The sequence below is a fragment of the Geobacter grbiciae genome (genome assembly GCF_018531165.1).
Classification (GTDB): domain Bacteria; phylum Desulfobacterota; class Desulfuromonadia; order Geobacterales; family Geobacteraceae; genus Geobacter; species Geobacter metallireducens.
The window spans coordinates 1-57671 of the sequence record NZ_JAHDIW010000006.1 but is presented as its reverse complement, the minus strand read 5'-3'; the positions used below and the strand labels follow the sequence as shown (position 1 = coordinate 57671).

Sequence of the window (57671 nt, the reverse complement as noted above, 5' to 3'; positions counted from 1 at the left end):
GCGTGCGATGAACTCTATCGTGCCCTCACTGCTGTCGGCGTCGAGGTTCTCTTTGACGACCGCGACGAGCGCCCCGGTTCCAAGTTCAAGGACGCCGACCTTATCGGCATCCCGCTCAGGATAGTCGTGGGGAGCAAGAACCTGGCGGAAGGTAAGGTTGAACTCAAATCCCGCAAGGGCGGTGAGGTTTCTCTCCTCCCCCTGGCCGAGGCAGTGGAGACGGTCAAGGGGCTCGTCGTTGCAGCTCTCAATCAGTAATATCCATTCAAGGAGACGATACGCACAATGACGAGAGACCAGGCCCGCGAAAAGGTCATTTTTGCCCTTGATACCGGTGAATTCGCCCATGTGCAGTACTGGGCCGAAACGCTGTCCGACAAGGTCGGGATGTATAAAATCGGCAAGCAACTCTTCACCGCCTGCGGCCCAGCCGCGGTGCGAATGATCCAGAAGTTCGGCGGCGAGGTCTTTCTCGACCTCAAGTTCCACGACATCCCCAATACCGTTGCCATGGCCTCGGTGGAGGCGGCCCGCATGGGAGTTAAACTTTTCAATCTCCATGCACTGGGTGGCTACGAGATGATGGCGAAAACAGTGGAGGCCCTCGACAAGGAATTCAAGGGAGGGGATAGGGCAAAGGTCCTGGCGGTCACTATTCTCACCTCTTCCACCGAGGAGACCCTCAAGGATGTGGGGATTGAACACACCGTCCCCGACATGGTGGTGCGGCTCGCGACCCTTGCCAGGAAAGCCGGCATCGATGGCGTCGTGGCTTCGCCCCGGGAGATTCCCCTCATCCGCGAAGCATGTGGGAGCGACTTCCTCATTGTCACTCCTGGCGTCCGCCCGTCCTTCGCCGCCCTCAATGATCAGAAGCGGGTCATGACGCCGGCGGAGGCGGTGAAGGCGGGGAGTGATTATCTCGTCATCGGCCGCCCCATTGGTGATGCGCCGGACCCGGCCGCTGCCGCCGAGCTGATTCTCGGCGAGATTGTTGCCGGCTGAGCCGGATGAAAGGCTACGAGTGAAAGAAGAGATACTTTACGGGATCAACAGTGCCATGGAGGCCCTGCGCGGCAAGCGGAGGGCCTTCGAGCTTTTCGTCTCCCGCGATGCCAGCGATCGCCGCATGGAGAAGCTCCTGAAGCTTGCCGCAGAGAAGGGAGTCCCGGTTCGCAACCGTGACAAGCGCGATATCAGTCGTCTCTGTGGCACCGATCACCATCAGGGGGTGGCACTCAAGCTGGAGGGGTTTCCCTATACCGGGTTGAGCGATATTATCGACGCCTGGCGCGAATCCGGGGAGAGGGGACTTATCCTCGCCCTCGACGGTGTGCAGGACCCCCACAATCTGGGTGCCCTCATCCGGAGCGCCGCCTGTGCTGGTGCACACGGGGTCATCATCCCCAAGGATAGGGCCGCCAGGGTGACGGCCACGGTGGAGAAGAGCGCCGCAGGTGCCGCTGAAACCATACCCGTTGCCCAGGTCACCAATCTGGCCCAAGCCCTCGACGAGTTGAAGGAGGCTGGCTTCTGGATTTACGGCGCTGCCGACAGTGCCGCCTCGTCCCTCTATGATCAGGATCTGTCTGGAAATGTAGTTATTGTGATTGGCAGTGAAGGGGAGGGGGTGAGGCCCTTGGTGGGGAAGAAGTGTGATTTCCTCGTTGCCATTCCGCTCAGAGGAGGCGTAAGTTCCCTCAACGCATCGGTTGCTGGGGGGGTAATTCTCTTCGAGGTCCTTCGCCAGAGGCTGGCTTTTTCACCTCAGAACTGAAAAAGGGTCTTCAGCAATGATGCTGAAGACCCTCTGATTTTGAATGGTGCCGGAGGTCGGAATCGAACCGACACGGGATTGCTCCCGGCGGATTTTGAGTCCGCTGCGTCTACCAGTTTCACCACTCCGGCAAAAGTGGCCGGATTAAACCACATGTGCTGGAGAGCGTCAAGGGTAAATCCCCCGCTAATTTTTTTGGGAAAAATGTATTGACACTCTTGATGCCATTTTGGTATAAACCAAATCTCTTTTGAACGGGGCTGTAGCTCAGCTGGGAGAGCGCTTGAATGGCATTCAAGAGGTCGTCAGTTCGATCCTGATCAGCTCCACCAAAACATTAAGGGGTTGGCCGAAAGGCCAGCCCCTTTTTGCGTTCAATCTGGTGACCTTTGGTGGTACGTCACCAATGCATCAACTTCCCGCTCCCTTACAGTTATGTTTTTCTTGAAGAGTTCTTTCATATTCAGTATGCTTACCCGATTTTAGCGACCTACGAGGAGGTTTTTCCGATGGAAGATATTCTGGGTGAATGGAAGAGAAGTCATTACTGCGGCAATCTGACGAAGGCCGATGTGGGGCGCGAGGTTATCCTCATGGGATGGATTTTGCGCCGCCGTGATCATGGGGGCCTTATTTTCGCCGATCTCCGTGACCGGGAGGGACTCGCCCAGATCGTCTTTGACCCAGCGAAAAACACCGATGCCCATCATAAGGCCGAAGCGATCCGGAATGAATACGTCGTCGCCGTAAAAGGGGAGGTGATTCCTCGTCCTGATGGGACTGTCAACTCCGCCATGAAGACCGGCGAGGTCGAAGTTCTCGTTACGGAGTGCAAGATTCTCAATCGCTCAAAGGCTCTACCTTTTACCCTTGACGACTATGTCGACGTCGCTGAGAACATCCGTCTCAAGTACCGTTATCTGGACCTTCGGCGCCCGGTGCTCCAGCAGAACCTCATTCTCCGCTCGATGGTTGCCCAGATAACCCGTCAATATCTCTCAGAAAACGGATTCCTTGAGATCGAAACTCCTTTCCTCACCAAATCAACTCCGGAAGGTGCCCGTGACTTTCTCGTCCCGTCGCGGATAAATCAAGGGAACTTCTATGCGCTTCCCCAATCTCCCCAGATATTCAAACAGATTCTGATGATCTCCGGTTTTGACCGCTACTTCCAGATTGTTCGCTGCTTCCGTGACGAGGACCTGCGAGCTGACCGTCAGCCTGAGTTCACCCAGATCGACTGCGAGATGTCGTTTATCGATCGCGAGGACATCATTTCGGTCATGGAGGGGCTCATTGCGAAGATTTTCACGGTTGCCAAGGGGGTGGATGTTCCCCTCCCCATGCCACGCATGACCTATGCTGAGGCCATTCGCCGCTTCGGCGTCGATAACCCCGACGTACGCTTTGGCCTGGAGCTTGTTGAGCTGACAGATATCGTCAAGGGTGCAGGTTTCAAGGTCTTTGCCGATGTCGCAGCCTCCGGTGGAATCATCAAGGGACTGAACGCTAAAGGCTGCGCACGGTTTTCCCGCAAAGAGATCGACGATCTCACCGAGTTCGCCAAGATTTACGGTGCTAAAGGGCTTGCCTACGTCAAGATTGAAGAGGGCCAATGGCATTCCCCCATTGCCAAGTTTTTCTCTGCCGAAGAAATCGCTACAATGAACCAGGCATTCGGCGCCGAAGATGGTGATCTTCTTCTCTTTGTGGCGGACAAACCGAAGGTGGTCAACGATTCTCTCGGTAAGCTCCGCAATCATCTTGCCGGAATTCTTGGGCTTGCGGACAAGAATACGTTCAGATTCGTCTGGATCACCGATTTCCCTCTCCTTGAGTGGGATGAGGATGAAAAGCGGTGGGCCGCGGTCCATCACCCTTTCACCGCGCCCATGGATGAGGATCTGGAGAAAGTCGAATCGGATCCGGGAAGCTGCCGCGCGAAAGCATATGATCTGGTCCTCAATGGCAACGAAATCGGCGGGGGAAGTATCAGGATTCACCAGCAACATGTCCAATCCCTCATGTTCAGCATGCTTGGACTTTCTGATGATGAGACGCGCGCAAAGTTCGGCTTCCTGCTGGATGCTCTCGAATGCGGTACCCCTCCCCATGGCGGTATTGCCTTCGGCATGGATCGCCTCATCATGCTTCTTACGGGCAGCGATTCGATCCGTGACGTCATTGCCTTCCCCAAAACTCAGAAGGGAGCTTGTCTCATGTCAGAAGCTCCTTCCCCTGTTGATGCAAAACAACTCAGGGAACTTGCTCTCAAGGTGACCGTCAAGCAATGAGAGCGGAAATGTGAATGAAGACGAGAAACCTGGCAATGGTTTCGGTGCTGGCTCTTTGCCTTGCTGGTTGTGCTCAGGGGCTGCCACGTTACCGTACCGAGGCCCTGACAAAATTCTCTTCTGTGAGGATGCAGGGGGGAGAACGCGCTAGGGCAGAAGAATTTACGAGTATTACCGATGCACTTGAAGCCGGAGATCGGCTCCTTGAGCGCAACCGGGTTTCGGATGCCGAGCAGTTCTATCTCCTTGCCCTTAGGAAGTCAGAGTTGGCAGAACAACAACTCGCTGCCGAGAAAGTACGTCAGGAAGCACAAAGGCTCAAGGCTGAAGAGGATCGCCGTGCAGCCGAGCGGCAGAGGATCCTTGAGGAGCAGAAGCGCCGCATGATTGAAGAGCGTGAAAGGGAGGCGCGAGAGACTCGAAAGAAAGTCGATAAACCTGTAGCTGTCAAGGAGAAGGAGCGGGAGGTTCGTCATCTCCCCTCTGTTCACACGGTAAAGCGAGGGGAGACGCTGCCCCAGATTGCAGCTCAATCCGAGGTATATGGCGATGCCTTACTGTGGCCGCTCATTTATCGTGCGAACAGGGATCAGATACGCGACCCGAAGAGAATCTGGCCGGGGCAGGTGCTCAGGATACCGAGAAATGCGGGGCGGGATGATATTGCGGAAGCTCGCCGCATTGCTCAAGAACGTCGTCTGCAATAGTCGTGAATATGAACGGAAGCCGGGTTAAACCCGGCTTTTTTGCGTGTAACTTCAAGGTATTTTTGTCGTAAACGGAAAATAGTTTTTCCTTGACAGTACATATAATTTTGCATACTGTATACACACTTTATGGTAAAAGGTTAATTCGATTTCATGTAAGCTGATTCACACCAATTGCCTATAGTTGGTGACGTATCTTCTGGCCATTTTACAAGCCTCTGGCGGATTGCCGTAAAAAATAAAGGAGGGAACATGGCGACACACAAGATTATTTGGACAGACATTGACGAAGCACCCGCATTGGCAACATATTCCTTGCTGCCGATCATTCAGAAGTTTACCGCGGGGACAGGTGTTGAGGTTGAGACACGGGACATTTCTCTTGCTGGCCGGATTCTTGCCACTTTCCCGGAAAACCTGACTGAAGCTCAAAAGGTTCCTGATTATCTGACTCAGTTGGGGGATCTTACCCATAACCCCGAAGCAAATATCATTAAGCTCCCAAACATCAGTGCTTCCGTTCCTCAGCTCAAAGAGGCGATCAAAGAGTTGCAGTCCCAAGGGTACAATGTACCGGATTACCCTGAAGACCCGAAGAATGACGCTGAGAAAGAGATAAAGGAGCGCTATGCTAAAGTGCTCGGAAGCGCCGTTAACCCAGTTCTTCGTGAAGGGAACTCGGACCGTCGCGCACCGGTTTCCGTCAAAAACTTCTCCAAGAAGCATCCCCATAAACTGGGTGCATGGACCTCGGATTCCAAGGCTGAAGTTGCCCACATGACCACTGGTGACTTTTATGGCAATGAAAAATCCGTTGTTATGGAGAATGGCGGTGGCTTCAGGATTGAGTTGGTGGGTGCAGATGGCAAAACTACCGTTCTGAAAGACAAACTTGTTGCCGAAAAAGGCGAAATTCTCGACGGCACCTTCATGAACGTGAAGGCGTTGAGGAAGTTTTATGCAGAGCAGATTGAGGATGCGAAGAAGAACGGTCAACTCCTCTCTTTACACCTCAAGGCAACCATGATGAAGGTCTCTGACCCGATCATGTTCGGGCATGCCGTTTCCGTTTTCTATTCCGACGTTTTCGAAAAGCATGCTGCTACTTTTAAAGAACTGGGTGTCAATCCCAACATGGGACTTGGCGACCTCTACAACAAGATGCAGTCCCTGCCCGAAGCCAAGAGGGCAGAGATTGAGGCAGATATCCAGGCTGAGTATGCCAAACGTCCTGCTATTGCAATGGTGGACTCCGACAAAGGGATCACTAACCTGCATGTGCCCAACGACATCATCGTTGATGCCTCCATGCCGGTTGTCGTTCGCGAGTCGGGCAAGATGTGGAATGCTGAAGGCAAGCTTCAGGACACCAAGGCGATGATTCCCGATCGTTGCTATGCTACCATCTACAAGGCGATCATCCAGGATTGCCAGAAGAACGGTGCCCTTGATCCTGCAACCATGGGTTCCGTTCCGAACGTAGGTCTCATGGCCCAAAAGGCTGAAGAGTATGGGTCGCACCCCACAACGTTCGAAATTCCTGCAAACGGTACTGTCCGTGTAGTTGCCGAGGACGGCAAGGTGCTGATGGAGCAGGCTGTTGAAGCCGGCGATATCTGGAGAATGTCCAGAGCAAAAGATATCCCGATCCAGGATTGGGTGAAACTTGCTGTAAGAAGAGCACGGGCAACGGGTGCGCACGCTGTGTTCTGGCTGGATAAGAACAGGGCCCATGATGCAAACGTTATTGCAAAAGTGGAGAAGTACCTTAAGGATCATGACACTACTGGTCTTGAGATCAAGATTCTTGACCCGGTAGCAGCAATTAACTACTCGTTGGAAAGAATCCGCAAGGGTCTGGATACTATCTCCGTAACCGGTAACGTGCTTCGTGACTACCTCACCGACCTCTTTCCGATTCTCGAAGTCGGCACCAGCGCTAAGATGCTCTCCATCGTTCCGCTTCTCGCCGGTGGCGGACTGTTTGAGACAGGTGCGGGTGGATCTGCTCCCAAGCATGTCCAGCAATTTGTGAAGGAGGGGTACCTGCGCTGGGATTCACTCGGTGAGTTCTCTGCATTTGCCGCTTCTCTGGAGCATCTTGGCACTACCTTTAAGAATGATAAGGCGCTTGTTCTGGCCGAGACCCTCGATCAGGCCATCGCCAAGTTCCTCGACAATAACAAGTCGCCGGCCCGCAAGGTTGGCCAGATCGACAACCGTGGCAGCCATTACTATCTTGCCATGTACTGGGCAGAAGCACTGGCGGCCCAGTCAAAGGATGCCGAGCTCCAGGCGAAATTTGCTCCCGTTGCAAAGAAGCTTCAGGAAAACGAAGCCAAGATCAACGAGGAACTGATTGCGGCCCAGGGCAAGCCCGTTGATATGGGTGGTTATTACCACGCCGACAAGAAGAAGGTGGAAAAGGCGATGCGTCCTAGCCCGACCCTGAACGCAATTATTGATGCTATCTAAAGGTAGTTGTATCACGCAGATAACCCCAATTCAAAACGGAGGAAGAAAACATGGCACGTAAGAAAATCTCTCTCATCGGTGGTGGTCAGATTGGTGGCGTTCTTGCTCAACTTTGCGCCCTGCGCGAACTTGGCGATGTAGTGATGTTTGATATCGTCGAAGGTCTTCCACAGGGGAAGATGCTTGATATCGCAGAGGTTGGTCCGGTTGACGGTTTTGATGTATGCCTCAAGGGCACCAACAGCTACGCGGATATAGCTGGCTCCGATGTTGTCATCGTTACCGCTGGTCTTCCCCGCAAGCCGGGCATGAGCCGTGACGATCTCATCGAAGTCAACTCCAAGATCATGACCCAGGTTGCTGAGGGTATTAAGCAGTATGCCCCCAATTCTTTCATAATCGTTATCTCCAACCCGCTGGACGCCATGGTTACCCTTTGCCAGAAAATCACCGGCTTCCCCTACAACAGGGTTATCGGCCAGGCAGGCGTTCTCGATTCCTCCCGCTTTGCCGCCTTCATCGCCTGGGAGCTGGGCGTTTCCGTGAAGGATGTCGTTGCCGTAACCCTCGGTGGCCATGGTGATGACATGGTGCCTCTGGTTCGTTATACCAGTGTTTGCGGCATCCCGGTTATGGAACTTCTTGAGCGTAAGTATAAGGATAAGGCTAAGGCCAAGGAAGTCATGGAGGCAATGGTCAAGCGTACTCGCGGTGCGGGTGGTGAGGTTGTCGCTCTCCTCAAGACCGGTTCTGCATTCTACTCTCCGGCCTCTGCCGCAATCGCCATGACCGAGTCTATCCTCAAGGACCAGAAGCGGGTTCTTCCGACCTGCTGCTTCCTCCAGGGCGAGTTCGGCGTGAATGGATACTACGTCGGTGTTCCTGCAGTGCTGGGCGAGAACGGTGTTGAGCAGATCATCCAGTTCAACCTCGACGCCGAGGAGCAGGCAATGATGGATAAGTCGGTTGCCGCGGTGAAGAGTCTCGTCGACAGCCTTAAGTAATTTTCCAGATTCCCACTGCAGCAAGGCAAAAGAAGGGCCCTGTGCCCTTCTTTTGTCATGTCGGGTCTTCCCTTTGAGAAAATAACAGTATTTTACGATCGTCGCGTTCTAAGCGTTGAAATTGTATACATGGGTGTGTTATATACCAGAGAAGTTTGCCGGAAACGGCCTCATTTTAGTAAAGGAGCGTATCTAGATGGAAAAAAAGCTTCCGACTATCGAGATTGTTGAGAAGTACTGCAAGGGCTGCCATATCTGTGTTGAGTTTTGCCCTACCAAGGTACTGGAGATGAAAGGTTTCGTTGTGGCGGTGAAAAACCTCGAAGCCTGCATCAAATGCATGCAGTGCGAACTGCGCTGCCCCGATTTTGCTATCAAAGTCACCCCGTAACCATTCCAAGAGGAGGTATTTGACGTGGCTAAGAAAGTTGCACTTCTCCAGGGTAACGAGGCCGGTGCTCACGGTGCTCTTTACGCTGGCTGCCGGTTTTTCGCCGGTTACCCTATTACTCCATCCACTGAGGTGGCCGAGGTAATGTCCGCTGAACTTCCCAAATTTGGTGGGAAGTTCATTCAGATGGAAGACGAGATTGGAGCCATGGCTGCCGTTATCGGAGCATCACTGACCGGTGCCAAGGTTCTTACTGCTACTTCCGGTCCTGGCCTCTCCCTTAAGCAGGAGAACATTGGTTATGCCTGCATTTCCGAAGTTCCTGCCGTAATTTTCAACGTTATGCGCGGTGGTCCTTCCACCGGTATGCCGACCGGACCTTCGCAGTCAGACGTTATGTGCGCCAAGTGGGGAACCCATGGTGACCATCCCGCTATCTGCCTTGTTCCTGCATCGGTTCAGGAAATTTTCGAAGAGACGGTTCGGGCCTTTAACCTGGCTGAGAAGTATCGCACGCCGGTTATGATTATGCCTGACGAAATTGTCGCCCACATGCGTGAGCGGATTGTCTTCCCGGAGCCGGGCGAACTGGAAGTGGTTGATCGTACTAAGCCTTCCGTCCCCCCCGAGCAGTACAAGCCTTATGACACTTCTTTCGGTGACGTACCGCCTCTTGCTGCATTCGGTTCCGGTTACAAGTTCCATGTTACCGGCCTCAACAAGATGCAGGACGGTTTCCCGACCACCAAGGCCGAGGTCGTTCAAGCGGAAGAAGAGCGCCAGGTTCGCAAGGTTGAAGCTAATAAAGCTGATATCATGAAATGGGAAGAGTACCTGTGCGATGATGCTGATGTTATCGTCGTAGCTTTCGGCTCCACTTCCCGTTCGGCTCGTTTTGCCGTTAACGAAGCACGCAAGAATGGCATCAAGGTCGGTCTCTTCCGGATCATCACCTTCTGGCCGTTTCCCGAGGAGCGCATTCTGGAACTCTCCAAGAAGGTCAAGGGTTTCATTACTCCGGAAATGAACCTCGGCATGTGTACTGGTTTGGTAAAAGGGTGCATTGAGGGAAATGCTCCGGTTCTCGGTATTTTCCGTGTTGACGGTGAGCCGATCAACCCGGGCCAGATCCTCGATAAGATGAAGGAGGTCAAGTAACCATGGCGTTTGATTACGATAAGTATATCCGTCCCGGGAAACTGCCGCACATCTGGTGCCCTGGCTGCGGCCACGGGATTATCATGAAAGGCCTTATCCGTGCAATGGACTCTCTGAACCTCAAAAAGGAAGAGACTGCTATTGTTTCGGGTATTGGCTGCGCTTCACGTCTGCCGGGATACATTGATTGCTGTACGCTGCACACGGCCCATGGCCGCGCTGCTGCATTTGCTACGGGCGTCAAGATGGCAAAGCCTGAGATGACGGTTATCCTCTGCGGCGGTGACGGCGATGGTACGGCGATCGGTGGCAACCACTTCATCCATGCCTGCCGTCGTAACATCGACATGACCTACATCATCATGAACAACTATATCTACGGGATGACCGGTGGCCAGTTCTCTCCCTGCACCCCGACTGGTGCAAAGGCATCCACGACTCCTTATGGCAACCCGGACCCCGGTTTTGACATTGCCAAGCTTGCCATCGGCGCTGGCGCATCCTTTGTCGCCCGCGGTACGGCATACCATGCTGCACAGCTCGACAAGCTCATTGCTGAAGCTATTCAGCACAAAGGTTTCTCCGTCGTCGAAATCCTCGATGACTGCCCGACTACCTACGGACGTCGCAACAAGTACAAGTCGGTTGTCGAGATGATGAACCGTCTCAAGGAAGTAGCCGTACCGGTTAAGGCTGCCGAGAAGATGACAGCTGAACAGCTTGAAGGCAAGATTCTTACGGGTGTTCTGCATAAAGTTGAAAAACCCGAGTACTGCGAGGAGTACGCGAAGGTTCTCCAGCGTGCCCAGGCTGCCAAATAATCACCCTGTTTGCAAAGGAGACTACACAGATGGCAGGAAGATATGAGATTCGTTTTTCCGGGGCTGGCGGTCAGGGCCTGATTCTGGCTGGTGTAATCATGGCCGAGGCAGCCTCTATTTATCAGGGAATTCAGGCAGTACAGTCCCAGAGCTATGGTCCTGAGGCCCGTGGTGGTGCATCGAAATCAGAGGTTATCATTTCTGATGAAGCTATCGACTATCCAAAGGCAACCCGTGTTGATGCGCTTCTCGCTCTTACGCAAGAGGCCTGCGACAAGTACTCCCACGACCTGAAAGAGGGTGGGGTTCTGCTCATCGACTCCGACCTCGTCAAGACCCAGCCGAAGGGGAGTTTCAAGGTTGTGTCGTTCCCCATCATCAATACGGCCAAGAATGAAGTAGGTCGGGAGATTGTTGCCAATATCGTTGCACTTGGCGCCATGGTTGCTCTGACCGAGGTGGTTGACAAGGAAAATGCCGAGAAAGCTGTTCTCGCGCGTGTACCTGAAGCTTTTATCGAACTGAACAGGAAAGCTTTCCAACTTGGCTACGATAAAGCAATGGCTGCGAAGGCTTAATTCCTTCACCCCCTGAATAAAACAGAAGGCTCGATGCCATTGGCTCGGGCCTTCTGTCGTTTTGGGGCTGGATCATTGCGGGAGGTTGTTTTATAGAGTATAACCAACAAAGTATGGCAGGCAGTTGAATCTCTCCAGTGAGATTTTCTTATGACCTTGGAGCTTTGCAACACATCGCTACAGCAGACACAGGAACTCTTGCGGTTGGTAAACGTCACTCTCCGGAACCTCTCGAACCGTAAGTTTACCGACAAAGAACTCTATGTTGAAGCCCTCGGCCGTGTTCTGGGCGGGAGCGGCAGGCGTGGCCCTCTTAGTATCTTTATTCTTTTTAATGGGAAGGCAGGAGCTAGCCACGGCAGAGTCTTCCATCTCAGTGCCGGGGAGATCGTGGAGGGTTCTGAAGAGATTCTTATTGATCCTGCATCGGTCTATGCTCCGGAACGCCTTACGGATGAAGTTATCATCTCCAATTGGTGTGATACCTGTGAAACGGTTGAGGAGTATCAAGCCTATTTTCATCCAACGGTAAAGGAGTACATCGGTAAGCTCCTAACAAATTTCATCTGCTGTCACATAGGAGGTGACGCAGGTGGAGCGCTCCTGGCCTTTAACTATCCCGGTGAGGCTACGGAGTATGATGCAATGGTTCTTCAGAGTCTTGCCGTGGTTATCGGGTCGTTGACCACGTTATCCAACAGTGTCAGGGAGACGGAGAAGGCTTTTATCTACACCATTGAATCCCTGGCACGGGCGTGCGAAGCTGCGGAGGAGGGTGCTGGCGAACATATTGTCCGTGTCAACCGCTATGCAGGGGCTTTGGCTGCCAATATGGGGCTGCCGGTTGATCTTGTGGAAGTGATTTCCTACTCGGCTCAGATGCATGATGTGGGCAAAATCCGGGTACCGAATGAAATACTTCTTAAGCCAGCCCCCCTTAACGAAGACGAATTGCGTATCATGCGTCTACACCCCGCCTATGGTGAGAAGATCCTTGGTGATTCACCCCGACTGCAGATTGCCCGTGAGATTGCCATATCACACCACGAGAACTGGGATGGCAGTGGATATCCCCATGGTTTGCGCGGGGAGGATATTCCACTCTCCGGGCGAATTGTGAAATTGGCTGATGTCTACGATGCCTTGCGCTCAAGGAGAAGCTACAAAGAGCCCTTAAGTCACGAGGAGGCGCTTTCCGTCTTTACGGTTGGAGACAGGCGCATCGATCCGGGGCGCCATTTCGATCCTGCAGTTCTGGCGACTTTCTTTGCCATTGAACATATTTTTGCCCGAATTTATAAGAGTATGAGTGCTTAATCGGCCTGGATTACCTCTACTTAGGCTTTGACTCCCGCACACAAATCGATTACTTTGTGAAAAACCTCTGACCAAGGAGACCGGGATGTTCCTCCTTCCCAAGGGAAACCCACTGTATGAGAACATAGCCGCTGCCAAGGTCAAGCTTCCTGATATGTTCGAGAAGCTCAAGGCAGGCGGGTTCACGGGCTACCTGAACTTTACGTTTCCCTCGGCAACGGCGATTCTCTTCTTTGAAGCCGGCAAGCTGATCAGTGCCGTGCATGAACAGGATGGGCGTAAGCTCACGGGGTTCGAAGCGATTGCTGGCGTCTGCACCCTTATTTTTGCTGGCGGTGGAAGTCTTAGTGTCTACAGGCTTTCCAAGGATCTGGCCATGTGTTTGCACGCGATGATCCATGGGGATGTCCTCTACGCGGGGCAGGAACTGAAGCTGATCGACATCAAGGGGCTCCTGGAGAAGATGAAAGCCCAGAGGCTCAATGGTTGTCTCAGGCTCTACACCGAGAGCCGCACAGCCCTTATTTTTTACAAGGAGGGGGCGCCTCTCGGTTTCTTTCATGACGGCTCCACTGATATAGAAACATCGGCAACCGAGTCCCAGAAGATTGCAGGGCTACCGGGGGCAAAGATAGATGTGCTCTCCACGAAAAGCGCCGATGAGTTGATGCACTATGACCTTCTTGAGATGGTCAACGTGTCGAAGCTTTGGGAATCGACCAGCAGCAGATTCGCCTCTGAGCGCGACAAGACCCGCAATGAAGCTGCTGTTGTCGACCGGTACCAGGAAGAGGAAAAGCTTCGGGAACTTGAGGATGATCTGAAAGAAGTTGCCATGGCGTACGTGGGGAGGATGGGGGCTGCCCTCGTGGAGAAGGAACTGAATGACCGGGGGGGACGGCGGGCACTCCAGGATAGTGCGCTTGTCGGCGCGTTTCTGGCCGGGGTGGAAAAGGGGGCAAAGCTGCTCACCAGCATGTCCAAGACTAAGGAGATGCTGGACACCATGAAGGAAGAGATTGCCCAGCGGATTTAGCTGTAGATGATTTTTTCCGAGTAGTTGGGGGGACAATGGCGGACATCACCACGGTTGACCTTGTACAGATAACATTCTGGTTCCTGGCGGGATGTATCAGTTTTTACTTCAGTATCGGTAATGCCCGGGTCTGGACCAGTATTTCGCTGGGATTCTTCCTCATTTTCCTGAGCCAGCTCTATGTGGTGGAGAAGGCCCTCGATATGCCGTGGACCGCCTATACCCAGCTTGAGGCCATCCACTACATTATCGGCACCATCTCTATCATGGTCATGACCCACGGGTTTCAAGAGTATTACATCTTCAGCCGTACCCTGGAGATCGGCGGGACCAAGACGGCGGTTTATCTGACGGTTCTCGGCGTTGTCGCCGCGTCGGTGGTCTTCGTATTCATCAACCCGGAGCCTCAGTACACGGTGCTTCGCAACATCAGCGTGATTGAGAATGCCACGTGGGTCTTCCTCTCCCTGGTCAATCTTGATATGGTCCGAAAGATCTATGCCCAGATCCGGGACTCGGTCATTGCCAAGGGATTCATCGGTTTTGGCATTGTCTTTATCGCCATCTTCCTCTGGAAGGGGGCTGAGCTCTATCTCCAGGTCTATAACTGGGATGCGGACTGGAAGCTCATCATGCAGAACCTTGGGGGCGTCGTGCCTGATCTGTATTCGGGGCGTCGCGACTTCTCGCTCTTGGTCCACGACTATGCCGGTCTCCTTTCCGGGGTCTCGGTGGGGGGGACATTCATCTACCTGTTGAAGTTGTTGCGTTAACGCAGCACGTGGATCTATTTTCTGAGAAAAGGGCTGCGAGGCCCTTTTCTTGTTTGCGGGACAGTGAGCACTGTTCCGTCGATGCTCGGGGGCTACGTGAACCACCTGCTTGGTGAGTATCTGCAACAACATGGTTACTGGGTTCTGTTTCTTTGGACCTTCCTGGAAGGGGAGGCGGGTCTCATCCTGGCCGGGTTCCTGGCCTTCCAGGGGTATCTGACTCTTCCCGCCGTTATCGTGACGGCCTTTGGCGGGGCGTTTCTCGGCGATCAGTTTTACTTTTATCTGGGGCGTTGGAAGGGTCCATGGCTTCTCAAGATGTTCACCCTTGTCGCCCGGAAGTTCCGCAAGGCCCTGCGGCTCATTGAGAAGTACGGTACGTTCGTTGCTTTCATCTCCCGATACACCTATGGTTTCCGGATTGTTTTGCCGATCATCCTCGGTATGTCCAGTTTTCCGGCGTCCCGCTTTCTTTCCCTCAATATGGTGAGTGCGCTCCTCTGGGCGACGCTGTTTTCGTTGGCCGGTTACTTCTTCGGCAAAAGCGCATCGCTGTTCGTGGAGGACGTGAGCCGTTACGAGATGCACCTTCTCGCAGCGCTCGTCGGCCTTATTTTCTGTATGTGGCTGTCCCATTTCGTCCATGCCTGGTCCCGGCGCAAGCCGGCCCGAACGAGGTTGAAGAGGATAAGGGATAGCCGAAAAACCGCTGATCAGTAACAAGAGAGCTTTCGCTGGAGACCTCGATGACCGTTTCGATGAAGAATAATATTTCAGTTATCCTCGTTGAACCCCAGAGTCCGGGTAACGTGGGGATGGTCTGCCGGGCCATGAAGAACATGGGTCTGGCTGAACTCCGCATCGTCAAGGGATGTCCCCTCGACCATCCCGAAGCATACAAGTTTGCCGTTTCCGCCAAGGACCTCCTGGAGGGGGCGCGGGTCTTTCCATCCCTCGAAGAGGCCCTGGCTGACACGGAGCTCTCCGTTGCCACCACCCGCCGTCACGGCAAGTACCGGCAGGAGATCTACTCTCCGGGAGAAATCGTTCAGAAGATTGCCGCGAACCTGGCCGGCAACCGTGCGGCCCTCGTTTTTGGCCGGGAAGACAGCGGTCTGACCACCGACGAGCTTTCCCTCTGCCGGTGGCACGCCACCATCCCCACCTCCGCAGAATATGGATCATTGAACCTGGCCCAGGCGGTGTTGATCTTCTGCTACGAACTTTTTGCGGGATTGGGTGAGGGAACCGTTGCGGGGGAGGCCCGGACCCTGGCAGGCAGCGCCGCCCAGGAGGCCCTCTTCGGCCAGATGGAGCGGACGCTCTTGCGGATCGGTTTCCTCAATCCCCAGAACCCTGACCACATCATGCGGACAGTGCGGCGCATCTTTTCTCGGGCCGAGCTGGATGACCGCGAGGTGGCCATCCTGCGCGGCATGATGACCCAGATCGACTGGGCCGCCGACCAGTTCAAGGGGAAGAAGGGGCAATGAACGGCGAGATAATGCTGGGGCTGGTGGCCGGGGCGGTGACGAGCATCGCGGTGGTGCCGCAGGTGGCTCGGGCCTACCGTACCAAGCGTGTGCGGGACATCTCGGTCTGGCAGCCGGTGATCCTGGTCGCCGGAATGATCCTCTGGCTCGCCTACGGCGTCATGATCGGGGACATACCGCTCATCGTGGCCAACATCTTCTCCATCGCCTGCAACGGCATCCTGATCGGGATGAAATTCTGCTACCGTGGGGATGACAACGGGGCCGATGGTGGTTATTCTTTAGGGCAAACCAATCAAACGGAGGACCTATGAAACGGATACTACTGCTCGTGCTTGCCGCACTTACCCTCTCGGGATTGACCGGGTGCGGCTACAACGTCATGCAGGCCAAGGAGGAGGCGGTCCTTGCCGCCTGGGGCGACGTGGAGGCATCGTACCAGCGTCGGGCCGACCTGATTCCGAACCTCGTGGAGGTGGTGAAGGGGTACGCGAAGCACGAGGCGGATACCCTGACGGCGGTGACCGAGGCCAGGGCCAAGGTGGGCTCCATGCAGGTGTCGAAGGAAATGCTCAACAACCCCGAGACGTTCGCCAAATTCCAGCAGGCCCAGGGTGAACTTTCCAGCGCTCTCTCCCGTCTCATGGTGGTGGTCGAACGGTACCCCGACCTCAAGGCGAACCAGAACTTCCTTGATCTCCAGAACCAGCTGGAGGGGACCGAGAACCGGATCAACGTGGCCCGCACCAGGTACAACAAGGCGGTTCAGGATTTCAATACCAGTATCCGCACCTTCCCCAACAGTCTCACCAACAAGCTTCTGCTGCATCTGGAGCGGAAAGAGCCCTTCAAGGCGGAAGAGGGGGCGAAGACAGCACCCAAGGTGAAGTTCTGATAGTGATCTGAATGAAACGTCTCTTCCTTGCCATACTCATCGTCCTCCTCCCCGCGTTTGCCTCGGCCCTGGACGTGCCGCAGCTGCGCGGGTATGTGAACGATTATGCCGGAGTCCTCTCCGCCGGAACGGTACGGCAACTGGAGGAAACCCTTGCCGGGTTCGAGCGGAGCGACTCGACCCAGATCGTTGTCCTCACGGTGCCGTCCCTGGAAGGGGACGATCTGGAATCGTTCTCCATCCGGGTCGCCGAGGCGTGGCAGATCGGCCAGAAGGAGAAGGATAACGGCGCCATCCTTCTGGTTGCCAAGGCTGAGCGGAAGGTGAGGATAGAGGTGGGGCGAGGTCTTGAAGGAACCCTCACCGACCTTGTCTCGGGGCGGATCATCCGGGGTGAGATCACCCCCCGCTTCAGGCAGGGGGACTTCGATGGGGGCGTTACTGCCGGCGTCACCGCCATCATGGCTGTGGTCAAGGGGGAGTATGCCGCTACGCCGCGTGATCTCCGACAGGGGAAAAGGAGTGCTCCACCGGTGGCGGCTCTTCTTTTCTTTCTTGGGGTTGCCTGCATCTTTCTCGGGGCACTCTCACGGGTTTTCGGCGGCATAGCCGGAGCTGCAGGGCTCCCCCTGGTGGCATCGCTCACCTTTCCGGGGCTCGGAATTCTTATTCTAGCAGGGCTGGCGGTGGCAGGGTTTTTCCTCGGCATCTTCCTGACGTTCCTCTTTGGCAGCGGTGGGGGACGGGGAGGAGGGGGTACTTGGGGTGGTCCCTTCTACGGGGGTGGCTTCGGTGGAGGATTCGGCGGTGGGTCATCGGGCGGGGGAGGATTTTCCGGTGGCGGCGGTGGCTTCGGCGGCGGCGGAGCGTCCGGTGACTGGTGATCAGGGCATGAGGGGGAAGGCGTGAAAAGGGCGGAGGAGTTTTTCACCCCGGAGGAGCGGGAGCGGGTAAGGGCTGCGGTGGCGAAAGCCGAGGGAAGCACTTCGGGGGAGATTGCCACCATGGTCGTGGACGCCAGCGACAGCTACCGGGAGGCGGAAATTCTCGGCGCGGTGCTCCTTTCCGGGCTCCTGTCGGTCATTCTGGCAGTGGCTATCCACCATGTGACCATCTGGTCGTACATCCCCCTGGTTGTATTGCTTTACTTTCCTTGCTGGTATCTCTTCCGTCTTGTGCCGCGTCTGAAACTCCCTTTCGCGGGGGGCCGCCGGGTTGTCGAGGCGGTGCGGGAGCGGGCGGTTCGGGCCTTCTACGAAAAGGGGCTCTACCTGACCCGTGAGGAAACCGGCATCCTCATCTTTATTTCTCTCCTGGAACGCAAAGTATGGATCCTTGGGGATCGGGGCATCAACGAGAGGATCGATCCCCATTTCTGGCGGGAACTGGCCGCTCAACTGGCGCGGGGGCTCCGGGAGGGGCGTGCCTGTGATGCCCTCTGCTCGGTCGTTGCCGGGTGCGGCGCCGAGCTGGCCAGGCATTTCCCCCACAGGGCCGACGATGTGAACGAACTGCAGGACGAGATTCTCACCGAGCGTTCTTCTTCGTAGTCTCTTACTGTCAGTGCACCCCTTCGGTTTCAGCGCCGATTTTCTGCTTTCTGAGCAGGAGCAGAAACGGCATCACGCCGAGAAACGTCAATCCCACGATCCAGAAAATACGGTTGTAGGCCAGCATTCCAGCCTGCCGCTGGACCATGCCGTAGACGGCGGCAAGGGACGCCTTGTGGGCGGTGGCGGCATTGAGGCCCCGAAGCATGAACCCCTGCGTCAGCAGCTCAAGTTTCTGCTGCGCCACTGGACTGTAAGGGGTGACTCCGCCCACCAGGACATTCTGGTAGAACTGGGTCTGGCGGGAAAGCATCGTTGCCGCCACGGCGATCCCCACACTGCCGCCCATGTTGCGCAGCAGATTGTAGAGGCCGGCGGCGTTTCCCATCTCCACCTTCGGAATCGAGCCAAGGGTCAGGGTGGAGAGCGGCACGAAGAGCATGGCAAGCCCTACGCCGAGGATGACCCGGGGCCAGACAAAATCCCAATACGAAGCCTCCAGCGTGAACCCCCGCATCAGGAACATGGACCAGGCGCTGATGATGAGTCCCACCAGGATCACCTTCCTCCCGTCGTATTTCGAGAGAGCCACACCAACGAAGGGCATGGTGATCAGGGTAGCCAACCCGCCGGGGGCGAGGACCATGCCGGCCAGGGTGGCGTCGTACCCCATGAGGGTTTGGAGGAAGAGTGGGATCAGCACGATGGAGCTGTAGAGCCCGAAACCGAGCATGAACATGACGAAGTTGCCCGCCGAGAAGGAGACATCCTTGAAAAGGCGCAGGTTGATGATGGGATGCTCGTGCTTCAGCTCGACATAGACGAGGGCAATGAGGGCTAGGGCCGAGAGGATCGAGCAGGACAGGATGAAGGATGAGTTGAACCAGTCGTCCTGCTGCCCCTTGTCGAGAACGATCTGGAGCGCCCCGAGGCCGACGGTGAGCAGCCCCAGACCCCACCAGTCAATGGCCACCCTGGTCCGGCGCAGGTACGGCGGATCGAAGATGAAGGAGACGGCCATGATAACGGCAATGATGCCGAGGGGGATGTTGATGTAGAAGATCCACCGCCAGTTGAGGTTGTCGGTGATCCACCCCCCGAAGGCCGGGCCGATGATCGGCCCGAACATGGCGCCGACGCCGAAGATGGCGTTGGCCATTCCCCGTTCGTGGGGAGGAAACGTTTCCAGGAGGATCGCCTGACTGCTGGGAATGAGGGCGCCTCCAGCCGCTCCCTGGAGCACCCGGAAGAAGATGAGGCTTGCCAGGTTGGGGGCCGCGCCGCAGAGGAGCGAGGCCATGGTGAAGAGGGTGATGCAGGAGATAAGGAAACGTTTGCGGCCGAAAAGCCGGGAGAGCCAGCCGGTCATGGGAAGGACCACGGCGTTGCTCACCAGGTAGGAGGTGAGGACCCACGTGATTTCGTCGGTCCCCGCGTTGAGGCTCCCCTGCATGTGGGGGAGCGCCACGTTGGCTACCGACGTGTCCACGATCTCCATGATGGTGGGAAGCATCACCGTGATGGTGACGATCCATTTGTTGACGTCCTTGACCGGTGCGTCCATGAATCAGCACCCCTAAAAAGGCCTGAAGTCCCTAAGGATTTCCCCAATCTTGCGTCCCGTGTTCACGGTGGGGACCACGCTCATTCCCACCCGGAGGAGATGCTGGGGGTCGCTTCCCGGATCCACCACGATTTTTACCGGCACCCGCTGCACCACCTTCACGTAGTTGCCGGTGGCGTTCTCAGGGGGGAGGAGGGAGAAGGCGGCGCCGGTGCCGGCCATGATGCTCTCCACCCGCCCGGTGAAAGTGCGGGCGGGGTAGGCGTCCACGGTGAACTCCACCTTCTGGCCCGGCTTCATGTGGGTGAGCTGGCTCTCCTTGTAGTTGGCCGTGACCCAGGTGTCGTCAAGGGCCACCACGGCCATGAGGGGCTGTCCTGCCTGGACCGTGGATCCCGTCTCTACGGACTTGCGGGTCACATAGCCGTCAACGGGGGCTACGATGCGCGTGTAGGAGAGGCTGAGGGATACCTCCCGAAGCTTTGCCTCCCGTTGGGCAACGCGGGCCTCCTTGCCGCCGGTGCCGGCAAGGCCAAGCTCGGCCTGGGCCTTACGTACCCCTTCCTCTGCCTCCCGGAGCTGGGCAGCAGCCACCCGTCGTGCCGTTTCGAGGCGATCCAGCTGCTCACGCGGTATTACCTCCTTGGTAAAGAGGGCACTTCCCCGCCTGAGGTCCAGCTCCGCCTGGTCCAGCCGCGCCCGGGCATGGGAAACCGTGGCCCTGGCCGCTTCCACCTGGGCGTAGTCACCCGAGGTTTCATTGCGCGCCATGTCAAGGTCGGCAGCAGCCACCCGGACACGAACCTCATAGTCCGTGGGGTCCAGCTCCACCAGAGTCTCCCCCTTTTTCACGAACTGGTTATCCTGTACGGGGACAGCGGTCACGGTGCCCGAAACCCGCGGGGATACTGCGTGGATGTGGGCCTCCACGAAGGCATTGTCGGTCGCGATGTGGGTCTTGCTCCGGACGACCCAGCGTAGCCCCATGAAGAGGCCGATAAGGATCACCAGGAGGATGATGATTCCCGCGCGCTTCCGCCGCCCCCCTCGTTGCTTGACCGGAGCGCCCGCCGTATCGGTTGCGGTTTTGGCGGTTTCTTCCGCCTCTTGATGTCCCCTTGACTCATCCACTGCCATGACTACAGTTCTCCCATCGCTTTTCTGACCCGCGCCGCCGCCACCTGGTAGTCGAAGACGGCGCGGAAATAGTCGGTCCTGATCTGGGTAAGGAGCGTCTGGGCGTCAATGACGTCGGTTGCGGTCCCCACCTGGGCCTGATAGCGGTCGCGGTTGATGCGCAGATTCTCTTCCCCCTGCCTGATTGCCGTTTCCACGGTCCGGATCCGCTCGGCCGCAACTCGCGCATCACTTTGAGATGTTGCCAACTCAAGGCGGATCTGTTCCCGGACCAGCCGGAGGTTGTCCCGTTGCTTTCCCAGATTTTCCACTGTCTGACGGTACCGCGACGTGGTGGCAAAGCCATCGAAAAGGTTGACGCGCAGCCCCACGGTGGCGGCGTAGATGGCCTGCTCCCGCGCCTTGCTGTTCTCCATGTAGTCGATTGTTCCCTGGGCGAAGATCTCCGGGAAATAACCGGTACGGGCCTCAGATACCTCTGCTTCGCCTGCCTCCACCGTCCTGGTGAGAGAGACGAGCTCGGGGCGGTTCGCCAGAGCCTTCTCTTCGGCTGCTTCAAGTGGCGGAAGGGACGCCGGGGTATCCTTCTCCTCTAGGTCTGCCCGGAAGGGGAGAGGACGCCCCGTCAGAAAGTTGAGGAAGAGCCAGCGGTTTTCCACGAGGTTTGCCGCCGCGAGGCGTCTCTGCCGGCTGTCGGCCAGCTTCACCTCGGCCTGCAACAGGTCGTTGCGGGTCACAACTCCCTGCTCGTACAGATTCTGGGCCACCCGCAGGTGGTCAGTGCGCTGAACGATCTCTTCGTCAGAGGCGCCGAGGACTTTTTTCGCTTCGAGTATTCCGTAGTAGGCCTCCACCACCTGAAGGAAGACATCTCGTTCCTGGGCGTCATAGCTGTGCGCCACCGCCTCCTGGAGGAGCGATGCCCGCCTGGTGCGGGAGGAGGTGCGGCCGAAGTCGTAGATGGTCTGGGTGGCGGTGATGTTGAAAAAGCCGTAGGTGGTGTCCTGGGTTTCGGTCTCGCGTCCCGCAAAGGAAAAGGCCTGTGGTTTGGCCTGAGCCGTGTATCCCCCCTGAAAATCGAGGCGGGGGAGGAAGCCGCTTTTGGCCTGGGATATGTTCTCGGCGGCGATTCTCCTGTCATGGGCCGTCACCGTCAGGCCGTAGTTGCCGGCGGTTGCCCGGCGGAGGCACTCAGTGAGAGAAAGGGTTTCGGCGTGTGCTGTTCCCGTAAGGGAGAGGACAGCCACTAAACCCGCAAGAAATCTCGGAACTGCCGAGTAAGGAGTGGGTGCCTTCTGGTTTTTGTTCTGCATGGAATCCTCCCGTTACTGGCGCAATTTCTTGAGGGTGGCGCGCAGGGCGGTGCGTTCCTCGGCGGTGAGGGGGGAAAGGAATTTTTCCGTCACCTGGACGGCAATGGCGCAGAGTTCCGTTTCAAGATTCCTCCCTTTCTCGGTGAGGCAGATGCGGTAGGCCCTTCGGTCATCCGGAGTGGGGAGGCGTTTCACGAGGCCGAGTTTTTCGAGCCGGTCGATGAGCCCGCCGATGGTGGTCCGGTCCACCTGGGTTTTATGGGAAAGGCTGGTCTGGGAGAGGTTGTCCTCGATCCAGAGAAAGGCGAGGAGGCTGAACTGCTTTGGGGTCAGGCCGTAGCTGTCGAGCTGTTCCTTGAATAACCCGAATCCCCGTTGATAGACCTTGGCGAGGAGGAAACCGATGCTGTTTTCGATATCGTACATGGATCACCTCTGTGCGCCGAAAATCGGAGGCATTATACCGATAATCAGTATACTGTCAATTCTCTGATTCGCAAAGAGTTACGATCCCGTGGTTAAGATGAATAAGGAGGGGAAGTCATTCAGAATTCCGGCTGCTTAATTCTGACTCCTTTGCGGGTTGCTTCCGGTAGAGGGTGCGGTACATCTGTGCATTGGCGAGGACCTTCTTCACGTACTCCCGGGTTTCGTAGTAGGGGATGTTTTCGATGAACTCGTCATCGCGTTGGAAGGGGAGGGTGCGGCGCCAGCGGTCAACGGGTGTGGAGCCTGCGTTGTAGGCAGCCACGGCCGCCACGGTGTTGCCGTTGTACTGCTGGAGTAATCCTTTCAAGTGGCGTACCCCGAGGCTGATGTTGAAGCCGGGGTCGGTCAGGCGCGCTGAAATGCTGGTGCCGTTGCCCTTCACCATTGCCTTGGCGGTGGCCGGCATCAGCTGCATGAGCCCCACGGCGCCGACGGGGGAGACGACGGTTGGCGAGTAGGTGCTCTCCGCCCTGATGATGCCGTAGACAAGCTCTTCCGCAACCCCCTGGTCGGTTGCCTGAAGCATTACGGCTTCGCGGAAGGCCTTGGGATAGAGGAGTCCCCACTGGGGGAGGGAGTCTCTGTCAATCCGGCGGGGGAGGTTGTCCCGGTACATGGCCGCTGACGCGTTGTAGTCATCCATCTCCAGATAGAGGCGGGCCAGTCCCAGGAGCAACTTCTGCTTCGAACCGTTTTTCTTACGGACGGCAGCAAGCTCCTTCCGGGCCTCGTCGTGGAGTCCGACGGTGATAAGGAGCTTTATCCGCTCGTATCCGGCGGGCATCGGCAGTGACAGCGCAGCCGGTTCAGCCGCCAGGGAGGGAGTTTCCTCGCTGGTATTCAGCGCTGCACGGGCCTGGTGGCCGTAGAAAGAGAGGGGGTACTCCTCCATGACCCGGGCAAGGGAGGCTGCAGCCCCCTCCTTGTCTCCTGCACCTTCGAGGGCGCGGCCCTGCCAGTAGAGGGCCCGCTCGCGGTAGTCCTGGATGGTCTGGAGCGACTTGAATGCTTCGGCGGCCCTCCTGAAGTCTTTCGTCCCGTAGAGGGCCCAGGCATTTTCCCAGGTGGCACGTTGCCGCAGCTTTGCATCGGTGGTGACAGACAGGAGTCGGTCGAGGAGGAAATGCTCGTCCTGGTAGCGGCCCTGGAATTTGCGGATAAACGCTGCTTCCAGGAGTGCCTCGTCGGCCAGTTCTCCCCGCGGAGAGGCTTCTGTTATCTTGAGATAGGCATTGATGGCGTCTTCGCTCTTTCCGATCCCCTCAAGGGACTTTGCATGCCAGAACCGAGCCTCCTCGGACAGGGACGGTTTCAGCTCCTTTTCCAAAAGCCGGGCAAAGGTCCGTTCGGCATCCTTACGTTGACGGGCCTTGTAAAGGGCCTGGCCGCTCTTGAACGTGACCCGGGCAATGAAGTCGGCTGTTTGGTTTGCCAGCGGGATTGCGTCAAAGGCCTTGACGGCCTGCTGGTACCGGCCGACGCTGTAAAGGGTGCTTGCCCTCCGGAACAGCTCGTCGGCGGTGGATGGCGAAGCCGGGAATCCTTGACGTTCCAGTTGGCGCATGGATTCTTCGGCGTCTTCGGCCACCGGCGAGGCAGGGTACGTGAGCCAGAGGTTCCGCAACTCCTGAACCGCTTTTGCCTTCTCGCCGAGTCCCTCGCGGCAGCGGGCTGACTGGTACATGGCGGTGACGGAATCCCTCCCCGAAGGATAACTTTCCACGAATCGGATGTAGATTGCCTGGGCCTCCTTCAGATCACCGCGGGCAAAGAGGATATCGGCCTGGAGCATTCGTGACCGGCGTACAAGGGGGCTTTCGGGCCTTTCATGGAGTAACCGCTTCACGGTTTCAAGGGCTTCGTCGTAGCGTGCGATACGATAAAGGGCATCGGCCTGCCAGAAGAGGGAATAGTCGGCCACAAGGGGGAGTTCGCTTGCCGCTTTGCCGAGCAGTTCAGCGGCTTTGACCCATTCTTCGAGGCGGTATGCGGCAACGCCGGCAATGAGGTTCTTTTCCGGAGAGTCGACTGCGTTCATGGCATTGTCCAGTGCTCCCCGGTTGTCTTTGAGCTTGAGCCGCACGGCGGCCTTGGCGAGTTTCTCGTCGAGTGATGGGCTAAGGTTCTGGGAGGAGGCGGAAACAGCCAGACAGAGGAGCAAGGCCGTGGCAAGGAGCAAGCGGTTAAGCATGGGCATCGAACCTTCGTGGATTGGATTTGAACGGGGGCAGTCAATTCGGTGAGCAGAAAGCCGGCCTTGATGCGTTGTGTCGGCGTTTGACCCATACTACCCGTACCCCCCGGCAAAAATCAACCACGAACAGGTGATTATTGCAGGGGGGCGTTTCCTGAAATCCGTATATCTATAAGGCTCTTGCCTTGTTTATTGCACCAGTGAATCAGACAGTAGCATCCATGTTCATGCGGTATGTTCCGTACTTGAGCCGGGTCAGCACGTTCTTTTCAAGCATGATCTGAAACGTCGCGACGACGGTCGGCTTGCTGGCGCTGAGTGCCTCAGCCACCTCGTCATAGGTGCCATGGAACAGATTGTCCTCATCAAGGTGGTTGATGACGTATTCCATAATCTCCGCGCGTCTTCCCCCGAGGGTATCCAGAATTTTGAGGACGAACTCTATCTTTTCCGGACCATTGCTGGATTCTTTGATGGTGGCCACCTTCTTTGTCGCTATATCGGAAAGTAGTTCGAGCAGGTCGTGGAAGTTGAACGGTTTCAGAAGGTAGCCGTCCGCCTTGTAGCGAAATGCATCCAGCAGGTATTCCGGCTCAGAATGGGCCGACACCATGACGACGGCGACCGCCGTGTCCTTCTGCTTTATGGCATTGAGGAGGTCTATGCCTGACAAGCCGGGCATGCGGATGTCGGTGAGTACTATGTCCGGGTTATGCTCCTGTAGCGCGGCCAGGGCCTGGTCAGCGCTACCCACACAGATCGTGTTTTTGCAGAAACTGTTCAGGACCATCTTCATCTGCTCCCGTGCAGTCTCTTCGTCGTCCACAAAGAGCACCGTCATCTGTTGCAAGGCGGTGACGTTCATATCTATTTACCCCCGTCGGTTGTTCTGGCGAATTGTAGGCATATGCAGGCGCCATACTGCGTTTCCCCATGCAGTTCAAAGGATCTGTTCTCCGCCCAGACCTTCCCCTGGTCGAGATTTTCGACGATCTGGTGGCACAGATACAGTCCCAGTCCTGTGCCGTCGGCCTTGTCCTTGGTGGTGACATACGGTTCGAAAATGCGTTTGAGCAGATGGTCGGGGATCCCGCCACCGTTGTCCTGGAAAGTGACCGTCACCACCCCTCCCGACTCCTCGCTGCAGGAGAGCAGGATGAAACGGTCACCTTGCACCTGGGAAAGCTGATCGCGCGCATTCAACAGCACGTTTATGGTCAACTGCACCAGGTCGTTCACGAAACCCATGGTGTGCACCGGCGTCGTGATCCGGTTCTCGATAGTGACCCGGCTCTGCTCCATGACCGGCGAAACCATAGCGATGGCACGCTCGACGGAACTCAGAAGCTCGATCACGGTTCTGCTGCTGCCCGACATGAGCAGTGAACGCCAGTCATCTATGATGTTCGACATGTATTCAATATTCTGGTTCGCCTGGGTGATCTGCTTGCTGAGCAGGGCGTCGTCCAGTTTGCCGAACTGGTTCTGCAGCCCGATGTTCTGAACGATCAGAGACAGGTTGTAGAGAGGTTGCCGCCATTGGTGTCCGATGTGTCCCAGCATTTCCCCGAGGGCGCACTGCTTTGACCGCTGGGCCAGCATATTGCCCTGTTCCGTGATGATACGCTCATACTTTCTGAATCCGACCATGTTGATACAGAGCATGACGCAGGCGGTGATGGCGAAGAACAGCAGCCATGCGTAGAAATACCCCCAGTGTCGGCTCCGCAGCTCAGTCATGTCGTAGGCAACAAGATATTTGCCGACCTCGCGACCTCCGTTGTCTCTAAGTACCTGGGACGTGCTCACCAGGTAGTACTTGTCTCCGATTTTGATGTCGTTTTTCGCCCATCTGAAATCAATCCTGTCTTTGAACTGGTTGAAGAACGCGGCATCGTTGGCTTTCAGCCTTTTGTAATAGTCATAGACATATTCCTCGGAATCCGTTTTGTCCCCGGTGTCGAATTCAAGGAGTTTCCCATTGGAGAAGATGGCTGTCTTTACGTCGTGTAAAAACCATTTCAGATTGTAGTGGAAAAACGACAGGTCGACACCTATCTCGATCGTTCCGACCACATCCGACCGAGCGTCCCGCACAGGAAGAACGGTGCAGAAGTAGAGGGGAACGATGTTGGTTTCATACCCGTAGGTGTAGTTTTTCGTGGCAAAGACCTCTTTGCTAACGTTCGGTCTTAATTCCTCGGGGTCATGGGTGATCGACGGCGGTGTCATATGATATCTGAGTTTTCCATCGCCGTCATAGATGAGGACCGAGATCACCGGCACATAGCGTTTCCCGAAGTCGTAGAAAGCGTGATTGGCCACCTTCTCCAGGGCTTCTGCGTCGCCTGCTTTCAGCAGTTCGGCGAAGTGCTTTTGTTTTGCGATGTCGCTTACGTAGTTGACCAGGCGCGAACAGAGATACTCCGATTCGCTGTCGTGGGCATGCTTGATGAATGAGTTGATTTTGTTGGCGAAATAGGCGTAGTCGGAAGTCCTCTTGTACAGATCCATCAGGGAAAAGAAGCAGAACATGCAGAAGAGCAGGATATAGGTAACGATGACGATGCGTTTTTTATTGGCTTCGATAAATTTCAACATGGGGCGCGTCCCTCTTGGGGGGTACTCGTGATTGTCGAGCCGGTGCTCCTGGCGGCGCAAGGGTACTCCAGTCGGCGGTGAGCACCAGCATGTAAAACTAATTTAGTTTACTTCACCATAACAATAAAAGTAAACTAAAAATGAAAAGGTTCCCCGGAATACCCTGAAATCCCTCCTGTCTCCCTCTCGTAAAACCTCTCACCTTTAAAGTGCTTAACCAAATAATAGCAATAAATCTAGCTGGTTGCGACGATTTATTCATGCCATGCTCCCGCAGGATAAATGCACTGACACAGCTGCTGGTGGGCGCATGCAAATTTACTAAAAAAATGCTTGACACATCGTTTTTGGTTTTGTTAAATAAACTAAAAACGATTTGGATAATAATTTAAAACCAGAAAGATAGTTGATGCCGCCTGGTATATGTATTGTGGCTTGCGTGGTTCAATTAAGTTGTCTAACTAAGGGTGACGCTATCACCAGGCCAGCAATCGGAGAAAGGAGGAGAACATCACACACCACACGTCATACGAGGCCAGGATTTGCAGAGCCAACTACACACTATCAAGGAGAAAGATCATGTCATTCAAATTTGTCAAAACAATCGCCAAAAGTCTCGCACTGGTAGCTCTGTTCGCCGGCAGCTGCTTCGCCTTCACCGAGGGGACCGATTACGTGAAGCTTGCGAAACCGATCCCGAACGCCCAGGGGACGCTGATCAAGGTGTTCAGCTACGACTGCCCCTTCTGCTACAAGTACGACAAGAAGATCACGCCGAACCTGGTTCCCAAGCTGCCGAGCGATCTCAAGTTCCGCCCCTTCCATCTGAAGACCAAGGGTAAATACGGCGTCCAGGGAAGCGAGCTCTTCGCCGTGCTGCTGCTCAAGGATCAGAAGGCCGGCCTCTCCGACCGCGATCTGTATGGCCCCAAGTCACTCCTGAAGAAGGCCAAGATGGCCTACTACACCGCCTACCACGACAAGAAAGAGCGCTGGGATGCGGGCCCCGACGCCTACCTGAAGACCGGTCTCGACGCAGTCGGCATGAGCAAAGCAGAATTCGACAAGGCGAAGGCAGATCCCAAGGTCAAGGCGCTGCTGAAGGAGTGGGATGCCTCCTATGACGTGGCAAAGGTCCAGGGCGTTCCCGGCTTCGTCGTCAACGGCAAGTACCTCATCATGACCAAGAGCATCACCTCCATAGACGGCATGCTGAAGCTTATCAACGAGCTGAAGACCAAATAAGGAGACGCGTCGTGAAACTATCAGAAATGTTCGGCAACTTCAGGTCGGACCCGGCAGGAACCATCAGCCAGTGGCAGGACAAGCGGTTTCTCTGGATCTTCATGGCGGTGCTCAGTCTGTTCATGGTTATCCTGGCCCACTCCGTGTTCCAGATCTGGCTCTACATGAGACCCTGCGAACAGTGCGTCTACATAAGGCTTGCCTTCTTCGCCATGGCCTTCGGCGGCGTCGTCGCGGCCATCAAGCCCTCAAACCCCGGCTTGAAGATCGTCGGCTACCTGTTCGCCATCTGGGGAAGCTTCAAAGGTGTCCTCTACAGCATAAAGCTCAATAAGATTCACCACGCCGCCCACAGCGACGACATCTTCGGCGTGCAGGGGTGCTCACCGGAGCCCACCTTCCCGTTCCACCTGCCGCTGGATAAGTGGTCTCCGGAATGGTTCAAGCCGACGGGCGACTGCGGCTACGACAACCCGATCATTCCCGACGGAGTCCAACTGAGCGCCATGCAGAAGGCCATCACCGACTTCTATTCCGAAGGGTGGTACCTCTGGCCTCCCTCCCACTTCATGAACATGGCGCAGTGCACCCTCATCACCTTCGGCGTAATCCTCCTGTTCCTGGTGGTGGCAGCAGCCTGCTGGATCGTCACACTGGTGCGACGCAAGCGCCAATCCGCGACACACGAAGAAACTTCCAGCTGCTCTGGCAAGTTGGCATAACGACAATCCCGGCGTGAGGGGCGGCATGTCCGCCGCAGACAAAAAAAGGAGAACAGTATGAACTGTCGAAAAACAGCATTGTTGAAAACCGGGAGAGTGGCGCGGCTGGTGTTGTGCTCAGCCATGCTCGGAGCAGCGATCCCGACCATGGCACTCGCCATCGGCGGTGCGAGTGGCGCGCATGTGGACTATCAAGTGCAGGGAAAACTCGGCGAGGTCATCATGAACCCCTATGACATCGCCCCCCTGACCGCCATCATCAAAAACGGCGGCTACGTCCTTAAGGACGTCACGGTGCGGATCGTTCCCAAGAAAGATGGGCAGGAAATCAAGTACCAGGTCGCCAACAAGCATCTCCTGACCCACGGCGGCATCCCGGTCTTCGGCATGTACCCGGACTACGTGAATACGGTCGAGGTCGAATATTCCAGGCTGTACAACGGCAAGTGGGAGCAGGCCAAGGAAAGCTACACGCTCTATACCCCCCCTGTCTATACAGAGCCGAATGCCACGAAAACACAAAAGGCGGCTCTCTTTTCCGGGGCTGACGTCAAGAAGGTCGACAAGAAGTTCAGCGACCGGCTCTATTTCGTCAACAACTTCCTGCACAAGGCAGGCAAGGGGACCCGGGCGGTCTGGAACAACCCGACAGGCGGCGCCCTGGAGTGGAACTACTATCCGCAGAATTTCATCGTCGACACCAAGGGCGAAGTCCGCTGGTACATGAACGCCAACCCCATCTATGACCTGAAGTCGATCTATAACGCCGGTGTCATGATGGGCTTCAAGCAGAACAACGACGGCGCCATGAGCTGGGGTTTCGGCCAGCGCTACGTCAAGTACGACATCATGGGGAAAGAAGTTTTCAATCGTGAGCTTCCTGCCGGCTACAACGACTTCTCCCACTCCATGGACAATTCCCCCAACGGTAACTACTTCCTGCGGGTGGGCAGCTCCAACCTCAAGCGCGCTGACGGCAAGAATGTCCGCACCGTCCGCGACGTGATTATCGAAGTCGACCCCAGCAGCGGCCTCGTTCAGGATGAGTGGCGCCTCTTCGACATCCTTGACCCCTATCGTGACGTCAATTTTAAGGTGCTGGACCAGGGGGCCGTATGCCTGAACATCGACGCCAGCAAGGCCGGTCATACCATGAGCGCCGAAGACCTGGCCAAGCAGGACGCAAATGATAAATTCGGCGACATCGTCGGTGTCGGCCCCGGCCGGAACTGGGCCCACGTGAACAGCGTCGATCATGACGCCGAAGACGATTCCATCATCATCAGCTCCCGCCACCAGTCGGCAGTTATCAAGATCGGCCGGGACAAGCAGATCAAGTGGATCATGGGCAGCCCCGAAGGGTGGAAGAAGGAATACCAGGGCAAACTCCTGACCCCGGTCGACTCCAAGGGGAACAAGATCGAATGCGAGGCCGGAGGCTCCAAGTGTCCCGGTTACGAGAATGACGAGGGTGGTTTTGACTGGACCTGGACGCAGCATACCGCGTTTAAGATCGATAGCAAATCCAAAGGCGACATCATTTATGTGAGCGTCTTTGACAACGGCGACAGCCGCGGCATGGAGCAGCCGGCCCTGCCGAGCATGAAGTACTCCCGTGCCGTCATCTACAAGATCGACCAGAAGAAGATGACCGTCGAACAGATCTGGGAGTTCGGCAAAGAGCGCGGCAACGGCTGGTACAGCCCGGTGACCTCCCTGACCGAATACCAGCCAGACAAGGACTCCGTGTTTGTCTATTCAGCAACGGCCGGCGCTGATTTCGATATCAATACGGGCGCATTCAAGACCGACCCCAATCCCTACATCATGGAGTTCAATTACGGCTCGACCGAGCCGGCGGTTGAAATCCAGCTCAAGGATACGACCGGCTATCAGGCCATGCCGTTCAGCGTGGAAAAGGCTTTTGTCAAGTAACAAGTAACCATCCTGCACAAAACCTCAGGCTGGAGGATCTCCTTCAGCCTGAGGCGCCGTACGATTCCACCGCACCGGAAACCGCATCAGAGAGGTTGTCTCCATGAAACGATTGGTCCGCTACATCTGCGCCTGCCTTTTGACCCTGACTGTACTTGCCGTGTCGACGCCGGGCAAAGCCGAGGATGGTGTCGCTCTCGTCCGGATCGGAGCACCAGCCCCGAACTTCAGGCTGCCCACGCTCTCGGGCGAAAACAAAAGTCTCTCACAGTACCGTGGCAAGATCGTCCTCGTGAACTTCTGGGCTTCCTGGTGCCCCTACTGCCGCGACGAGATGCCTTCCATGGACCGGCTGGTCAAATCCTTCCCCAAGGGGGACCTGGTGGTACTGGCGGTCAACGTCGAAAAAAGATTTCCCGAAAAGTACCGCCGGGCCCCCGTATCGTTCAACTTTCTGAGCGACGCCACCGGCCAGGTGCAGCAGCACTATGGCGCCAACCGCCTCCCGGACACGTTCATTGTCGACCGCAAGGGGATTATCCGGCAGCGGGTGACCGGCGGCATCGAGTGGGACTCCCCCAAGGTCGTCAGCTACCTGAAATCACTGTAGCGGAGATACCATCATGGACTTTGGTTCCGATATCACCGTCTGGATCGCATTCTCCGCAGGATTCCTTTCCTTTTTCTCACCCTGCGTTCTGCCGCTTATCCCTTCCTATATGACCTATATCACCGGGCTCTCCTTCGGCCAGTTGCAGGAGGCACATCCGGGCACGAAGGTGCGTCTGGTCGTCCTGGCCCACTCTGTGGCCTTCGTCCTCGGATTCTCCGTGGTCTTCGTCGCGATGGGAGCCCTTGCCGGAGCAGCCTCCTCCACCTTCCAGACCGTCATGAAGGACGGCCTGGTCTGGCTGCAGCGTGCTGGCGGCTTGCTCATCTTCATGTTCGGCGTCCACATGTCAGGGCTGTTTCACTTCAGCCTCCTGCTCGGGGACAAACGGGTCCAGATCCAGAATAAGCCGGGCGGACTGGCAGGGACGTTCCTCGTGGGGATCGCCTTTGCCGCCGGTTGGACCCCCTGCATCGGTCCCATACTCGGGGCGATCCTTGCCATGGCGGCCGGCACGTCCGGATCAACCGCAACCAGCATGCTGCTGCTCGGAAGCTATGCTGCGGGGCTGGGAATACCGTTCGTCATCTCGGGTTTGCTGTTCCACGGTTTTCTCGATTTTTTCAAGCGCTTCAAGTCGCACATCCGGAAGATGGAGTTCTTTACAGGGTTATTGCTGATGTCAGTAGGCATCCTTCTCTTCTTCGGTCTCTTCAACAACTTGACCACCTTGCTTTACCAGTGGCTCCCGATGGGGGCCTGAATCAACCGGCAGTGGAGTGTATCAATGCCTTTCTGGCCAGGTTGAAGCAACACCCAACAGCAAACGACAGGATCGCCATCCTCTGCACGCACCCCAGATCAAAGGAGTACGTCATGAAATTCAGCAAGCGTATCATCCCGCTTTCCCTCGCGGCACTTTGCACCTGCGCCGGCCTTTCCTGGGGTGCCGATGCCACCGCCGTCCCCCGTCCCTTCGGGCCGGCCATCTCGGCCTTCGGCCCCGCCGGCACCGGGTTCCCGGTGGGGAAGCTAGGGGTCCTTCTCAATTACCAGTACAGTGAGACCGACGGTATCCGCAAGGGAAGCAATGAAGTGAACGAAAACGTGAAACTGACCAAGAATGTCGGGGTGGTGAAATTCCGCTACGGCATCACGGAAGGTCTTGACGTCCGCACGGCCACCCCCCTCTACGACTGCTACAAGAAGAACAAGGTGACCGGCGCAGGGGAGCATCTGGGGTGGATCGGTGATACCGCCATTGCCCTGCACAAGGTGCTCATGAACCAGTCAAAGGGTTCGATGTTTGATCTGGCGGTAGACGTCGGCCTGGTCGTGCCGACAACTGATGTCAGCAGCAAAAGCATAGACTTCGTCGGCAACGGTGCCTGGGGCACCGGCGGCGCCGTCGGCCTTACCTACTCGACAGGTTCACACCGTCTCGACCAGGAGATTCATGTGTACACCTTTACCGAAGGGGCTCACGATTACAGGAAGCCTATGTACGTCCGGAGCACTACCGCCTGGGGCTACGCCGTGAACAACTATTTCGACATGGGAGCCGAGTCACAGTTTGACTGGAATGACGCTAGCGAGAAGAACGGCAAGAGCCAGAACGATGCCAAGAACGAGTGGTACGCCGGGCCGAAGGTGGCGTTCAAGTACAAGCCTGCTGGATTCGCGGCGGGCTTGGCGGCCATGTTCCCCATGGTTCGCTGGTACGAGGCCAACACTCCCTCTGAGGGGTTCCGGATTGAGTTGAAACTGAGCAAGACGTTTGACTTGATGTGAGATGGTGGGGGCATCCGCTGAAAGGATTTGCTGTCAACCTGCAGTCACCCCCGGCTGCGACCATAGGCTGCCATGAAAACATCTATGGCACGATCTGTAACCTGTTTGATTTCCGCGTCGCTGACTTTGTCCAAGACCTGAAACAGGAAACGCTCCATCAACTCCGATTCCAGCAGGCTGAGCAGATGCCGTGACGCGACGACCGGATCAGCCTGCCGGAGCCTGCCAAGGCCCATTGCTGTTCTTAGGAGGTCTGCAGCAAGATCCTGACCGCGCAGTACTCCGCGCTCGAACATAAGCCGCCCCAGATCGCTTCGTCCGGACACTGAGATAGCCAGATGTCGATTTGCCTTAACGGTTGGCGAGTAGAGAAACGTCAGCCAGCGTCTGCCGAAATCACGCAGCGATGCGGCAATATCTTCCGCGGCAGGGTCTATTGATCGGAAGACGGCCTCGAATTCAGTATTATTGGAGCGGGTCATCACCTCAAAAAACAATTCATCCTTGGACGGAAAGTAATTGTAGAGCGTTGCCTTCGAACCACCCACCCGGGCACAGATTTCCGACATCGAGGTCCGCTCGAACCCATGCTCCTGGAAGGCTTGTGCCGCCACCGAGAGGATATGCTGCCGTTTTGCGTCGGATTTTTTTGCCATATGGTTTCCCCGTATGTTTTCGGATGGGCGAAACCGTTTTCCCCATCCTGCATCCAATGATCATTTCCTGCGGGGCAGAAAACAAATCACCGCTACTATGGCCCAGCAGACCATGGTCCCGAATACGATAATCTTCAATAAGATCGTTGATACCATATGATCAGTCAATGCCGGAATAGCAGATGGATGATATTTGCCGGCCAATCTTGCGATGGCTCGGCGACAAGGATGAAGTAGCAGAGGAGCAGGACGACAACAACTATCACGCTGTAGAGCACCAACCTGGAAGTTTCCATATCACAATACCTCCGCAGTTCATACGGTATACGCCACATCGAATCTTAATAGGGGGCTTCACGGCAATCGGAGCGATGAACCAGCACCGGAATTGTCGAGTGCGTAAGGACCTTCTGGGTCTCGCTGCCGAGCAAGAGCCCGCTGACTCCGCGTCGCCCATGGGATGCCATGAAAATCAGGTCGCATTCGTTTCGAGTGGCCGCTTCGATGATGGCCTCATAGGGTTCTTCACTGACAAGGGCCACCTTGCGGCATTCAATCCCGGCTTCCCCGGCAATGCTTTCCGCTGCATCGAGAATGTCATTGGCGCTGTCGAGCATCTTTTCCCGAAACCTTGCGAATGTGTGAGAGTCAAAGATAGCCTCACCGTAATACATCTTGGGAGCCGGTTGTACGGCACAGAAAAAGGTTATGCGGGCGCCGGCCTCCTTGGCGAACGAGATGGCGCGGGTAACGGCCTCCTGGGAAAGCGGAGAACCGTCGGTTGGAACAAGTATGTGCTTGAACATGGAAATCCTCCTTCAACAGGCTGTTAATGGCCGCCGGCGGACGGGTCCACCACCCGGGTTGGCCTGGGCGCGATCCAGATGACCGAGGCTGCGATGAAAAACGCAATGCCAATGGCCCACATCAGCTGGTTGGTGGCCAGCATGACGCTCTGGCCGGTGATCATATAGTCGATCACCTGATTCGCCACATCTCCGGGGGCGCCCGAGTTTTCAAGCATTGTCCTGACACTCTGGTCGCCATCGGCGAGACCGACCAGTTCGGCATGGTTGCGGGTAATCTGGTTGGCCCAGGTGGTGGTGACAATGGAGGTGGCAAAGGCGCCGGAGAGGGTCCGCAGGAAGTTCATCAGACCTGCGGCGGAGTCCATCTCGCGCTCATCAACGCTCGCCAGCGCCAATCCCGTTGTCGGGATGAAGAAGAACGGGAGGCCGAATCCCAGAAACACCAGGGGGACGGCGATGTTCCAGAAGGGCATGTCCGTAGTGGCCACGGTGCGCCACAAAGTATCGATTCCGAGCCAGATAACGCCGCCGAACACCAGTTTTCGGGCGTCAACCTTGGTCGTCAGTTGGGCCACCAGCGGTGCGACAAAAAACGCGGCCAGCCCGGTCCCGGCGGTGGCCAGGCCGGCCTGCGTCGCGGTGTATCCCATGAAATTCTGCAGCCAGAGCGGGGTCAGCACGCTGACCCCGAAGAAGGCCGCGAACGCCAGGCTGATGGTCAGCACGCAGGCGCTGAAGCCGCGATGGCGGAAAACCTTGAGGTCGACCACGGGATGCTCCTCATGGAGTTCCCAGATTATGAAGGCGGCAAAGGCGATGGCCGCAATAATTGCCAGGGTGACGATTTTACCTGAGGCGAACCAGTCCAGGTCCTTCCCTTCATCCAGCATGAGTTGGAGTGACGCCACCCAGATGATGAGCAGGACCAGGCCGACCCGGTCAATGGGGTTGCGCACCAGGGGTTCGCTGTAGCGCTTCAATAGTTGCCAGGCGAAGAATCCTCCGGTGAAGGCAACCGGCAGATTGATGAAAAAAATCCATGACCAGCTGTATTCATCGCAGAAGTAACCGCCGAGGATGGGGCCGAGGACCGGCGCGACGAGGGTCGTCATCGACCATAACCCAAGGGCGGCGGCTGCTTTTTCCTTGGGGAAAATCCGCATCAGCAGGGTCTGGGACAACGGCATCAGTGGTCCGCCGGAAAAGCCCTGGAAGATGCGGGCGACCACCAGCAACCCCAATGAAGGCGCCAGGCCGGAGATGAGGGAAAAGACCCCGAAAAACACCATCGCCCAGACGAAGACCCGCACTGCCCCGTAACGGGCCGACAGCCACCCGGTCAGCGGCACGGTAATGGCTTCGCCGACGGCATAGGAGGTGATGACCCAGGTTCCCTGGCTGACGGTCGCCCCCAGGCTTCCGGCGATGTTCGGTACTGCGACGTTGGCAATGGTCATGTTGAGAACAGCGATGAAGTTGGCTGCCGCAAGGATGATTGCCGCCAGCCAGAGCTTGCCGCCGGCAAGGGGGGCATCGCTGTCGGCAATAGTAGTATCTAGAGATTCGTGGTTCATTAGAGATCTCACCTGGATGGCTGTTTTTCAACAACCCTCTACTTGCCGCGGGTGTCGATTTCGGCAGTCATGGAGAGACCGACCTTGAGCGGGCTCTTCTGCAATTCAGCCGGGTCGAGCTTGATGCGTACCGGCAGGCGTTGCACTACCTTGATCCAGTTGCCGGTGGCGTTCTGGGCCGGTATGGCTGAGAAGGCCGACCCTGACCCTCCCGAAAAGCCTTCGACGGTGCCGCGGTAGGTCACCGACTTTCCGTAGATATCCGCGTGGAGCGTGACCGGTTGACCGACACGGACCTTTTTGAGCTGCACTTCCTTGAAGTTGGCGTCGACGTGCATTTCCTGCACCGGCACCACCGAGAGCAGGGGCGTACCGGCTTGGACGCGCTGGCCGACCTGTACCTGGCGTTTGGCGACGATGCCATCCACCGGCGCCCGGATCACGGTCCGCTCCAGATCCACTGCGGCCTGGTCGCGACGGGCACGGGCCAGCGCAACTTCGGGATTGGTGTCCACGCTCGTGCCGGCAATGAGCACGGCGTTGGCTTCGCGAGAGCTGATTGCGGTGCTGCGGTTTGCCTCTGCTTGCGCAATGGCGGCCCGAATGGCGTCCAGATTGGCCTTGGCGGCGGCAAAGGCGTTTTGGGAGCGGGTGAGTTCATCACCGGATACCGAGCCGGATTTAGATAACGTTTCGCGGCGCTTCAGGTCAATCTGCGCCCGTTCGAAATCCGCTTCGGCAGAACGGAGTTGGGCAGCCGCACGTTTCTCATCGGCTTCACGGGCCGTAATCTGGGCATTCAGGCTACCGTCATTGGCCACAAAACCCTTGACGCGCCGGATCGCCCGCCCCAGGTCGGCTTCCGCTTGGGCAAGGGCCAGCCTGGCGTCGGTCTGGTCGACCCTGACGAGAACGTCCCCTTTCTTGACCGTCTGGGTGTCGGTCACCAGCACATCGCTGATGGTCCCGCTCACCGAGGGGGTAACCTGGGCCACCTCGACCGCCGTATAAGCATTGTCGGTAGAGACAAAGTTCGAGCCGTACAAGAGCCCGTAAGCCGTGGCGCTTACTGCTGAGATGACGACAATTGCGGCAAGTGCGATGAGCAGTTTCTTGCGGCGATTTGTTTTAGATACGTTGGTGGGAATCGGTTTGGCATTTTCAGACATGTCGGCATCCTTCACGTGTTAGATTTTATTGGACTGGTATCCGCCGCCAAGGGCACGCTGCAAGGCGATATCCAGGGTTAAAGCCCTGGATTTGAGGCCGGCGAGGATCCGCTGGTTGTTCAGCAGGATATCTTCCGCGTACAGAACTTCGATAAAGTTGGCGAGTCCGCCTTCGTAGCGGTTACGAGCCACCCGATGGGCCTCGGACGCTTCTGTGACGGCTTCCTCGCCTTTCTCCAGTTGTCTTGACAGCGCCTTGATGCTGAGGGCGGCATTGGCAACGTCTTCCAGGGCATGGTTCACCGTGGTGTTGTAAGTGGCAACCATCTCGTCGTAGATGGCCGACCGTTCGCGAAGCTCACCCTGCAGGCGACCGGCAGTGAAAATCGGCAGCGATACGGCCGGTCCGATCCCGCCGATATCCGATCCGGCCCTGGTCAGCATGTTGAGGCCCAGGGACTGCACGCCGATGAAGGCGGTCAGGTTGACGTTGGGATAGAACTCGGCTTTCTTCTGATCGATACGGTGCAACTGCGCTTCGGCCATAAGGCGCGCCATGGTCACGTCGGGACGTCGTCCCAGGAGGTTTGCCGCCAGTTCCGCCGGCAGCCCGAAAACGCTGTTGAGATTAACCGTCGGCCGTTGTATGGAATGTGCCCGGTCCGGACCGGCGCCTGCCAGGGCAGCCAGGCGGTTACAAGTCAGACCGATCTGCTCATCAATGGACAGCAGTTCCCCCTGGGCTCCGGCCAGTCGGGCCTTGGCCTCACTGACGCTCCCCTGGGTCTCCATGCCGTTGGCAAAGCGCTCCGCGAAAAGTTCAACCGTCTTGCCGCGGATTTCCACCGTGCGGATGGCGGTATCCCGGAGCGCGTGGAGCTTGGCCAATTCCGCGTAGTCCATGGCAATGGCCGCCGCGAGATTCAGTTCCACCAACGCTGCCTCGGCGCGACTCGCCTCCCGTTGTGAGGTGGCTGCCGCCAGTCCCGTACGGTTTTTGCCCCAGAAATCTATCTCCCAATTCAGGTTGATCGTGCCCAGTCCATAATCCTGCCAGCCATCGGAGGCTGGGGATCGGGGAATCAGGTGGTTGTAGCTGAGCTTCTGCTCCATCACCGAAGCATTGGCACTGACTTGCGGAAGCAGCGCTGATCTGGATACTTTGACGTATGCTTCGGCACGGCGCATTCGTGCCGAAGCCGCAGCCATGTCCGGCGAATCGCGCAGGGCTTCATCAACCAGCGTGACGAGCTGCGGATCACCATAGGACTGCCACCAGCGTTCCGTGGGCCAACTGCCTGCCGGGGCTGAAAATGATGCCGCGGTCTGGTAGTTGGAAACTGATTTCATGCGGTCACGTTGGCCGACATCGGGAAGCATGGCGCAACCATTAAGTCCAGCCGCCAGGAGTAAAGCGACTGTGATGATCAGCAGTTTTGGGGGCGATGGGAACGACAGGGTTTCAAGGATCATCTATAAAGCTCTCCCGCACGCTTAATCGTAAACTGTACGGTACGGTACATAATTGAGAAGCTGAAGTCAAGCGACAAAACGTGCAGTAAAATTCCACAATAACGAGGCGCTTGCAAAACGTGCCAGGGAGGTCGTGATGCTAGACGGCAACACCGCAGACCGGCTCCGCGGTAGTTTTGCAGGAGTCTCAGCTGTTAACAAGCCAGCAGAGAATAGGTATGCGCATTGACACCTGTGGCGCCTCTGTGCATAGTAGCCCGGAACAACGGGCAACGGGGAAAGGACTGACTATGAAACGGAATCGGGAAACGGTGCTGGCGGAGATCCGCGAGCGGGGAGGGTCGGCCCCATTTCGGGATTTGATGCAGGCCTTCGGGGTTACCAAGGCGGAGCGAAAGTCTTTTAAGGACTTTGTTGACAAACTCGTCACCGATGGCCACCTCGTGCGGCTCAAGGGAAACCGCTATGCCCTGGCCGACGGGGAGAATCTTGTGACCGGCCGCCTCTCGTGCCATTCGGACGGCTACGGCTTCGTCATTCCCGAGGGGGGAGGGGATGACGTCTACATCCCGGCCCGGGCCCTTGCCGGGAGCATGCACGGCGACACGGTGGAGGTGCGGGTCGAGACCTTCAAGGCCGGCGGCAAGAAGGAGGGGCGGATCGTGCGGACCGTGGCGCGGGGACAGACCAGGGTCGTAGGCCGGTTCGAGCAACTCAAGGGATTCGGGGTCGTGGTCCCCGATGAAACCCGCATCAGCCAGCAGATTGTCATCTCTCAGCAGGGAATCGGTCGGGCCAAGGGGGGACAGACGGTGGTGGCCGAGATCACCGCCTACCCCACGGAGAAGCGCAGACCCGAAGGGCTGATCGTGGAGATCCTGGGATGGCCCGACGACCCGGAAGTGGAAGTCCGGACCATCATCGCCAAGCACGGGCTCCCCTTCGAGTTCCCCACCGATGTGCTGGACGAGGCCCGGGCCGTGCCCCAGGCCATCGGGGAGAAGGATCTGCAGGGACGAACAGATCTGCGGGAGATCGTGACCGTCACCATCGACGGCGAGACGGCCCGGGACTTCGACGACGCCGTGGCGGTCCGGAAGGAGCGCGGGGGAAATATCCGCCTCTGGGTCTCCATCGCCGATGTCTCCCACTACGTGAAGCCCGAGGCGCCCCTGGACCGGGAGGCATACCTGCGGGGAACCTCGGTCTACTTTCCCGACCGCTGCATCCCCATGCTCCCCGAGGAGCTCTCCAACGGCATCTGCTCCCTCAATCCGCGGGTGGAGCGGCTCACCATGACGGCGGAGATGCTCTTCACCCGCAGCGGCACCATGAAGGAAGCCACTTTCTACCCGAGCGTGATCCGAAGCGACGCGCGGCTCACGTACACCATTGTCAAGAAGATCCTCGTGGACGGCGATACCGAGGCGATAACGGCCCACAAGGAGCTGGTCCCCCATCTGGAAGTTATGCGGGAGCTGGCCCAATCCCTCACGGAGAAGCGGCGCAAGCGGGGGAGCATCGACTTCGACCTCCCCGAGCCCCAGATCATCCTCGATCTCCAGGGGGAGACCGTCGACATCATCCAGGCCGAGCGGAACCTGGCCCACCGGATCATCGAGGAGTTCATGCTGGCCGCCAACGAGGCGGTGGCATCCCACATCGAGACAAAGGGAATCCCCTCCCTCTACCGGGTCCACGAGCCCCCTGACCCGGCAAAGCTCATCGATTTCCAGGAGTTCATCTTCAATTTCGGCTTCCACTTCCGGATGGAGGGGGACCGGGTGGAGCCGGCGGAGATCCAGCGGCTCCTGGTGGAGACTGAGGGGACGCCGGAGGAGCGAATGATCAACCAGGTGCTCCTGCGGTGCATGAAGCAGGCCCGCTACAGCCATGAGAACCTGGGGCATTTCGGGCTTGCGGCCCGCTGTTACACCCACTTCACGTCCCCCATCCGCCGCTACCCTGACTTGGTCGTCCACCGCATCCTCAAGGCGCTCCTGGCCGGGAAGATCACCGACAAGGAGATCGCACGGCTGGAGACAACCCTCCCCGAAACGGCGGAGCAGACGAGCCGGCGGGAGCGGGTCGCCATGGAGGCGGAGCGGGAGATCGTTGCCCTCAAGAAGGCCCAGTTCATGCTGCAGAAAATCGGGGAGGACTTCGACGGCTACATCACCGGGGTTACATCCTTCGGGCTCTTTGTGGAGTTGATGGATATTTTCGTGGAAGGGATGGTCCACATCTCCACCATGGGTGACGATTACTACCGCTACATGGAGAAACAGCATTCCCTGGTGGGTGAGCGGACGAAGGAGACCTACCGGATCGGCGACAAGGTGCGGGTGACCGTGGCGGCGGTGAGCATCGAGAAAAAGCAGGTGGAGTTCGTGCTGGCCGGGCTCCACGAGCGGCGGCCCGGTGCCTCGTCGCCGCCGGGGTCGGAGGAGTATCCGCGGATTGCCGTCACCGGGAAGCGCCCTCGGGTTCTGGAGGAGCGGCGGCGCCAGTCGAAGGGAGATAAGAAGGGAAGCGGCAAGGGGAGGGGGCCACGCGGGAGGCGCCGGTAAACCCGGATATTCCATCAGGCGGTGCGAAGCGCCTGCACGAGCCCTGCCGGACGCTTTCCGGCATCTTGCCGCCCGTTATCCTCACCAATAGCCCTGCTATTGCCTCGTCAAACGGACGCCAATCCGCTCGGAAATCGCCTCGGCAGCATCTCGTGCCCTGATGAAAAATCCGGGTTAAAGAGTGTTGCGCCCTTTCGCAGTGCTGTGCTAGTCTTGACCGGATTTACTTTCGTTTCAAAGGGATAGAACTTTAATGAGCGAAGAGAACGGGAAAGTCCTGCCCTTTCTGGAGCATCTGGCCGAGCTCCGCAAGCGGCTCATCATCATAATCGTCACGGTCGTCATCGGCATGGGCCTCGCCTGGAACCTATCCGGCGACGTCCTCCACTTCGTCACCAAGCCGATCACCGGCAAGACGTACCTGACCGACATCAAGAAGCAGGTCTACCAGGAGGTGGGGAAGCGGTGGCCCGCCGCCTACCAGCAGTTCGATCTGGGCAAAGAGGTGGCTGCCGTCCCCAAGGAACGCAAGCTCAACTACAGCGCTCCCCTGGAGCCTTTTTTCGTCCAGTGCAAAATCTCGATCATCGCCGGTTTCATCCTGGCGCTTCCCATCGTCTTCTACCAGCTCTGGCTCTTCATCGCGCCGGGGCTCACCCGCAAGGAAAAGCGGCTGGTGGTTCCCTTCGTGACGGTGAGCTCCATCAGCTTCTGTGTCGGGGCGCTCTTTTTCCTGGTGATCATCTGGCCGGTCATCATCAACTTCTCCCTCTCCTACGAGGCTGAGGGGCTCAACAGCCTTTTCAACATGAGCGCCTATGTCAACTTCTGTCTCCGGTTGATTTTGCTGTTCGGCCTCATTTTCGACCTCCCTGTCCTGTTGCTCCTACTGTCCCGCTTCGGGGTCGTGACCTATTCCTTCCTGGCCCGCAACCGGCGCTACGCGCTCCTGGCCAGTTCCATCGTCGCCGCATTCCATGCGGACCTCATCACCATGTTTGTCATCATGGTCCCTCTCTACGGGATGTACGAGATCGGCGTCTGGCTCGTGTTCCTTTTCGGCAAGAGAAAGCCCGCCCCGGCAGAAGCCGAGGCCGGCGGGGAGGGGGAGTAACGCGCCATGCACATATTCAGGAGCATTGAAGAGATAGCGGAGAAGCTTCCTAATGCCGTGGTAACCATTGGCAACTTCGACGGGGTTCACCTGGGGCACCGGGAGATCTTCCGGCGGGTGAAGCGGGAGGCGGCGGCCATTGGCGGCGTGTCCCTGGTCATCACCTTCATTCCCCACCCCATCAAGATGCTGGGAGTGAAGAAAGGGTTCCGCCTGATCAGTACCTATGCCGAGAAGGAGACCCTCCTGGAGGCATCGGGGATCGACTATCTCCTGATCATTCCCTTCACCGGGGAGTTCGCCTCCATCAGTGCCGAGCGGTTCGTGCGGGATATCCTCGTGGGGACCATCGGGGTCCGCAAGCTCATCATCGGGTATGACTATGCCTTCGGCAAGAACCGCCAAGGGGATGTGACGATGCTCCGCCGCATAGGGGAAGAGTTGGGGTTCACGGTGGACATGCTCGAACCGATAACCTCCGGCGACCTCGTCTACAGCAGCACCGCTGTGCGGCAGATGGTCGCCGAGGGTGATGTGCGGGGGGTGGTCCGGCTCCTGGGGCGCAATTTCTCCGTGGGGGGAACGGTGGTCCACGGCCGTCAGCGGGGGAAGGGGCTTGGGTTCCCCACCGCAAATCTCCAGACCGACAAGGAGCTGATTCCCAAACCCGGCGTCTACGCCGTAAAGGTGAAGGTCGAAGAGACCACCTATGACGGGGCGTGCAATATCGGCGACAACCCCACTTTCGGCAACGGGAGCCTCTCCATTGAGGTGTTCATCTTCGATTTCGACGGAGACATCTACGGGCGCGAGGTGCGGCTCTACTTCGTGGACCGGATCAGGGACGAGGTGACGTTTCCCAATCCCCAGGCCCTTCAGGAGGCCATCGCCCGCGACGTGGCGCGGTGCCGGGAGCTTTTGCACGACGTTACCATCATCGAGTACCAGGAGTACCTGGCAGAGGAAGCCCCGTGACCGCTCTCCCCGCCGACAAACGCCTCTGGCTCGGGATCGGGGTCAGTGTTGCCCTGCTGGCGCTCCTCTTCCGCTCCGTCGACCCGGCGGAACTCATCCGGGCCTTCCGGGGGATTCAGGGAATCTGGCTCGTCCCCGCCGTTGTCTTTACCTTCCTCAGCTACCTCATGAGGGCGGTCCGCTGGAAGTACCTCCTCTCTCCCCTCAAGCAGACCTCCTTTCCGAATCTCCTCTCTGCGACCCTTATCGGGTACATGGCCAATAACCTCCTGCCGGCCCGGCTCGGGGAGCTGGTGCGGGCCTACGTCCTCGGAGAGCGGGAGGGGATCGGCACGGGGGCGGTGGTGGCGACCCTGGTCATCGACCGGCTAGCCGACGGTTTTACGGTGCTGCTTCTGCTGGTGACGGCCGTCTTCACTCTGCGTCTTCCGCCGGGGAGCGAAGCGGCCCAGCAGGGGCTCGTGGCGGGGGGGTACATCACCCTCGGGCTCTACCTGGCGGTCGTGGTCTTCCTGGTCCTCCTGAGGCGGAACACCATGGGGACCATCCGGCTCCTGGAGCGGCTTCTGAGGCCTTTTCCCGGTAAAATTGCCGAGAAAGTCATCCCCTTTCTCGGGGCGTTCATCGACGGGGCGCGGATTACCCCCCACTGGAGGGAGCGGCTGGCCCTTGTGGCCTCGTCACTCGTCATCTGGGGGTTCGCGGTTTTCCCCATCCATTGTGTGCTCAAGGCCTTCGGGCTGAATTTTCCCATCCCTGTTTCGCTCTTTATCATGGTTCTCCTCGTTTTCGCCGTCATGGTCCCGGCCTCTCCCGGTTTCGTGGGGACCTACCACGCCGCGTGCGTGTACGGATTACTCGCCCTGGGGGTGCCGAGAGGGATGGCCTTGAGTGTGGCCATTGTCATTCATGGAATAAATTTTTTCCCCGTCATCGTTGTGGGACTTGCCTGCCTCTGGCGGGAGAACCTGTCGCTCTCGGCCCTTAGCAAGAAGGCGGTGCGGTGATGGAGCACAGGCTCGCGTGGTATCCCACCCCCAGCTACCTGGTGAAGCGGAAGGCTATCGTTGAGTTTCTGGAGAAGGTGCCGGTGCGGCGGGTCCTTGAAGTGGGGTGCGGCGCCGGCGACCTTCTCCGGTTTCTTGCAGGGCGTGGTTACTCTGGTGTTGGGATCGACCTTTCAGCCGAAGCGGTGGCAGCAGCCCGGGCGATTGCGGACCTGTCCCGCTTTCGCGTGGAGCAGGCCGAGGTTGACGATGTGTCGGGAATCTTCGAGGTTGTGATTGCCTCGGAAGTCCTTGAGCACTGCCTCGATGACGTGGCTTTCCTCCGGAAGCTCCGCCGGAAGACGGCGGAAGGCGGGCGCCTGATTCTGACGGTGCCGGCCCGCATGGCCAAGTGGGGTGCCAATGACGAGTTGTGCGGCCATGTACGCCGCTACGAGCGGGAGGAACTTCGAGCACGGCTTGTGGAAGCAGGATTTGAACCCCTCACCGTCGTTTCCTACGGGGTGCCGATTTACAATTTGATGAAGCCATTTTACGATCGGGCCGTTGTGGGGAAGGTGACAGAGGTGGAGCTGCTGGAGAGACGGACTGAAAAGAGTGGCGGGATGCGGTTGCTGCCGAGGCTCGGCGGACTCTTCGCACTTCTCTTTAACGACGTGACCATGTACCCGCTTTACCTTATTCAAAGGCTCTTTTACCGAACCGATCTCGGTAACGGTTATGTGGCGGTTGCTCTGAATCCGCGTGGAGAGGGGTAGACGGCGATGTTTTCATCTTTTTTTAGGCGGGTTGATCCCTTTGCGGTGCTGGCAGTGACAGTACCGCTCGCCATCTATCTCCTGACCCTCGCCCCGTCGGTCACCTTTTTCGACAGCGGCGAATTCATCACCGCTATCCATTCCCTCGGCACAGCCCATTCGCCGGGCTATCCCTTCTTCGTCAACTACGCCAAACCGTTCACCTGGCTCCCCTTCGGGAACATCGCCTTCCGCGTCAATATCGCCACGGCGGTCTCGGCGGCTGCAGCCTGCTATGGAGCGTACCTTCTGGTGCTGGTCATGCTTCCCGGCGGGGATGCCTACGGCGCTGCGATGCCGCGCTACGTTGCCCGGGGATGCGCCCTCGCCGCGGCCCTGGCCTTTGCCTTCTCGGCCCGCCTCTGGCTCCAGTCGAACCATGACAAGCCCTATCCCCTGGTCTCGTTCATCGTCGCCGTGGTTTTCTGGGCGCTGCTCCGCTTCCGTACGCGCTACGACGAAGGGGAGGAATGTCCCCACTACGTCTATCTCGGGGCATTCCTCTGCGGACTTGCCACCGGCGCCCACCAGACAATCATCCTCATGCTGCCGTCCTTTGCCTGGCTCATTATCTCCAAGGGTTGGCGACTCCTGGGGCGGGTAAAGGAATTCCTCATCGCCGTCGCCTTTGGCCTGCTCGGGTTTGCCATCCAGCTTCACATGCCGATTCGTGCCTTGAAGAACCCCCTCCTCAACTGGGGCGATCCCCGGACACTGGACCAGTTTCTCTGGAATCTGCTCCGCAAGGGATACCCCAGCGAGCCCCCTGTGCGGGATCTGACGCTTCTGTGGCAGCAACTATCTGCCTTCAACGTGCCGTCGGAGTTTACCTGGGTGGGAATCGGCCTCCTGGTGCTGGGGCTTGTGGTCAGTTGCCGGAGGCGGCGGGATGAGGTGATTGCCTACTTCCTCGGTATCGGCACCTCGCTTGTTGTCATCGTGGGCCACTTTAATGCGCAGGCTGACCTGATCTTCCTTACCGAAGAGTTTTTTACCCCCCTCTATCTTCTCTCCGCCGTTTTCATCGGGGTGGGACTGTTCTGGCTTCTGCGGCGGGCCGTCGACAGTATTCAAGTCGAAAAATTGACGTCGGTGCCGATAAAGGTACTCGTCCTGGTTTTTACCCTGATGCTCCCCGGGACCATCTGCGCCCTCAACTACTACGAGAACGACCAGCATGACAATTATGTGGCCTTCGACTACGCCACGAATACCTTCAGGTCGCTCCCCCAAAATACCGCTCTATTCACCTGGGGGGACAGCGGCGCCTTCCCTCTCTGGTACCTCCAGGGGGTGGAGCGGATGCGGGAGGACCTGGATCTGCTCCACACGCCACATCTGGTCTTCCGGTGGTATCTGGATGCCTTTCCCCACCTCTTCGGCCAGAGCATGCTGCGGGCCGTGCCCGAAGACGCCCAGTCGGCCGAGTCGGCCCTGAAGATGGCGGTGGCCGAACAGATTGGTCGCAGGCCGGTCTTTATCGATTTCTCCACCCGCTACTCGCTCCCCTTTGCCGAGTACGGCATGCAGCAGCGGGGGATTGCCTACCGCCTGATCCAGGGAGGGAAGGATACGGTCTACCCCCCTGACCTCTCTGTCTGGGGCCTCTACAGCAGCCGGGGCTACACGAGCCAGATGGGGTTCCGGGATCTCGACACGGGGAAGGCAATCCTGATCTATGCCATGGCAAGGCTTGAGGGGGGAGAGATTTTGCTGCGGACGGGATACCGTTCCCCGGGGGCGGAAGAACTGCGCCTGGCCGCCGCCATTGCGCCCGAACTGAGGGGGCAGGTGGAGCAGATGCTCGGCGCGTACGGGGTGAGGTGACCCATGGATATCACGGGAAAGACGCGGGTGCTTGGCATTATCGGCTGGCCGGTGGCCCATTCCCTGTCGCCGCTCATGCAGAACGCCGCCCTGGAGGCCATGGGGCTCGACTGGATCTACGTTCCCTTCGCCGTGCGCCCGGAAGACCTCGCCAGTGCCGTGGCGGGACTCAGAACCCTTGGCGTTGCCGGATTCAACGTGACCATCCCCCACAAGACCGCCATCATCCCCCTTCTTGACCGTATTACCCCTGAGGCGCGCCTCATGGGGGCGGTCAACACGGTGAAACGGGAAGGGGATGAGCTTGTGGGTTACAATACCGACGGTGAGGGCTTCATCCGGTCCCTGGCGGAAGACCTCGGGTTTGTCCCGGCCGGAAGGCGCATCCTTGTCCTGGGGGCCGGGGGGGCGGCCCGGGCTGCTGTGGCATCACTGGCCCGGGGAGGGGCCGCTACCGTCATGATTGCCAACCGGAGCGTGGCCAGGGGGGAGGAGCTGGTGGAAGCATTTCAAGGTGTGTTTGGCGGCACGCAATTTGCTGCAATGCCTCTCGATATCCCCCTGATCAATGCAGAAGTCCAAAATTTTGACTTGCTCGTTAATACCACGTCCGTGGGGATGGGGGAAACCGCATTCGAAGGGCTTGATGTCTCGCGCATGAACCCCGCTGCTTCCGTGTACGACATGGTCTATTCCCCCTGGGAAACACCGCTTCTTGCCGAGGCATCCCGGGGGGGGAGGCGGTGCGCCAACGGGTTCGGCATGCTTGTGGCACAGGGTGAGTGCGCCCTTGCCATCTGGACCGGCATGGAGCCGCCACCGGGCGTCATGAGAAGACGTGTTCTGGCAGCCCTGAAGCGCTAACCACTTCTTGACATTGGGGTTTTGCCACCCTACCATTACGGCGACTTTTTCCGCGGAGAAACTATGCAGGCCAGCAGACTGGGAGAACTCCTGGTTCGAAATAACGTCATCACCAAAGAGCAACTCGCCAAGGCCCTCGAGGAGCAGAAGAGCGCGGACGGGCAGCAGCGTCTCGGCTCCATTCTCATCAAGAACGGTCTCATCTCCGAACCTGATCTTACCTCGTTCCTTTCCAAGCAGTACGGTGTCCCCTCCATCAACCTGAGCGAATTCGAGGCCGAGCAGGCGGTCGTTAAGATCATCCCCGCTGACGTGGCCCAGAAGTACCAGATCGTCCCGGTGAACAGGGCCGGTTCCACCCTGATCATCGCCATGGCCGACCCCTCCAATATCTTCGCCATCGATGACATCAAGTTCATGACCGGCTACAACGTGGAGGTGGTGGTGGCCTCCGAGTCGGCCATCAAGGCGGCCATCGACAAGTACTACGACCAGTCTGCGTCCCTGGCCGATGTCATGGGCGACCTGGAGATGGACGATCTCGAGGTGATCGACACCGACGACGAGGTGGATGTATCGTCCCTGGAGCGGGCCACTGAAGACGCGCCGGTCGTGAAGCTCGTGAACCTGATCCTGACCGACGCCATCAAGCGGAAGGCCAGCGATATCCATATCGAGCCCTACGAGCGGTCGTTCCGGGTCCGGTACCGGATTGACGGGGTCCTCTACGAGGTGATGAAACCCCCTCTGAAGCTCAAGAACGCCATCACCTCCCGAATCAAGATCATGGCCGAGCTGGACATCGCCGAACGGCGCCTCCCCCAGGACGGCCGGATCAAGATCAAGCTTGGCGGCGGCCAGGACATGGACTACCGGGTCTCGGTCCTTCCGACCCTCTTCGGCGAGAAGGTGGTCCTGCGGCTCCTGGACAAATCGAACCTGCAGCTGGACATGACCAAGCTCGGCTACGAGCCCGACGCCCTCCACTACTTCAAGGAGGAGATCCACAAGCCATTCGGCATGGTGCTCGTCACCGGCCCCACGGGGAGCGGCAAGACCGTCTCCCTCTACTCGGCCCTGGGAGAACTCAACAAAACCACCGAGAACATCTCCACGGCCGAGGATCCGGTGGAGTTCAATTTTGCCGGCATCAACCAGGTGCAGATGCACGAGGATATCGGCCTCAACTTCGCCGCGGCGCTGCGCTCCTTCCTGCGCCAGGACCCTGACATTATCATGATCGGCGAGATCCGGGACTTCGAGACCGCCGAGATCGCCATCAAGGCGGCCCTCACGGGGCACCTGGTCCTCTCCACCCTCCACACCAACGATGCCCCGGCCACCATCAACCGCCTCCTCAACATGGGGGTCGAGCCGTTCCTGGTTGCGTCGGCCGTGAACCTGATAACCGCCCAGCGTCTTGCCCGCCGGGTCTGCTCCGAGTGCAAACAGCCGGAAGAGATCCCGATCCAGGCCCTCATCGATGCCGGCGTTTCCCCCGACGAGGCGCCGAGCTACGTCTGCTACAAGGGGACCGGCTGCGCCAAGTGCAACAACACCGGCTACAAGGGACGGGTCGGCTTCTACCAGGTCATGCCGATGCTGGAGGAAATCCGGGAGTTGATCCTGAACGGCGCCAATACCGCGGAGATCAAGCGGGAGTCCATGAGGCTCGGGATCAAGACCATGCGCCAATCGGGGCTTACCAAGCTGAAAGAGGGGGTTACGTCCTTTGAGGAGGTGCTGCGGGTCACCGTGGCCGACGATTAAACACAATGTCATATTTGAGCGATCACGGCGTTGGCTCGGTCTCGGCTTCCTCAGCGTACTCTTAGTACGCCTCCGGAGCCTCAACCTCGCCGCCTTGTGCTCATCTCACATCTGACATTGTGGAATGGAGAACACCATAATGGCCAACATGCACCAACTGCTCACGGAGCTCGTCAATCGTGGAGGGTCGGACCTCCATCTCACCACCAACTCTCCTCCCCAGATCCGGATCGACGGGAAACTGCTGCCCCTCGACATGCCGCCCCTGAATGCGGTCGATACGAAGCAGCTCTGCTACAGCATCCTTACCGAGCAGCAGAAGCACAAGTTCGAGGAGAACAACGAGCTGGACCTCTCCTTCGGCATCAAGGGACTGTCACGTTTCAGGGGTAACGTCTTTGTCCAGCGGGGGGCCGTGGCTGGGGTGTTCCGGGTTATTCCCTACAAGATCCTTTCCTTCGAGGAACTGGGGCTCCCGCCGGTGGTGAGGGAGTTGGCCGAGAAACCCCGGGGCCTTGTCCTCGTCACCGGTCCCACCGGCAGCGGCAAGTCCACGACCCTGGCCGCCATTATCGACAAGATCAACACCGACCGCCACGAGCACATCGTTACCGTCGAGGACCCCATCGAGTACCTCCACCCCCACAAGAGCTGCGTGGTGAACCAGCGGGAGGTGGGGGCCGACACCAAGAGCTTCAAGAACGCCCTCAAGTACATCCTCCGCCAGGACCCGGATGTGGTTCTCGTGGGGGAACTCCGGGACCTGGAGACCATCGAGGCGGCCCTGACCCTGGCCGAAACCGGTCACCTCTGCTTTGCCACGCTCCATACGAACTCTGCGGTCCAGACCATCAACCGGATCGTGGATGTGTTCCCCTCCTACCAGCAGCCCCAGGTCCGCGCCCAGCTTTCCTTTGTCCTCGAAGGGGTTCTCTCCCAAACCCTTCTTCCCAAAGCCAGCGGCAAGGGGCGGGTGCTCGCCCTTGAGGTCATGGTACCGAACCCGGCCATCCGCAACCTGATCCGCGAGGACAAGATCCATCAGATCTACTCCCAGATGCAGGTGGGGCAGGAGAAGTTCGGCATGATGACCATGAACCAGTGTCTGTACGGCCTGTTGCAGAAGCGGCACATCACCATGGACGTTGGCATGGGGCGCTCGCCTGACCCCGACGAGCTCAAGCAGATGCTTACCAGCGGCGTGCGGCCCCAGGCGCCGCGCCCCCCCATGAGATAAACAGGATTCGGAAGGAAGCAGGAGGATAACAATGCCGAAATTCAGTTGGGAAGCGCGGAGCAGGACCGGAGCGGCTCAGAAGGGGGTCATGGAGGCCGCGAGCGCCGCTGCCGTTGAGGCACAGCTCAAGAAGTTCGGGTTTGGCTCCATCTCCGTGAAGGAGGAGGGAAAAGGGCTCAGCATGGAGCTGAAGCTCCCCGGTTTCGGGAAGAAGGTGGAGACGAAGGATCTCGTCATTTTCACCCGGCAGTTTGCCACCATGATCGACTCGGGCCTGCCGCTGGTCCAGTGCCTCGATATCCTCTCCAGCCAGCAGGAGAACGCGACCTTCAAGGAAGTTCTCATTAAGGTGAAAGAGACGGTGGAAGGGGGCTCAACCTTTGCCGATGCCCTGTCGAAGCACCCCAAGGTCTTCGACCAGCTCTTCGTGAACCTGGTTGCCGCCGGCGAGGTGGGGGGTATCCTCGATACCATTCTCAACCGCCTTGCCGCCTACATCGAAAAGGCCATGAAGCTCAAGAAGCAGATCAAGGGGGCCATGGTCTATCCGGCCACCATCATGACCATTGCCATCGGCGTCGTGGCGGTCATCCTGATCTTCGTCATCCCCACCTTTGCCAAGATGTTCGCCGATTTTGGGGGAGAGTTGCCGGGAGCCACCAAATTCGTCATTGCCCTCAGCAACTTTGTGGTGAAGTACATCCTCCTCATCATCGGACTCATCTTCGCCGTGGTTGTGGCCATCAAGAAGTACTACGCCACAGCAAATGGGAAGAAAACCCTGGATACCCTCGCCCTCAAGGCCCCCATTGCCGGCCCCCTCATCCGGAAGGTTTCGGTGGCCCGTTTTACCCGTACCCTCGGTACCCTCATCTCCAGCGGCGTGCCGATCATGGACGGGCTTGAGATCGTTGCCAAAACCGCCGGCAACAAGGTGGTGGAGGAGGCAGTCTACAAGGTGAGGAGTTCCATCGCCGAAGGGAAGACCATGGCCGAACCACTCCAGGAGTGTGGCGTCTTCCCGCCGATGGTGGTCCAGATGATCTCCGTCGGTGAGGCCACCGGCGCCATGGACGCCATGCTGAGCAAGATCGCCGACTTCTACGACGACGAGGTGGACGATGCCGTGAGCGCCCTCACGGCCCTCATGGAGCCGATGCTCATGGTCTTTCTCGGTACCACCGTGGGGGGCCTTGTCATCGCCATGTACCTGCCGATCTTCAAGCTGGCCGGTGCCGTCGGCGGCTAGCCGGAGCCAATGTACAGGGAACGGCTCGTATGGTTCATCCTTGCCCGGGTGGTGGTGGTTTCCCTCTTTCTTTTCTCCACCATTGTCCTGCGCGCGCGGGGAACCGGCACCCTCGGCGAACAGGCCCTTGACGGCATAACCGCCATCCTGGTTGCCACCTACGGCTTCTCCATCCTGTTGCTCCTGATTCTCAAGCTGGCAAAGGGATACCGGCTACCCCTCACCTATGCGCAGATCATCTGGGACATCCTTTTCGTCACGGGGCTTATTCTCTATACGGGAGGAATTTCCAGCCCCTTTTCGTTTCTCTATCTTCTGGCGATCATCAGTGCCAGCGTCCTTCTGGCGCGCCGGGAGGCCTTTTATACGGCATCGCTCTGCGCCATCGTCTACGGCGGGATCATCGATCTGCAGTATTACGGGCAACTGGTATCCATTGGGCTGGGCCCCCTCGTGGCCCAGCGATATGGCACCAACTATATCTTCTATACGATCTTCATCAATATTGTAGCCTTCTTCCTGACCGCGCTCCTGACAGGGTATCTGGCCGAGCGGGCCAGGGAAAGCGAGACGGAACTTGAAAAACGGGCCATTGATTACGAGGAACTGGAACGCCTCAACAGCTCCATAGTCTCCAACCTCACCAGTGGCCTTCTGACTGTTACCGCCGAGGGGCGCATCCGGGTCTTCAACCACTACGCCGAGACCTTTACCGGCATCACTCAGGAGGATGCCTACGACCGGGACCTCTATGACATCTTTCCGGGATTCCGCCTCTACAAGGGGAACCTCTCCAATGTCAAGCGCGGAGTCTTCGAACTGCTGGCGAAAAACGGCCGCAAGCTTATTGTCGGATTCAATAGCGTTCCCCTCACCGGCAAGGAGGGGGAGAGCGCGGGGACGCTCATCAATTTCCAGAACCTGACCCAGATAAAACGGATGGAGGAGAATCTCAAGCGGGCCGACCGCCTTGCCGTCATCGGGGAACTCTCGGCCCGCATGGCCCATGAGATCCGAAATCCTTTGGCCGCCATCAGCGGATCGGCTCAACTCATCGCCCAGGGAGACGGGATTCCCGAGGCCGACCGTGAACTCTTTGCGATTGTCCTGCGGGAAGCTGACCGGCTCAATGGCCTCATAACCGATTTTCTCGCCTATGCCCGACCCAGTCAGCCGGAGAAGGGATCGGTCAACCTGACTGATCTTGTTGGGGAGATCGTATCCCTTGTGGCCCCGGACCGGCGTTTCGAACAAGTCGGGATTATCAACCGTGTGGAACCGGATTTTACCCTTCCGATTGATCCGGACCAGTTTCGGCAGGTCTTCTGGAACCTGTTCGTGAATGCGGCCGAGGCGATGGGCGAGGGGGGGACGATCACCGTCGATGCGGAACGGATCGACGAGATCCGCTCTGATGGCGAACCGCGGAGCGCTTACCGGATAACCGTTGCCGATGACGGTTCCGGCATGAACCAGGAAACCATTTCCAGGATTTTCGAGCCGTTTTACACCAGCAAGGCGAGCGGAACCGGCCTTGGCCTTGCCACCGTTTACCGCATCATCGAAGCCCACGGCGGCAGGATTACCGTGGAAAGCGCGGAAGGAACCGGAACCATATTCATCATATTTATTCCCGTCCAGAGAAATTACTGAACAGCAAAGACTCGTTCAATAGCCCATCTAACCGTCAGGGAGAGACGTCATGGAAATACGAATACTGGTTGTCGATGACGAGTTGAGCATGCGGGAATTCCTCGCCATTCTCCTCAAACGCGAGGGGTACGCGGTGGATCAGGCCGATTGCGCGGAAAAGGCCCTGGAGTTCCTTGACTCAATTACCTACGATCTGGTCATTTCCGATGTGAAGATGCCCGGTCTGGACGGCATTGCCCTGCTGGGGCGGATCAAGGAAAACTCTCCCGACACCGCTGTCCTCATGATGACCGCCTTCTCCACTGCCGAGCAGGCGGTGGAGGCCATGAAGTTGGGGGCCTACGACTACATCGCCAAGCCCTTCAAGGTGGAGGAGGTGAAGGTTCTTGTCCGTAACGCCCTTGAAAAGCGGGACTTGAAGCGGGAAAACCAGCGTCTGCGCCAGGAGGTCCAGGAGCGGTACGGCTTCAGCGGCCTCATCGGCAAAAGCAAAAAAATGCGGGAACTCTACTCCCTCATCGAGCGGGTGGCCCCCAGCATCGCCAACGTCCTGATCCTGGGCGAGAGCGGTACCGGCAAGGAACTGGTGGCACGGGCCATCCACTACAACAGCCCCCGCAAGGACAAGGCCTTCGTGGCGGTGAACTGCGGCGCCATTCCCGAAACACTCATGGAGAGTGAACTCTTCGGCCACAAGAAGGGCTCCTTCACCGGCGCCATCAACGACCGGGCCGGCCTCTTCGAGCAGGCCGGCGGCGGCACCCTCTTTCTCGACGAGATCGGCGAGGTGCCGCTCCAACTTCAGGCAAAGCTCCTGCGGGTCCTTCAGGAAAAGGAGTTCAGGCGGGTAGGAGGAGTAGCCGATCAGAAGGCCGACGTGCGGATCGTTGCCGCCTCCAACCGCAACCTGGAAGAGCAGGTGCGGGAAGGTTCCTTCCGGGAAGACCTCTTCTACCGGCTGAACGTGGTCCAGCTCCAGATGCCCCCCCTGCGGGAGCGGACCGAAGACATCCCCCTGTTGGTGGAGCATTTTTACCGCAAGTACGTTCAGTCCAACCGCAACGGAGAGATTATCACCCCTGGTGCCCTGAAGATTCTCATGTCATATCCGTTTCCGGGGAATGTGCGCGAGTTGGAGAACCTGGTGGAACGGTGCATGGTTCTTGGCGGGGGGACCATTTCCGAGGAGAGCCTTCCGCCCCAGGTCCGGGGGAGCCAGAAGTCCGCGACGGCCCCGGTCGGTGATTTCGAGATTCCTTCCGAAGGGATGGACCTGGAAGGGTACCTGGACGGCATCGAGAAGAGGATCCTCCTCCAGGCCCTGGAGCGGTGCGGCGGGGTGAAGAAAAAGGCAGCCGAGCTTCTGGGGCTCACGTTCCGGTCATTCCGCTACCGTCTCGCCAAGTTCGGGATGGATGAGGAATGATTTAGGAGGGTGACAAATTTTGTCATGGCTGAGTGACCAAAGATGTGAAGTTTTTTTTTGTGTGAGTAAGCAGGTTGAAATTATTGGTGTTTTGGTGTATGAATGATTGGCCTGGCTTTTGCTATTTGAGAAACAACGTTTAAGGACTAAGCGGATAATTGGCCAAGTATCCTGATTCCAAGACGCACCAGAAGCACACACAGGAAAGGAGATGCACATGCTACAGAAACTCAGAAACAAGAAAGGCTTCACCCTCATCGAGCTGCTGATCGTCGTGGCGATCATCGGTATCCTCGCAGCGATTGCGATTCCGCAGTTCGCTGCCTATCGTCAGAAGGCATTCAACTCTGCTGCCGAGTCTGACTTGAAAAACACCAAGACTAATCTTGAATCCTACTATTCTGAAAACCAATTTTATCCGTATTAATTCAAAAGGTTTTCGTAGGCTCTGACAATAGTTCAGACGAAAGGAGTTATTTATGAAGAAAAAGATATTTCTTACAGGTCTTTGTTTTCTCTCTATTAGTAGCGTAGCGTTTGCTGCAGGACAAAAAGTAACTGGTACTGGCGAGGTTGGTGCTACTAAAAAGTTGTCTGTCCAGACATCGAACCAAGTAACCCTTGAATACGACGGTGGCTCGGCTGGACATACTTATGGTATTGCCACTGTTCATGCAAAGGGCACTCGTAAATATGCATCTTCTTCCAATGATACAAAGATTTATTGGAACTCAAACACCGGTACTACTGCTCCCAGTGCACCTAATGGGACCTCAACAATCGGTGGCACCACTAACTGGACAAATGCACTTTAAGCGTACGCTGTTAATGCTTGATACACAAAACGAGGTGCTTATGCACCTCGTTTTGTGTTTGTTGTTGGGGATTTGTGTGGGGTGAAATGATGATGTTGCCGTCGCATTTTTTTGTTAGTTTTCTTGGCGTGGCATGGGTCGGTTTTTTCCGCGATAAAATTCTGTATGCCCTGTTCGGGGTGGCTCTGTTTCTATTATTGCTTGCACCAACCCTAAGTCTCTTTTCCATGAGACAAGTGCAGGAACTTAGCATCACGCTATCACTTTCTGCCATATCCATTTCCCTCCTACTGCTGGCGGTTTTTCTTGGCGCGACTTCTATTTGGCGTGACATCGAAAGGCGCTACACGAGTTCAGTGCTCGGTTTGCCTGTGGCGCGTTCCACGTATGTGCTTGGCAAGTTTGCCGGTATCGCCATGTTTTTGCTGGTGGGTTCTCTTGTCCTTGGTGCACTGGCATTGTTGGTTATTCCCATCGCTTCGCTTCAATATCCATCATCCGTCCCAATTCCCTGGTTTAATATTGTTGCGGCAATCCTTGCCGATGGTTTCAAGGCGGTGTTGATTGCGGCAGTGGCTCTGCTTTTTTCCTCGTTGAGCACGTCTTTTTTCCTCCCCATTTTCGGTACATTGTCGGTTTATCTTGCGGGTAGCGCTTCTCAAGAGGTTATTGAATTTGTCCGTGGCGACTATGGCAAACAATTGGCTCCAGTCTCTCGTATGGCCATTGAAGCAATATATGAGGTATCCTGATGACGATGGACACTCCCGCTTGGTAAACTACCGAGAGGGAGGTAAACATGAAACAGCAGCAGCG

General features: G+C 57.5%; 54 protein-coding genes and 2 tRNA genes (1 of these 56 running past the window's edge). 42 read left to right on the top strand and 14 right to left on the bottom strand.

What is annotated here, in order from left to right:
- The 3 genes in view from KJB29_RS09350 to rlmB are tightly spaced (at most 27 nt apart) and all read left to right on the top strand, a layout consistent with a single transcriptional unit that may run on beyond the window.
- Window positions 1-258 carry the 3' portion of a proline--tRNA ligase gene (locus tag KJB29_RS09350; protein ID WP_215734373.1) on the top strand. The gene continues 1455 nt to the left of window position 1, outside the view, so 258 of the gene's 1713 nt are visible here — the last part of the coding sequence; the start codon falls outside the window, past its left edge; its stop codon occupies window positions 256-258.
- A 27-nt stretch (window positions 259-285) separates the two neighbouring features.
- Window positions 286-1005, top strand: coding sequence for an orotidine-5'-phosphate decarboxylase (gene pyrF, locus KJB29_RS09345; protein WP_215734372.1), 720 nt, complete (start codon window positions 286-288; stop codon window positions 1003-1005).
- Between the two features lie 19 nt (window positions 1006-1024).
- Entirely contained in the window at window positions 1025-1777 is a 753-nt protein-coding gene (rlmB, locus tag KJB29_RS09340) for a 23S rRNA (guanosine(2251)-2'-O)-methyltransferase RlmB (RefSeq protein WP_215734371.1), read from the top strand.
- 44 nt (window positions 1778-1821) lie between these two features.
- Here the strand turns inward: rlmB and KJB29_RS09335 are convergent.
- Window positions 1822-1908 (bottom strand) — tRNA-Leu (locus tag KJB29_RS09335).
- Between the two features lie 125 nt (window positions 1909-2033).
- Between KJB29_RS09335 and KJB29_RS09330 the strand changes: the two genes are divergently transcribed.
- The 18 genes from KJB29_RS09330 to KJB29_RS09245 all read left to right on the top strand — a co-directional run bounded on the left by KJB29_RS09330 (window position 2034) and on the right by KJB29_RS09245 (window position 18269).
- Window positions 2034-2109, top strand: a tRNA-Ala gene (locus KJB29_RS09330).
- A gap of 177 nt (window positions 2110-2286) precedes the next feature.
- Window positions 2287-4071, top strand: a complete 1785-nt coding sequence (aspS, locus tag KJB29_RS09325; RefSeq protein ID WP_215734370.1) for an aspartate--tRNA ligase — start codon at window positions 2287-2289, stop codon at window positions 4069-4071.
- Window positions 4072-4085: 14 nt separating this feature from the next.
- On the top strand, window positions 4086-4778 hold the full coding sequence (locus KJB29_RS09320) for a LysM peptidoglycan-binding domain-containing protein (protein WP_215734369.1): 693 nt from the start codon (window positions 4086-4088) through the stop codon (window positions 4776-4778).
- A gap of 252 nt (window positions 4779-5030) precedes the next feature.
- The gene (locus KJB29_RS09315) at window positions 5031-7253 is read left to right on the top strand and encodes an NADP-dependent isocitrate dehydrogenase (protein ID WP_215734368.1); all 2223 of its coding nucleotides are present in this window, start codon (window positions 5031-5033) and stop codon (window positions 7251-7253) included.
- Window positions 7254-7303: 50 nt separating this feature from the next.
- Window positions 7304-8257 (top strand): malate dehydrogenase, encoded by a 954-nt coding sequence (mdh, locus tag KJB29_RS09310; protein ID WP_215734367.1) that lies wholly within the window; start codon window positions 7304-7306, stop codon window positions 8255-8257.
- A 196-nt stretch (window positions 8258-8453) separates the two neighbouring features.
- Window positions 8454-8648: a 4Fe-4S binding protein gene (locus tag KJB29_RS09305; RefSeq protein ID WP_004513147.1), complete on the top strand. Its 195-nt coding sequence runs from the start codon at window positions 8454-8456 to the stop codon at window positions 8646-8648.
- 24 nt (window positions 8649-8672) lie between these two features.
- Window positions 8673-9806 carry a 2-oxoacid:acceptor oxidoreductase subunit alpha gene (locus KJB29_RS09300; RefSeq protein WP_215734366.1) on the top strand — a complete coding sequence of 378 codons (1134 nt, stop codon included), beginning with the start codon at window positions 8673-8675 and terminating at the stop codon, window positions 9804-9806.
- 2 nt (window positions 9807-9808) lie between these two features.
- Entirely contained in the window at window positions 9809-10627 is an 819-nt protein-coding gene (locus KJB29_RS09295; protein WP_215734365.1) for a 2-oxoacid:ferredoxin oxidoreductase subunit beta, read from the top strand.
- Between the two features lie 29 nt (window positions 10628-10656).
- Window positions 10657-11205, top strand: a complete 549-nt coding sequence (locus KJB29_RS09290) for a 2-oxoacid:acceptor oxidoreductase family protein (protein ID WP_215734364.1) — start codon at window positions 10657-10659, stop codon at window positions 11203-11205.
- Between the two features lie 150 nt (window positions 11206-11355).
- Window positions 11356-12522, top strand: a complete 1167-nt coding sequence (locus KJB29_RS09285) for an HD-GYP domain-containing protein (RefSeq protein WP_215734363.1) — start codon at window positions 11356-11358, stop codon at window positions 12520-12522.
- An 85-nt stretch (window positions 12523-12607) separates the two neighbouring features.
- Window positions 12608-13558 carry a GTPase-activating protein gene (locus KJB29_RS09280; protein ID WP_215734362.1) on the top strand — a complete coding sequence of 317 codons (951 nt, stop codon included), beginning with the start codon at window positions 12608-12610 and terminating at the stop codon, window positions 13556-13558.
- 35 nt (window positions 13559-13593) lie between these two features.
- The gene (locus KJB29_RS09275; RefSeq protein ID WP_004513141.1) at window positions 13594-14331 is read left to right on the top strand and encodes a hypothetical protein; all 738 of its coding nucleotides are present in this window, start codon (window positions 13594-13596) and stop codon (window positions 14329-14331) included.
- 81 nt (window positions 14332-14412) lie between these two features.
- Window positions 14413-15051, top strand: a complete 639-nt coding sequence (locus KJB29_RS09270; protein WP_246561070.1) for a DedA family protein — start codon at window positions 14413-14415, stop codon at window positions 15049-15051.
- Window positions 15052-15077: 26 nt separating this feature from the next.
- Window positions 15078-15824, top strand: coding sequence for an RNA methyltransferase (locus KJB29_RS09265; RefSeq protein ID WP_215734360.1), 747 nt, complete (start codon window positions 15078-15080; stop codon window positions 15822-15824).
- Window positions 15821-16138 (top strand): SemiSWEET family sugar transporter, encoded by a 318-nt coding sequence (locus KJB29_RS09260; protein ID WP_215734359.1) that lies wholly within the window; start codon window positions 15821-15823, stop codon window positions 16136-16138. The genes KJB29_RS09265 and KJB29_RS09260 overlap by 4 nt, the downstream gene beginning before the upstream one ends.
- The gene (locus tag KJB29_RS09255) at window positions 16135-16719 is read left to right on the top strand and encodes a LemA family protein (RefSeq protein ID WP_215734358.1); all 585 of its coding nucleotides are present in this window, start codon (window positions 16135-16137) and stop codon (window positions 16717-16719) included. Before KJB29_RS09260 ends, KJB29_RS09255 begins: the two co-directional genes overlap by 4 nt.
- An 11-nt stretch (window positions 16720-16730) precedes the next feature.
- Entirely contained in the window at window positions 16731-17603 is an 873-nt protein-coding gene (locus KJB29_RS09250) for a TPM domain-containing protein (protein ID WP_215734357.1), read from the top strand.
- A gap of 21 nt (window positions 17604-17624) precedes the next feature.
- Window positions 17625-18269, top strand: a complete 645-nt coding sequence (locus KJB29_RS09245; RefSeq protein WP_215734356.1) for a TPM domain-containing protein — start codon at window positions 17625-17627, stop codon at window positions 18267-18269.
- A 10-nt stretch (window positions 18270-18279) separates the two neighbouring features.
- Here the strand turns inward: KJB29_RS09245 and KJB29_RS09240 are convergent, their stop codons facing one another.
- From KJB29_RS09240 to KJB29_RS09210, 7 genes are all read right to left on the bottom strand, one after another.
- Complete coding sequence (locus KJB29_RS09240) at window positions 18280-19833, bottom strand: DHA2 family efflux MFS transporter permease subunit (protein WP_215734355.1); 1554 nt, start codon at window positions 19831-19833, stop codon at window positions 18280-18282.
- Window positions 19834-19845: 12 nt separating this feature from the next.
- Entirely contained in the window at window positions 19846-20970 is a 1125-nt protein-coding gene (locus tag KJB29_RS09235) for an HlyD family secretion protein (protein WP_215734354.1), read from the bottom strand.
- A 2-nt stretch (window positions 20971-20972) separates the two neighbouring features.
- A complete protein-coding gene (locus KJB29_RS09230; protein WP_215734353.1) occupies window positions 20973-22283 on the bottom strand; it encodes a TolC family protein in 1311 nt (436 codons plus the stop codon).
- 12 nt (window positions 22284-22295) lie between these two features.
- Window positions 22296-22709, bottom strand: coding sequence for a MarR family winged helix-turn-helix transcriptional regulator (locus KJB29_RS09225; RefSeq protein ID WP_215734352.1), 414 nt, complete (start codon window positions 22707-22709; stop codon window positions 22296-22298).
- 115 nt (window positions 22710-22824) lie between these two features.
- Window positions 22825-24963, bottom strand: coding sequence for a transglycosylase SLT domain-containing protein (locus KJB29_RS09220; protein WP_215734351.1), 2139 nt, complete (start codon window positions 24961-24963; stop codon window positions 22825-22827).
- A gap of 208 nt (window positions 24964-25171) precedes the next feature.
- A complete protein-coding gene (locus KJB29_RS09215; protein ID WP_215734350.1) occupies window positions 25172-25831 on the bottom strand; it encodes a response regulator in 660 nt (219 codons plus the stop codon).
- Window positions 25832-25833: 2 nt separating this feature from the next.
- Window positions 25834-27567, bottom strand: coding sequence for a sensor histidine kinase (locus tag KJB29_RS09210; protein WP_215734349.1), 1734 nt, complete (start codon window positions 27565-27567; stop codon window positions 25834-25836).
- A 579-nt stretch (window positions 27568-28146) separates the two neighbouring features.
- On the opposite strand from KJB29_RS09210, the gene KJB29_RS09205 reads away from it, so the two are divergent.
- The 6 genes from KJB29_RS09205 to KJB29_RS09180 all read left to right on the top strand — a co-directional run bounded on the left by KJB29_RS09205 (window position 28147) and on the right by KJB29_RS09180 (window position 33870).
- Complete coding sequence (locus tag KJB29_RS09205) at window positions 28147-28812, top strand: thiol:disulfide interchange protein DsbA/DsbL (protein WP_004513128.1); 666 nt, start codon at window positions 28147-28149, stop codon at window positions 28810-28812.
- 11 nt (window positions 28813-28823) lie between these two features.
- On the top strand, window positions 28824-29534 hold the full coding sequence (gene dsbI, locus KJB29_RS09200) for a protein-disulfide oxidoreductase DsbI (protein ID WP_004513127.1): 711 nt from the start codon (window positions 28824-28826) through the stop codon (window positions 29532-29534).
- A 57-nt stretch (window positions 29535-29591) separates the two neighbouring features.
- Entirely contained in the window at window positions 29592-31469 is a 1878-nt protein-coding gene (locus tag KJB29_RS09195) for an aryl-sulfate sulfotransferase (protein WP_215734348.1), read from the top strand.
- Window positions 31470-31572: 103 nt separating this feature from the next.
- Window positions 31573-32079, top strand: coding sequence for a peroxiredoxin family protein (locus tag KJB29_RS09190; RefSeq protein ID WP_215734347.1), 507 nt, complete (start codon window positions 31573-31575; stop codon window positions 32077-32079).
- 13 nt (window positions 32080-32092) lie between these two features.
- Complete coding sequence (locus tag KJB29_RS09185; protein WP_215734346.1) at window positions 32093-32842, top strand: cytochrome c biogenesis CcdA family protein; 750 nt, start codon at window positions 32093-32095, stop codon at window positions 32840-32842.
- A gap of 113 nt (window positions 32843-32955) precedes the next feature.
- Window positions 32956-33870, top strand: coding sequence for a transporter (locus tag KJB29_RS09180; protein WP_215734345.1), 915 nt, complete (start codon window positions 32956-32958; stop codon window positions 33868-33870).
- A 44-nt stretch (window positions 33871-33914) separates the two neighbouring features.
- On the opposite strand, the gene KJB29_RS09175 is transcribed toward KJB29_RS09180, so the two are convergent.
- The 6 genes from KJB29_RS09175 to KJB29_RS09155 form a co-directional block, all read right to left on the bottom strand.
- Window positions 33915-34526 (bottom strand): TetR/AcrR family transcriptional regulator, encoded by a 612-nt coding sequence (locus tag KJB29_RS09175; protein ID WP_215734344.1) that lies wholly within the window; start codon window positions 34524-34526, stop codon window positions 33915-33917.
- Window positions 34527-34690: 164 nt separating this feature from the next.
- Window positions 34691-34822: a hypothetical protein gene (locus KJB29_RS19545; RefSeq protein ID WP_281412928.1), complete on the bottom strand. Its 132-nt coding sequence runs from the start codon at window positions 34820-34822 to the stop codon at window positions 34691-34693.
- Between the two features lie 45 nt (window positions 34823-34867).
- Complete coding sequence (locus KJB29_RS09170; RefSeq protein WP_215734343.1) at window positions 34868-35332, bottom strand: universal stress protein; 465 nt, start codon at window positions 35330-35332, stop codon at window positions 34868-34870.
- Between the two features lie 23 nt (window positions 35333-35355).
- The gene (locus tag KJB29_RS09165; RefSeq protein WP_215734342.1) at window positions 35356-36909 is read right to left on the bottom strand and encodes a DHA2 family efflux MFS transporter permease subunit; all 1554 of its coding nucleotides are present in this window, start codon (window positions 36907-36909) and stop codon (window positions 35356-35358) included.
- Window positions 36910-36947: 38 nt separating this feature from the next.
- Entirely contained in the window at window positions 36948-38078 is a 1131-nt protein-coding gene (locus KJB29_RS09160; protein WP_215734341.1) for an HlyD family efflux transporter periplasmic adaptor subunit, read from the bottom strand.
- Between the two features lie 18 nt (window positions 38079-38096).
- Window positions 38097-39551 carry an efflux transporter outer membrane subunit gene (locus KJB29_RS09155; RefSeq protein WP_215734340.1) on the bottom strand — a complete coding sequence of 485 codons (1455 nt, stop codon included), beginning with the start codon at window positions 39549-39551 and terminating at the stop codon, window positions 38097-38099.
- A gap of 290 nt (window positions 39552-39841) precedes the next feature.
- Between KJB29_RS09155 and rnr the strand changes: the two genes are divergently transcribed.
- The 15 genes from rnr (at window position 39842) to KJB29_RS09080 (ending at window position 57607) form a co-directional block, all read left to right on the top strand.
- On the top strand, window positions 39842-42121 hold the full coding sequence (rnr, locus tag KJB29_RS09150) for a ribonuclease R (protein WP_215734339.1): 2280 nt from the start codon (window positions 39842-39844) through the stop codon (window positions 42119-42121).
- Between the two features lie 253 nt (window positions 42122-42374).
- Window positions 42375-43235, top strand: coding sequence for a twin-arginine translocase subunit TatC (gene tatC / locus KJB29_RS09145; RefSeq protein WP_215734338.1), 861 nt, complete (start codon window positions 42375-42377; stop codon window positions 43233-43235).
- A gap of 6 nt (window positions 43236-43241) precedes the next feature.
- The gene (locus tag KJB29_RS09140; protein WP_215734337.1) at window positions 43242-44210 is read left to right on the top strand and encodes a bifunctional riboflavin kinase/FAD synthetase; all 969 of its coding nucleotides are present in this window, start codon (window positions 43242-43244) and stop codon (window positions 44208-44210) included.
- Window positions 44207-45217, top strand: a complete 1011-nt coding sequence (locus KJB29_RS09135) for a lysylphosphatidylglycerol synthase transmembrane domain-containing protein (RefSeq protein WP_215734336.1) — start codon at window positions 44207-44209, stop codon at window positions 45215-45217. Before KJB29_RS09140 ends, KJB29_RS09135 begins: the two co-directional genes overlap by 4 nt.
- Window positions 45217-45975, top strand: coding sequence for a class I SAM-dependent methyltransferase (locus KJB29_RS09130; protein ID WP_215734335.1), 759 nt, complete (start codon window positions 45217-45219; stop codon window positions 45973-45975). The genes KJB29_RS09135 and KJB29_RS09130 overlap by 1 nt, the downstream gene beginning before the upstream one ends.
- Before the next feature lie 6 nt (window positions 45976-45981).
- Window positions 45982-47841, top strand: a complete 1860-nt coding sequence (locus KJB29_RS09125) for a glycosyltransferase family 117 protein (protein WP_215734334.1) — start codon at window positions 45982-45984, stop codon at window positions 47839-47841.
- Between the two features lie 3 nt (window positions 47842-47844).
- Window positions 47845-48705, top strand: coding sequence for a shikimate dehydrogenase (gene aroE / locus KJB29_RS09120; protein ID WP_215734333.1), 861 nt, complete (start codon window positions 47845-47847; stop codon window positions 48703-48705).
- Window positions 48706-48768: 63 nt separating this feature from the next.
- The gene (gene pilB / locus KJB29_RS09115) at window positions 48769-50475 is read left to right on the top strand and encodes a type IV-A pilus assembly ATPase PilB (protein ID WP_215734332.1); all 1707 of its coding nucleotides are present in this window, start codon (window positions 48769-48771) and stop codon (window positions 50473-50475) included.
- A gap of 139 nt (window positions 50476-50614) precedes the next feature.
- Window positions 50615-51712 carry a type IV pilus twitching motility protein PilT gene (locus tag KJB29_RS09110; protein ID WP_215734331.1) on the top strand — a complete coding sequence of 366 codons (1098 nt, stop codon included), beginning with the start codon at window positions 50615-50617 and terminating at the stop codon, window positions 51710-51712.
- A 31-nt stretch (window positions 51713-51743) separates the two neighbouring features.
- Complete coding sequence (locus KJB29_RS09105; protein WP_215734330.1) at window positions 51744-52961, top strand: type II secretion system F family protein; 1218 nt, start codon at window positions 51744-51746, stop codon at window positions 52959-52961.
- Window positions 52962-52970: 9 nt separating this feature from the next.
- On the top strand, window positions 52971-54614 hold the full coding sequence (locus tag KJB29_RS09100; protein WP_215734329.1) for a two-component system sensor histidine kinase NtrB: 1644 nt from the start codon (window positions 52971-52973) through the stop codon (window positions 54612-54614).
- Between the two features lie 49 nt (window positions 54615-54663).
- Window positions 54664-56040: a sigma-54-dependent transcriptional regulator gene (locus KJB29_RS09095; RefSeq protein ID WP_004513111.1), complete on the top strand. Its 1377-nt coding sequence runs from the start codon at window positions 54664-54666 to the stop codon at window positions 56038-56040.
- A 217-nt stretch (window positions 56041-56257) separates the two neighbouring features.
- A complete protein-coding gene (locus KJB29_RS19540) occupies window positions 56258-56467 on the top strand; it encodes a type IV pilin protein (protein ID WP_215734328.1) in 210 nt (69 codons plus the stop codon).
- A 52-nt stretch (window positions 56468-56519) separates the two neighbouring features.
- Entirely contained in the window at window positions 56520-56855 is a 336-nt protein-coding gene (locus KJB29_RS09085; RefSeq protein ID WP_215734327.1) for a hypothetical protein, read from the top strand.
- An 86-nt stretch (window positions 56856-56941) separates the two neighbouring features.
- Window positions 56942-57607 carry an ABC transporter permease gene (locus tag KJB29_RS09080; RefSeq protein ID WP_246561049.1) on the top strand — a complete coding sequence of 222 codons (666 nt, stop codon included), beginning with the start codon at window positions 56942-56944 and terminating at the stop codon, window positions 57605-57607.
- Window positions 57608-57671 lie beyond the last annotated feature (64 nt).

Coding starts and splice junctions, on each gene's coding strand:
- pyrF (WP_215734372.1), top strand. CDS start 286: ATGACGAGAGACCAGGCCCGCGAAAAGGTCATTTTTGCCCTTGATACC.
- aspS (WP_215734370.1), top strand. CDS start 2,287: ATGGAAGATATTCTGGGTGAATGGAAGAGAAGTCATTACTGCGGCAAT.
- KJB29_RS09320 (WP_215734369.1), top strand. CDS start 4,086: ATGAAGACGAGAAACCTGGCAATGGTTTCGGTGCTGGCTCTTTGCCTT.
- KJB29_RS09315 (WP_215734368.1), top strand. CDS start 5,031: ATGGCGACACACAAGATTATTTGGACAGACATTGACGAAGCACCCGCA.
- mdh (WP_215734367.1), top strand. CDS start 7,304: ATGGCACGTAAGAAAATCTCTCTCATCGGTGGTGGTCAGATTGGTGGC.
- KJB29_RS09305 (WP_004513147.1), top strand. CDS start 8,454: ATGGAAAAAAAGCTTCCGACTATCGAGATTGTTGAGAAGTACTGCAAG.
- KJB29_RS09295 (WP_215734365.1), top strand. CDS start 9,809: ATGGCGTTTGATTACGATAAGTATATCCGTCCCGGGAAACTGCCGCAC.
- KJB29_RS09290 (WP_215734364.1), top strand. CDS start 10,657: ATGGCAGGAAGATATGAGATTCGTTTTTCCGGGGCTGGCGGTCAGGGC.
- KJB29_RS09285 (WP_215734363.1), top strand. CDS start 11,356: ATGACCTTGGAGCTTTGCAACACATCGCTACAGCAGACACAGGAACTC.
- KJB29_RS09280 (WP_215734362.1), top strand. CDS start 12,608: ATGTTCCTCCTTCCCAAGGGAAACCCACTGTATGAGAACATAGCCGCT.
- KJB29_RS09275 (WP_004513141.1), top strand. CDS start 13,594: ATGGCGGACATCACCACGGTTGACCTTGTACAGATAACATTCTGGTTC.
- KJB29_RS09270 (WP_246561070.1), top strand. CDS start 14,413: ATGCTCGGGGGCTACGTGAACCACCTGCTTGGTGAGTATCTGCAACAA.
- KJB29_RS09265 (WP_215734360.1), top strand. CDS start 15,078: ATGACCGTTTCGATGAAGAATAATATTTCAGTTATCCTCGTTGAACCC.
- KJB29_RS09260 (WP_215734359.1), top strand. CDS start 15,821: ATGAACGGCGAGATAATGCTGGGGCTGGTGGCCGGGGCGGTGACGAGC.
- KJB29_RS09255 (WP_215734358.1), top strand. CDS start 16,135: ATGAAACGGATACTACTGCTCGTGCTTGCCGCACTTACCCTCTCGGGA.
- KJB29_RS09250 (WP_215734357.1), top strand. CDS start 16,731: ATGAAACGTCTCTTCCTTGCCATACTCATCGTCCTCCTCCCCGCGTTT.
- KJB29_RS09240 (WP_215734355.1), bottom strand. CDS start 19,833: ATGGACGCACCGGTCAAGGACGTCAACAAATGGATCGTCACCATCACG.
- KJB29_RS09235 (WP_215734354.1), bottom strand. CDS start 20,970: ATGGCAGTGGATGAGTCAAGGGGACATCAAGAGGCGGAAGAAACCGCC.
- KJB29_RS09230 (WP_215734353.1), bottom strand. CDS start 22,283: ATGCAGAACAAAAACCAGAAGGCACCCACTCCTTACTCGGCAGTTCCG.
- KJB29_RS09225 (WP_215734352.1), bottom strand. CDS start 22,709: ATGTACGATATCGAAAACAGCATCGGTTTCCTCCTCGCCAAGGTCTAT.
- KJB29_RS09220 (WP_215734351.1), bottom strand. CDS start 24,963: ATGCTTAACCGCTTGCTCCTTGCCACGGCCTTGCTCCTCTGTCTGGCT.
- KJB29_RS09215 (WP_215734350.1), bottom strand. CDS start 25,831: ATGAACGTCACCGCCTTGCAACAGATGACGGTGCTCTTTGTGGACGAC.
- KJB29_RS09210 (WP_215734349.1), bottom strand. CDS start 27,567: ATGTTGAAATTTATCGAAGCCAATAAAAAACGCATCGTCATCGTTACC.
- KJB29_RS09205 (WP_004513128.1), top strand. CDS start 28,147: ATGTCATTCAAATTTGTCAAAACAATCGCCAAAAGTCTCGCACTGGTA.
- KJB29_RS09195 (WP_215734348.1), top strand. CDS start 29,592: ATGAACTGTCGAAAAACAGCATTGTTGAAAACCGGGAGAGTGGCGCGG.
- KJB29_RS09190 (WP_215734347.1), top strand. CDS start 31,573: ATGAAACGATTGGTCCGCTACATCTGCGCCTGCCTTTTGACCCTGACT.
- KJB29_RS09185 (WP_215734346.1), top strand. CDS start 32,093: ATGGACTTTGGTTCCGATATCACCGTCTGGATCGCATTCTCCGCAGGA.
- KJB29_RS09180 (WP_215734345.1), top strand. CDS start 32,956: ATGAAATTCAGCAAGCGTATCATCCCGCTTTCCCTCGCGGCACTTTGC.
- KJB29_RS09175 (WP_215734344.1), bottom strand. CDS start 34,526: ATGGCAAAAAAATCCGACGCAAAACGGCAGCATATCCTCTCGGTGGCG.
- KJB29_RS19545 (WP_281412928.1), bottom strand. CDS start 34,822: ATGGAAACTTCCAGGTTGGTGCTCTACAGCGTGATAGTTGTTGTCGTC.
- KJB29_RS09170 (WP_215734343.1), bottom strand. CDS start 35,332: ATGTTCAAGCACATACTTGTTCCAACCGACGGTTCTCCGCTTTCCCAG.
- KJB29_RS09165 (WP_215734342.1), bottom strand. CDS start 36,909: ATGAACCACGAATCTCTAGATACTACTATTGCCGACAGCGATGCCCCC.
- KJB29_RS09160 (WP_215734341.1), bottom strand. CDS start 38,078: ATGTCTGAAAATGCCAAACCGATTCCCACCAACGTATCTAAAACAAAT.
- KJB29_RS09155 (WP_215734340.1), bottom strand. CDS start 39,551: ATGATCCTTGAAACCCTGTCGTTCCCATCGCCCCCAAAACTGCTGATC.
- rnr (WP_215734339.1), top strand. CDS start 39,842: ATGAAACGGAATCGGGAAACGGTGCTGGCGGAGATCCGCGAGCGGGGA.
- tatC (WP_215734338.1), top strand. CDS start 42,375: ATGAGCGAAGAGAACGGGAAAGTCCTGCCCTTTCTGGAGCATCTGGCC.
- KJB29_RS09140 (WP_215734337.1), top strand. CDS start 43,242: ATGCACATATTCAGGAGCATTGAAGAGATAGCGGAGAAGCTTCCTAAT.
- KJB29_RS09130 (WP_215734335.1), top strand. CDS start 45,217: ATGGAGCACAGGCTCGCGTGGTATCCCACCCCCAGCTACCTGGTGAAG.
- KJB29_RS09125 (WP_215734334.1), top strand. CDS start 45,982: ATGTTTTCATCTTTTTTTAGGCGGGTTGATCCCTTTGCGGTGCTGGCA.
- aroE (WP_215734333.1), top strand. CDS start 47,845: ATGGATATCACGGGAAAGACGCGGGTGCTTGGCATTATCGGCTGGCCG.
- pilB (WP_215734332.1), top strand. CDS start 48,769: ATGCAGGCCAGCAGACTGGGAGAACTCCTGGTTCGAAATAACGTCATC.
- KJB29_RS09110 (WP_215734331.1), top strand. CDS start 50,615: ATGGCCAACATGCACCAACTGCTCACGGAGCTCGTCAATCGTGGAGGG.
- KJB29_RS09105 (WP_215734330.1), top strand. CDS start 51,744: ATGCCGAAATTCAGTTGGGAAGCGCGGAGCAGGACCGGAGCGGCTCAG.
- KJB29_RS09100 (WP_215734329.1), top strand. CDS start 52,971: ATGTACAGGGAACGGCTCGTATGGTTCATCCTTGCCCGGGTGGTGGTG.
- KJB29_RS09095 (WP_004513111.1), top strand. CDS start 54,664: ATGGAAATACGAATACTGGTTGTCGATGACGAGTTGAGCATGCGGGAA.
- KJB29_RS19540 (WP_215734328.1), top strand. CDS start 56,258: ATGCTACAGAAACTCAGAAACAAGAAAGGCTTCACCCTCATCGAGCTG.
- KJB29_RS09085 (WP_215734327.1), top strand. CDS start 56,520: ATGAAGAAAAAGATATTTCTTACAGGTCTTTGTTTTCTCTCTATTAGT.
- KJB29_RS09080 (WP_246561049.1), top strand. CDS start 56,942: ATGATGATGTTGCCGTCGCATTTTTTTGTTAGTTTTCTTGGCGTGGCA.